Raw genomic sequence first — 56201 nt, 5'->3', positions numbered from 1 at the left:
CCCGACGACTGACCCGGCCCGGTCAGCCGACGTGTTGGCGAGCCCACTCGGCGAGGTCCCGCGCGCACGCGTCCACCGACTCCCGCCAGGTGCGCGCCGCGCCGTCCCCCGCCTCGTCGCTCACCTGCTTGACCAGCCGGCACGGCACACCGGCCTGCGCGGCGGCCCACGCCACCGCGTACCCCTCCATGTCGACCAGGTCGGCGCGCTGCGCCAACCGGTCCCGCGCCGCGTCGTCGGCCACGAACGTGTCACCGGTGGCCAGCACCGCGCCGTCGGCGGCCAGGGTCAGCGGCGCACCGTAGGTCTCGCCGGTGAGCGTACGCAGCAGGTCGGTGTCCAGATCGTGCTGGAGCACGGTGGCGACCTCGTGGATGCCGGCCCACCCGGGGCGCAACGCGCCCGCCGTACCCAGGTTGAGCAGCAGGGACGGACGCGGCCCGGCAGCCAGCACCGCGGCCACCGCGCTTGCGGCGTTCACCTTGCCCATGCCGGTCAGCAGCACCGGCAGCTCGGGAGGCAGATAGTTGGCCTCCTCCCCGACGGCGAGCACCACCAGCGGACGATCGGCGCGGACCGTACCCCGAAGATTCACCGGAGCATCGTACGAGCCGGCCGGTGGGCCGTCGACGTCAGTCTTCGGTGAAGCGGTACAGCACGAAGTCCTTCTCCGCACCGCAGGCGATCACATGGGTGTTCCACGAGCAGGACGAGCTACGCACGTCCTTCAGCTCGCCCAACTCGTCGACCTTCCCGGACTCGGTCCACACCCCGGCCAGTACCCGGTTGTCCGCGACCACGCTTGGCGCCTTGGCGAAGACCAGCAGGTTGCCCTCGTCCAGCCGGACCGCCACACCGCCCCGGTCCCGCAACACCGGCTTGCCGGCGGCGTCGAAGAGGGTGACCGTCGGCTCCGGGTACTCCCGCTGGGCGAGCACCTGCTCCCCCACCGACACCAGGTCGGTCGCGCCCGGCGCCGGCCAGTGGGCCGTACCTTCGCCCTCGGTGGCCGCCACCACCTCGGTGCGCTGGACGTCGTTGTCGGGTACCTGCAACAGGCACGCCCGCCGCTCACCGCACGCCACAAGTGCCTTCGGGCGCTGCTCGTCGTTGCCGGAGCGGTAGAGCACCACCGGTTCCGCGTCGGACCCCAGGTCGTACGCCAGCAACTGGAACCCGCCCTCGTTGGCGGCCACGAAGAGGCGGTCCCCGTGTGCGACCACCAGATCGTCGAGGTCGGCGACACTGCCCCACCGGCGCAGCACGGCCCCGGATGCCATGTCGAGCAGCCGCACGGACCGGTCCGCACCCACCTGGACGAGTCGCCGCCCCTTGCTGGTCCACGGGTCGCGGGGCGTGCCGTCGAAGAAGGCCGGTCCACCCGCCGCCTCGTCGCTGTCCACCGGCCGGACCACGGTGCGGCTGCCGTCGTACTGGTCGCGGGGGTTCGCTTCGCTCCACTTCTGGGTGCCGTCGCTCAGGCGCAGGCCGACCAGCCGGGCCGCGGCCCGGTCCACCAGCACCGCCGTGTCGTCGGCGACGTAGATCTCGTCGTCACCGCGGACCGGGCGCTGCCAGCGCTGGGTGCCCGTACGACCGTCGAGGACAGCCAGCGGGCGCGGGGTGCTGTCGCCCGGTGCGTCGGCGAGCACCATGACCGCCCCCGGCACGGCGATGATCGCCTCCCAGTCGTCGGCCCGCACGTCGGTGGCCTTGCGCCACAGCTCCCCACCGCCAGCGGCGTCGACCGCCACCACCTCCAGCCGGTCGTCCGGCAGCGGGAACCCGAGGTAGGCCCGGTCGCCGAGCACCGCCGTCCACATCCCGGCCGGTCGTTCGCCGCCGGCCGCCGGCCGGGACAGTTCGCGCAGCGACCCGAACTCCAGATCGGGGTAGCGGTCCCGGGTCAGGTACAGCGTCGCGGCGGTGCCCACCACGAGCAGGGCCAGCCCCGCGCCCAGCAGCACCCGGCGCGCCCGCCGCCAGCGCGCCGCGCCCGCCGGATCCGGCGGCGCGGCACCCGCCTGGTCCGGTGCGGGCGGGCCAGCCGGTGGGGCACCCGCCCAACCCGGTCCCGCCGGCGGAGGTGACCCCGGCCAGGGCTGCGACGGTACGGCCGGCCCGCCCCCGACCGGCCCGGCCGGCGCGGGCGGACTCACCGGGGCCGGTGCGGGCGGCGCGGACGGACTCACCGGAGCCGGTGCGAGCGGCGCGGGCGGCGACCCGGCGTACGCCGGTGCCGGCGGGCCGGGCGGCGACCCGGCGTACGCCGGTGTGGGCGCCGGTCGGCGCAGCGGCAGGTCGGTGAGCGCGCCCTCGGCCACCGGCAACTCCGGCTGGTCGAGCACCGTCGGCGCCACCCCCAGCTCGGTGTGCAGCATCCGGGCCACCAGCGGGATCCGCGACGAACCACCGACGAGGAACAGCCCGGCGAGCTGGTCGGGGCTGAGCCCGGCGGCGGCGATCACCTCCCGGGCCCGCTCCACCGCGCGGCGCAGCAGCGGCGTGGCCACCCGCTCGACGTCGGCCCGGGTGAGCTGGACCGCTTCGGCCACCCCCGGCACCGCGACCGGCGCCACCGTCGACCGGGACAGCGTCTCCTTCGCACCTCGTACCTCGTCCCAGAGCCGCACCTGGTCGCGGCGCTGCGCCGGGTCCTCCGGTCGGATCAGCCGGGCCCACTGCGCGGCGTGCCGTTCCCCGACCAGCTCGCCGACCCGCCGCACCAGCGCGGCGTCGAGATCCAGGCCGCCCAGGTCCGGCAGGCCACCGTCGGCGACCACCGTGAAGCCGGAATCGCCCCAGGGATCCGCGCCCTCGTTGCGCAGCACCGCCACGTCGAGCGTGCCGCCACCGAAGTCGAACACGGCGATCGCGGCACCGACCGGCACCGGGCGACGCAGCACCTGCGCGTAGTAGCGGGCGGCGGCCACCGGTTCCCGCAGCAACCGGGTGCCCGGCGGCGTCGGACCGGCGAGGGTGTGCTCGGCCGCCGACGGCCAGCCCGCCCGCAGCAGCGCGTCGGCGAGCACCTGCCGACGCCGCGCGTCCCAGGCCGCCGGGTAGGTCAGCACGGCCGGGGGCAGGAACCCCACGGCCGCCACCGCGGCCCGCGCGACGGTCGCCAGCACCGCGGCGAGCAGGTCGGACGGCGGGTACGAGCGGTCACCGAGCAGCACCGTGGGCTCGTCGACACGACGCTTCGGATTCGCCTCGAACCGCCCCGGGTCGGTCTGCGCCAACCGGCGGGCGTCCCACCCGGCGTGCAGGGTGCCGTCCGGGTCGCCGTAGACGGCGGACGGGCTGACCGGTTGACCGTCCATCAGCAACGGACGGGTCCGCCCGTCCGGCCAGCGCAGCACCGCGACCGTGTTCGACGTACCGAGGTCGACGCCGAGGGCGAAACCCTCGTGCTGGCCTGCCATCTGCCCGATACCTCCGCGGCGACGAGGGGAACTCGACCCCGCATCGTACGCAGGCAGCGCCGCCCCGCTGATCACTCGGTCAGGTGCCGTACCCGACGACCTGGCCGCTGCTCTCTCCGGTCGGGCGGAACCCGACCTCAGCGGGCGGGATCGACTGCTCTACTGCCAGCTCGGCCGGCTGGCGAGGACCCGGTCCCAGTCGACAGTCCGGACCCACTGCGCGTAACGGTGCCAGGTCACCTCCGGGTACCTGGCGCGCAGCCCGTCGACGTCGACGAAGTCGGTGTTCTGCTCGAACCGCTGGAACATGTCGGCGATCTCGTCGCCGGCCCACTGCCGGACCTGGTCCAACGGCGTCTGCTGGTACGGGATCTCGCGGCCGAGCACGTCGCTGAGGATGCGGGCCGCCTCGTCGCCGGTGACCCGGTCGGAGGCGACGTCGATCCGTTCGCCGACGAACCGGTCCGGGTGCTCGATGGCGTGCACGGCGACACCGGCGATGTCGCGTACGGTCACCTGGTCCAGCGGCTTGCCGGCGGTGAGCGGGTTGGCCAGGACACCGTCGGTCAGGCGGCTGAACCCGACGTTCAGCACGTTCTCCATGAAGTACACGGGCCCGAGGACCGTCGCCCTGACCTGCTGGTCCCGCAGGTACGCCTCGACGAGCTGCTTGCTGTCGGCGTGGTCGAGATCGGTAGGCGCCAACCGGTCGGCACCGCGCACCGACGAGTAGACGAGGTGCGCGTCGACGCGCGCCGCGACATCGACCAGGTGCCGGCCCTGGGTGACCTCCTCGTCCTTCCCGCCGGATCCGAACGGTACGGACAGGCCGAAGATCGCCTCGACGCCCTTGGCGGCGTCGGCGAGACTCTCGGGGTGGGCCAGGTCGCCGGTGACGAGTCGGGCTCCGGCGGTGGACAGCGCCACCGCGGCGGGCGACTCGGGCGACCGCACGTAGGCGACGACGTCGTGGCCGTGGTCGAGCAGCAGTTCGGCGACGGCACCGCCCTGCCTGCCGGTGGCGCCGATGACGAGAACGTGTGCCATGAGGGTGCTCCCTGATTCGCGGTTCTGGACACCGCCGATTCTTTGGCCTCAACCTCAATTGAGGTCAAGTCCTAGAGTTGGTCCCATGCCAAGGGCGCGCACCACGTTTCACGAACTCACCGTCGGGCAGGTCGCCGACCGCAGCGGCGTCGCGATCTCCGCGCTGCACTTCTACGAACGCAAGGGCCTGATCCACAGCAGTCGGACGGCGAGCAACCAGCGCAGGTACAGTCGCGACACTCTGCGCCGGGTGGCGTTCATCCGGGCCTCCCAACACGTCGGCATCTCGCTCACGGTGATCCGGGAGGCCCTGGATCAACTGCCGAGCGAACGCACCCCGACGCCCGACGACTGGGCTCGCCTGTCCGCCGACTGGCGCAGCGTCCTGGACGCTCGGATCGACCACCTGCGGGCACTTCGGGACGACCTCATTGCGTGCATCGGATGCGGCTGCCTCTCCCTACGGGCCTGCCACCTGACCAACCCGCGCGACGTACTGGGCCGCGAGGGCCCCGGCGCCCGCCGCCTGCCAACGCCGCAACCACCGGCGATCATGAGGTTGGCGGGTTCTCCGGAGCTCGAATGACCCGTCCACCTCATGATCAACGAAGGCGGTGGGCGTCAGCTTTCGGTGCAGCGGTCGGAAAGCGCGTAGCGCAGGAGCACCACGTCGCCGATCTGGCGGGCCTCGGCCAGCCGGGCCCGGCGGCCCGGGTGCCACGGGAACCGTCCCTCGCCGACGAACCGGGGCGCCCGGCCGTCGCCGACGAAGAACGGGGCGACCACCAGGTGCAGTTCGTCGGCGAGACCGGCGGCGAGGAACTGGGCGTGCACCGTCCCGCCGCCCTCCACCATCAGCCGCCGTACGCCCCGCACGGCCAGGTCACTCAACAGCCAGGCGGGGTCGACGGGTTCCCCCGCATCCACCACTGTGGCCAGTCGACCGATGCGTTCCTGCGTCTTCGCCAGCGCGCCAGTGGCGCAGTAGACGAGCCGGGTCGGGTCACCAGCGGTGAAGAACCGGGCGGTCGGGTCCAGGTCACCGCGGGCGGTCAGGGTGACCTTGGTGGGCGAGGCGGGCCGACCGCACGCCACCCGTTCGGCCCGGCGGCTCGCCGAGCGCACCAGCAACCGGGGATCGTCGCGGCGGACGGTGCCGGCGCCGACCAGGATCGCGTCGCAACTGGCCCGGACCGCGTCGACCCGGTCCAGGTCGTCGTCGTTGGACAGCAGCAACCGCTTGTCGGACGCGTCGTCGATGTACCCGTCGATCGAGGTGGCGCAACTGAGCAGCACGTACGGCCGCGTCGGCGCCGGTGCGCGGCTCACTTGTCGACGGGCAGGTCGGGCGCGGCCGAGACGATCTCCGCCGCCTTGGCGGCCTTGGCGGCCAGGTACTCGGCGTTGGCCGGCGAGAGGAAGACGCTCGTGGGCACCTGCTCGGCGACGTCCACACCGAGGCGGGCCAACTGCACGGCCTTGTCCGGGTTGCTGCTCAGCAGTCGGATCCGCGGCACCCCCAGCGTGTTCAGCATCTGCGCCGCAGCGGTGTAGTCCCGTTCGTCCTCACCCCGGCCCAGCGCGATGTTGGCCTGGTAGGTGTCCAACCCGGCGTCCTGCAACGCGTACGCGTCGAGTTTGGCGTACAGGCCGATGCCCCGCCCCTCCTGCCGCAGGTAGAGCAGGAACCCACCGGCCTCGGCGATCCGCTGCACCGCCTCGCGTAGCTGCGGCCCGCAGTCGCAGCGTTGGCTGCCGAACACGTCGCCGGTCAGGCACTCGCTGTGCGGGCGGACCAGCGGCGGCTCTCCCCCGGCGGCGAGCCGGTCCAGCGCGCCCGCCCAGTCGCCCAGGCCGAGCGCGAGGTGCTCCCGACCGTCCACCAAGCCCTTGAACGAGAACACCCGGACCGTCGTGGCGTAGCCGTCGGGAAACGTCAACGGCACCGTGACCTGCGTACGAATCGTGGCGACCGGCAATGCTTCGGGCATGCGACTCCTCTGTCCGGCGCCACCGACGCGCGGCGACGCGTGTCCCTCACCACCGACTCAACAGCCGCCACCGGAGACGGCTTCCCGGACAGCGACCGGATGTCGGTTCCGCCGCACCAGCAGCACCGCGGCCCCGGGCAGGCTGGCGACCAGGATCAGTGCACCGTAGACGGTGGCGGTGGCGACGCCCTCTGCCGCGCTGAGGCCCGCCGCGCCGAACACCCATGCGGCCACCCCCTCGCGGGGTCCGAACCCGGCGATGTTCAGCGGCAGGCCCATGGCGAGCAGGGCGAGCAGCGTCAACGGCAGCAGTCGCGACAGCGGGGCGTCGGATCCGGCGGTGCGGGCCGCCACCAGGAACGTGGCCAGGTGACCGGCGACCATCACCGCCGAGGCGATCAGCACGCCGAGCCAGGTGCGCCGGGACAGCAGCCCGGACCGCACGTCCGCCCCGGCGGTGCGCAGCGCCCGCGCCACGCGCGAGGGGCCGGCGTTCGGCACGGCCCGAGCCAGCAGCACGGCGACCAGCCCGCCGGCGACCAGCAGCGCGGCGGCGACGGGCAGATACGGTCGCACCGGCGACGGGAAGGCCGCGAGCACCACGAGCGCGACGCCGACGAGCACCACCTGCCCGGCGGTACGTTCCCAGACCACCGCGCGGATGCCCCGGCTGACGTCGCCGGCGTCGCGGCCGTGGCGGACCGCCCGGTGCACGTCGCCGAGCACCCCGCCCGGCAGGGTGGCGTTGAGGAACACCGCCCGGTAGCAGTGCGCCACAGCGGTCGCCAGCGGCAGCCGTACGCCCAGGCCACCGGCGACCAGGCTCCACCGCCACGCCGCGCAGACAGTGGTGAGCACCCCGATGACAAGCGCCGCGGCCAACGCCGGCGCGTCGATCAGCCGCACTCCGGCGAGGAACGGGCCGCTGCCCACCTGCCACAACAGGACGGCGAGCAGACCCACCCCGCCGACCACTCGTGCCCAGGCCCAGAACATCGACGCCGGCCCTCCCCTTGATGATCGTCCACTTGCCCTAGTCCACGTACCCAGGGTGTGAACAGTTCATCCACCCGCGAGAATGTCGCTGTGTTCGACGAGCACGGTGAGCCGACCGGCCGCCGCGTCGGCCAGCCGACGCCGGGCGTACGCCTGGGCCGGGCCGGCCAGGTCGGGGCGCTGCGCGCAGGCCGCGCCCAGCCAACCCCGGAACCACTCGGCGGCCAGGTCGGCCTGGTTCGGGCCGAGCCGCCACGGGCTGGGCCGTTCCCGCACGTCCACGCCGTGTCGGGCGAACGCGGCGGCGGTGGCGGCGACGGCGTCCGGGCCGAGCAGTCGGCGGCCGTCGACGGTACGCCGTTGGTGGTCGTTGAACGCTGCCTCGACCGCAGCGTCCAGCGGGTCGGCCGGGGTGAGTCGAACCCGCCCGGTCACCGAGACGGCGAACAGGGTGGGCCGGCCGACACAGGCGGCCACCACCCGTTCGACCTCCTCGACGGTCAGCATGTCCAGCAGCGCGGACGCGGTGACCAGGGACCCGTCGGCCAGGTCGGCGGCGCTGAGCCGGGTGAGGTCGCCGCACCGGGTGCGTACGGTGACCGGGGCGCCGTCGGCGGCGACCACGCCGGCCATGCCCTCGGCGGCACGGGCCAGCAGGTCGGCGTCGCGGTCGTGCAGCACCCAGTGCTGTGGGCCGGGCAGCCGGGTGGCCAGCCAGCGACTCATCGAGCCGGTGCCACTGCCCAGGTCGTGGATCACGGTCGGCGTGGCACCGGTCAGCCGGGGGCGGACGGCGTCCAGCAGGTCCTCGGCCCGCGCCGCCGCGTCGGCCGGCTCCCGCAACCGCAACCAGTCGGCGAACGGCAGGGTCTCCTCGACGGTCATTCCGCCACCTCCTCCAGCACAGCGGCCAGCGACGCTGCCGTCACCGTCCAGTCGGTCAGGGTGTGGCGCCGGGCGAGTGCCGCCAACCGCAGTTGGGCCCGCAGCACGTCGTCGCCCAACCACCGGCTCAGCGCGCCGGCCAGAGCGGCCGGATCATCAGGTGGCACCAGCAGCCCCGGCAGGTCACCGTCGGCGGTCCGGCCGAGCGCCTCGGGCAGGCCACCCACCCGGGTGGTCAGCACCGGCAGGCCGCGGGCCAGTGCCTCGGTGACGACCATGCCGTACGTCTCGCCCCGGGAGGGCAGCACCAGCAGGTCCGCGGCGGCGTACGCGGCGTCGAGGGCAGCGCCGGTCAGCGGGCCGGCCAGCCGAACCCGGTCGGCGAGGCCCGCGCCGACAAGCTGGTCGCGCAGCCGGTGCACCAGCTCGGGCTCCCGGGTCAACGTGCCGGCGCAGACGAGCGTCCAGGGCACCCCGGCCAGCACCGTCAGCGCGTTGACGAGCACGTCGTGGCCCTTGTGGCGGGTGACGGCGGCCACGCAGAGCAGCCGGTCCCCGGCGGTCGAGCCGGGAGGCGCCAGCGGAGCGGCCGTCACCCCCGGCGGCACGACCCGGACGCGGTCGGGGCGCAGCGCATGGCGCAGCAGCAGGCGGCGGCGGGTCCACTCGCTCGTGGTGACGACGGCCCGCGCGGCGGCCAGCGCCCGGCCCTCCGCGTCGTCGTCGAGCGGCATGTGCACGAGGACGACCAGGCGCAACCGGCGGGCGTGCGGGGTGAGCAGGTCCGGCACGGTCGAGGCGACCAGACCGTCGAGCAGCACCACCGCGTCGTCGGACGCGGCGGTGAGCACCGCGGCAAGTGCCGCCCGATCGGCCGGCTCGGGGCTCGGCCAGGCCCCGGGCACCGCGTGCTCGTGCACCGTCCAGCCACTGTCGCCGAGCCCGGCACAGACGCGCCTGTCGTAGGTGTTGCCGCCACTGGGCGTGGCCGGATCGTCGATGTCGCCGGGCAGGACGACGTGCACCGTACGGCCGGTGCCACCCGAGCCGGCGGAGGGCGCCGCCCGGCCCGCATCGATCACAGTGACCGCTCGTAGCTCGCCCAGGCGACGTGCGACTCGTGCAGGGTGACGGTGATGCCCGCCAGCTCGCGTGCGCCCGCGCCAAGCTGGCCGGCGTGCACCCGCTCGGCCAGCCGGTCCGCGACCGTGCGGGCCAGCACCTCGGTGGTGGTGTTCACCCCGGCGAAGGCCGGCTCGTCGTCGAGGTTGCGGTAGGTCAGCTCACCCAGCACGGCCCGGAGCTGCTCGGTGGCCAGGCCGATGTCGACCACGATGCCGTCGGCGTCCAGGTCGGCACGGCGGAACGTCGCGTCCACCACGAACGTCGCCCCGTGCAGGCGTTGGGCGGGTCCGAAGACCTCACCCTGGAAACTGTGGGCGATCATCATGTGATCCCGAACGGTCACGCTGAACACTGTCACTCCCCGTCGTCGTAGGTGATGAGGTGGCAGAGCGCGGGCAGGTCGCCCGCGCTCAGTCTGGCGAGCACGTCCGGCAGCTCCGCGAACCGAGACGCGCCGGTGATCAGCGCGTCGAAGGCCGGATCGTCGAGCAGGTCCAGGGCGAGCGCCAGCCGGTCGGTGTAACTGCGCCGTCCCCGCCGGGCGGGAGCGACCATGCCGACCTGACTGCTGCGTACGGTGAGCCGGCCGGAGTGGAACGACCCGCCGAGCGACACCTGCACCGGGCGGTCGCCGTACCAGCTCAGCTCGATGACCGTGCCCTCCGGCGCGAGCAGGTCCAGGGCCTGTTGCAGGCCGGCGCCGGTGGCGCTGGCGTGCACGACCAGGTCCCGGTCGCCGCTCGCGTCGGCTGGTTGGGCGAACCCGACGCCGAGCGCGCCAGCCACCCCGGCACGGCGGGCGTCGACGTCGACGAGTTCGACCTGCACGCCGGGAAACCGGGCGAGCAGGGCGGCGACGCAGCAGCCCACCATGCCCGCGCCGATGACGGTGACCCGGTCGCCGACCAGCGGCGCGGCGTCCCACAGCGCGTTGACAGCGGTCTCCACAGTGCCGGCGAGCACCGCCCGCGCAGGCGGCACGCCGTCTGGCACGGGCACCACGGCGGTGGCCGGCACGACGTACGCGCTCTGGTGCGGGTGCAGGCAGAACACCGTGCGCCCGAGCAGCTCCGGCGGGCCCTGTTCGACCTCGCCGACGCTGAGGTAGCCGTACTTCACCGGGCCGGGGAAGTCACCCTCCTGAAAGGGCGCGCGCATCGCGGCGTACTGGTCGGTGGGCACCCGGCCGGCGAAGACAAGCGTCTCGGTGCCCCGGCTGACCCCGGAGTAGCGGGCCCGGACCAGCACCTCGTCGGGGCCGGGCGTCGGCAGCGACACCGGCCGGATCTCGGCCGTGCCGGGCTCGCGCACCCAGCAGGCGTACGCCTCGCGGATCACCGTCGCGCACCTCACCTCTTGCTCCCGGCCGAAAGAGCGGCCGTCCCCGGTCGGGGTCGTCGATCATAAACACGGAGGTACCGCGTCCACAGTTCGACGTTGTCCGGTGATCGAGCCGAGCGTGCTGGCAACGCGGCACCGGACTCGTGCCTCGACCGTGCTCAGAAGTCCGATGCCGCCCGAGATGCCATCGCCTGTCCCGATGCTGATCATCGATCAGGGGCCGTTGGCTTCGGGGCGTTCGCCGCCCTATGGTGGGGGCATGCCGTGGGTGACCTTCCGCTCGCCAGCCGTCACTGACGTGACGGCTGGCGGTGCTGCCCGCGTCGCGACGGCTGCGCGCGGCAAGGCGTGCATGGGGGTGCCGGTTGTCGGCGCTCTGTACATCGTGCCCCCGCGCGCGACGTCGCGCCCGGCGCGCACCGGCCGAGGCCCTCCCGCGGAATCGTTGCATCCCAGAACGACCGCAGGGCGAAGCTACTCAGGCTTCGGCCCTTTTTCTTTTTCCCGTTCTTTCTGAGGGGTAGACCATGAGCACCGATCAACGCGCTGTCGAGCACGGTTGGCTGGCTGATCTACGAGCGTCCCTGGCGGACGACTTCGCTACGCAGACGGCGCGGCTACGGGAACTGACCGAACTCAACGCGGACACCGGCGACCCGGGCGAGGCCCACAACCACGCCGCTCTGCTGGTGGCCACCCGCCGCCACCTCGAGCAGATCACCGGTGCGCTGAGCCGGATCGCGGATGGTAGCTACGGCGCCTGCGAGAGGTGCCGCGAGAGAATCCCGGCCGAGCGCCTCGAAGTCCTCCCGCACGTGCGCTTCTGCGTGCCGTGCCAGGAGAAGCACAAGGGGTGACATCTGGCCTGGTGTGAGCGCGCGAGGGCCGGACCGGAGGGGAACCGGTCCGGCCCTCGCGGCCAGCCTCGGACATGACCTGCCAGCTCACTAAGCGGACAAAAGCCTCTTAATCCCTCTTTTACCCCTATACGCTCCCCTGGCACATGCGAACCAACGGGGGCGTGATGAGGATTTCGTCGTGGGGTAGTCGCAGGTCACGGGCTGCGGCGCTGGCCGCCGTCGGCGGCGTGCTGGCCGTCAACGCCCTGCTGGCACCGGTGCCAGCCCAACCCCCGTTGAACCAGCGACTGGTCGCGGCCGAGGCCGTCGGGCCGGTCGACCCGGTCGCCGAGGCGTTGAGCTTCGGGGTGATGACCGAGGGCAACGCCAATGTGGTCAGCGACGAGAACGAGGGCACCCTCGCCGTCGGCGGCGACCTCACCTTCGGCACCTACCAGCTCGCCGGGGCTACCGCCGGCTCCTTCGTCGTACCCGGCGACGCCAACCCGAGCGCCCTTGTCGTGGGTGGACGGGTGAACTTCGCCGGCAGCGTCGGCGGCAGCCGCCTCCAGGTGCTCTCCAACGGCTACGCCAAGGTCGGCGACCTGACCGGCACCTTCGTCCGCGACACCGACAACAACGGCGCCCAGGTCAACACCCGGATCCTGCCGGCGAACGACTACGACGCGTCGCCCCGGGTCGAGCTGGTCACCAGGCAGCCGGTGCCCAGCGTCGGGCCGACCTCGCCGATCAACTTCGGGGCCGCCTTCACCGCCTTCCGCGGCACCACCGCCAGCCTGGCCACCTGCGACAACACGGTGGTGCTGCGCACGCCCAACGGCGACGTCCTGCCCCGACCGATCCCACCGGGCAGCAACGCCGTGGTCACGCTGACGCCGGGCGTCACGAACGTGCTCAACCTGAGCGCGGCGGACCTGTCCAACATCCAGATCCTGACCTTCGCCAGCCAACCCGCCGCCGACACCCCGCTGCTCGTCAACGTGGACACCAGCGGGGTCGGCAACACGTTCGCCTGGACCGCCCCGAACTTCGCCGGGATCGGCGGGCCGCAGGCGCGCTACGTGCTGTTCAACTTCCCGACCGCCACCGCGCTCACCCTCACCCCGAACGCGGCCACCGTCGAGGGCACCATCTACGCCCCCAACGCCAGCCTCACCGACCTCTCCGCAAGCAACACCGAGGGCAGCGTCATCACCCGCACGCTCGACCACCGCGGCGGCGAGATCCACTACTTCCCGTTCAGCACCACACTCTCCTGCGCCGGAGGCACGCCGGCGGACATCGACCTGATCAAGTCGTCGACCACCACGGTGATCACCAGCGTGGGCCAACAGGTTCCGTACTCGTTCAACGTGGTCAACACCGGCGGCGTCCCGCTCACCAACATCTCGGTCACCGACACGCAGACCCCGCCCTCGTCGAACGCCAATCTCGGGCCGATCACCTGCGCGGCGACCACCCTCGCGCCCGGGGCGCAGACCGTCTGCACGGCCACCTACACCGTCACCCAGGCCGACCTGGACAACGACGGTGTCACAAACGTGGCCACCGTCCAGGGCTCGCCGCCCACCGGTCCCCCGGTCGTCTCCGAACCGCAGACCCTGACCATCCCGGCGGAACCGCTCGCCGCCGCCGTCACTGTGGTGAAGTCGTCCACCACCACGTCGATCACCTCGGTCGGGCAGCAGGTGCCGTACCGGTTCCTGGTCGTCAACGCCGGCGGGCTCACCCTCACCGACGTGGCCGTCACCGACGTGCAGACACCGCCGTCGTCGAACGCCAACCTCGGCCCGATCACCTGCCCGGTCACCACCCTCGCGCCCGGCGCGAGCACCACCTGCACCGCGACGTACACCGTCACCCAGGCCGACCTGGACAACAACGGCGTCACAAACGTCGCCACCGCGCGGGGCACACCGCCGGGCGGCGGTACGCCTGTCACCTCGCCGCCGTCGACGCTCACCATCCCCGAGGCGGGCCTGGTCGCATCGGTCGCCATCATGAAGACGTCCACCACCACCTCGATCACCACTGTCGGGCAGCAGGTCCCGTACCAGTTCCACGTGCTCAACACCGGTGGGCTCACCCTGACCGGCGTGAACGTCACCGACGCGCAGACGCCGCCGTCGTCGAACGCCAACCTCGGCCCGATCACCTGCGCCGCCACCACCCTCGCGCCCGGCGCGCAGACCCTGTGCACCGCCACCTACACAGTGACTCAGGCCGACCTGGACAACGACGGCGTGACAAACGTCGCCACCGCGCACGGCACGCCACCCGGCGGCGGCACGCCTGTCGACTCGACGCCCGCGACGCTCACCATCCCGGAGAGCGGCCTGGTCGCCACCATCGCGATCCTGAAGACCTCCATCACCACGACGATCACGACTGTCGGGCAGCAGGTCCCGTACCAGTTCCACGTCGTCAACACCGGCGGGTTCACCCTCACCGACGTGAGCGTCACCGACGTGCAGACCCCGCCGTCGTCGAACGCCAACCTCGGCCCAATCACCTGCCCGGTCACCACCCTCGCCCCGGGCGCGACCACGACCTGCACCGCCACGTACACGGTCACCCAGGCGGATCTGGACTTCGGCTCCGTTCGAGACAGCGCGACCGCGCAGGGCACACCGCCCGGCGGCGGTACCCCCGTCCAGTCGCCGCCGGCGACGCTCACCATCCCGAGTGACGTGGTCGTCCCCGGCATCTCGCTCGTCAAGTCGTCCACCACCACGACGATCACGTCGGTCGGGCAGCAGGTGCCGTACCGGTTCCTGGTCGCCAACACCGGCGGCGTGACGCTCAACGGCGTGAACGTCACGGACGTGCAGACACCGCCGTCGTCGAACGCCAACCTCGGCCCGATCACCTGCGCCGCCACGACCCTCGCCCCGGGTGCGAGCACCACCTGCACCGCCACGTACACGGTCACCCAGGCCGACCTCGACAACGACGAGGTCGCCGACACCGCCACCGCGCACGGCACACCGGCCGGCGGTGACACCCCGATCGACTCGGCGCCGTCGGCGCTGATCATCCCGGCGGGCGACCTGATCCAGTCGATCTCGATCCTCAAGTCGTCCACCACCACGTCGATCAACACCGTCGGGCAGCAGGTGCCCTACCGGTTCCTGGTGGCCAACACCGGCACCGTGACGCTGTCCGCGGTGAACGTCACAGACGTGCAGACCCCGCCGTCGTCGAACGCCAACCTCGGCCCGATCACCTGCCCGGCCACCACCCTGGCCCCCGGTGAGTTCACCGCCTGCACCGCCACGTACACGGTCACCCAGGCCGACCTCGACAACAACGGGGTCACCGACGTCGCCACCGCGCACGGCACACCCCCGGGCGGGGGTACGCCGATCGACTCGCCACCGTCGACACTGACCATCCCGGACGCCGGGATCGTCGCCGCCATCCAGGTCGTGAAGACATCCACGACCGTGGCGCTCAACATGGTCGGACAGCAGGTTCCGTACCGGTTCCACGTGGTCAACACCGGCGGGCTCACGCTGACAGACGTCACCGTCACGGACGTGCAGACCCCGCCGTCGTCGAACGCCAACCTCGGCCCGATCACCTGCGCTGTCACCACCCTCGCGCCGGGCGCGAGCACCACCTGCACCGCCACGTACACAGTCACCCAGGCCGACCTGGACAACGACGGGGTCACGAACGTCGCGACCGCACACGGCACGCCCCCGGGCGGGGGTACGCCGGTCGACTCGCCTCCGTCGACACTGACCATCCCGCAGGTCGGGCTCACCGCCGCCATCGAGGTGATCAAGTCGTCGACCACCGTTGCGATCGCCGCAGCGGGACAGCAGGTGCCGTACACCTTCCTGGTGATCAACACCGGCGGCTTCACGCTCACCGGGGTCACCGTCAACGACACGGTGCTGCCGCCGTCCGAGCGCGGCGTGCTCGGGCTGATCACCTGCGGTCCGCAGGACATCCCGAACGGCGACGTGACGCTGTCGCCCGGTGCCTCCATCCAGTGCCGAACCTCGTACACCGTGACGGCGGAGGACTTCACCGGCTCGTCGCTACGCAACGTGGCCACGGCCACCGGCACGCCACCGTTCGGGCCCCCGCCGGTCTCGTCACCGTCCCCGTTGGACATTCCGATCCCGCACCCGGCGATCGCCCTCACCAAGTCGGTGACGCCCAGCGTGGTGTCCGCCGCCGGTGACGTGGTCACGTACCAGTTCGTGGTGCGCAACACCGGCAACACCCCGCTGAGCGCGGTGACGGTCGACGAGACCGACTTCTCCGGCACCGGCACGCCCGGGGCGATCACCTGCGGCACGCCGCCGGTGACCAACGGCGACGTTGCCCTGCCCGCCGGGGGAAGCACCACCTGCACGTCGACCTACACCGTCACCGCGGCGGACATCGCGGCCGGACGGATCACCAACACCGCCGTCGCCGCCGGTACGCCGCCGACCATTCCCGGTCAGCAACCGCCGACCCCGGTCCGCTCCGGACCGGCCACCGCCGAGGTGGCGGCCACTCGCGGCGCGGCGATCACTGTGGTGAAGTCGAGCAGCACCGACAAGATCAGCCGTCCGGGCCAGCACGTGCCGTTCCAGTTCGTGGTGACAAACACCGGCCAGGTGACGCTGACCGGCGTGACGATCACCGACACCCTGACCTCCCCGGCCTCGGCGACCAACCTCGGCCCGATCACCTGCGATCCGGACCGGACACCGAACGGCTCCGTCACCCTCGCGGCCGGCGTCGCCGTGACCTGCACGGCGACGTACACGGTCAGCAAGGCCGACTACCACCACGGCTCGCTGCGCAACACCGCGACGGCCACCGGCACCCCGCCGGACGGTCTGGCGCCGGTGTCCCCCGAGTCCACCATCACCATTCCGGTGAAGGGCAAGCTCCCGGTGACAGGTGAGTCGTTCCCGATGGGCGGCTGGATGACTGCCGGCGTGCTGGCGGTGCTCCTCGGCGCCGCACTGCTGCTGGTCGTCCGGCAGCGTAGGGCCCGCGCCTAGCGCGGAATGATCGCGAGGGTCGGACCGGAGGGGAACCGGTCCGGCCCTCGCGCCGTCACCAGGCATTGGGGGCCGGGGGTCCAACGGGGTGACCCCGGTTGTCCCGTGGGTCGAGGGCCCCGGCGACCACGCCACAGAATCGATCCGGATCGAACAGGTCGGCCGCCACCGCGCGGACCTCGGCCGTGCTCACCTCACGCAGCGCGGCGGGCATGATCGACAACCGGTCGGGTGTGTGCCCCCGGATGAGCGCCGAGCGCAACTCGGCGACGATCCCGGCCTGCGTCCCGAGCTGGATCAGGGACCTACCGACCATGAACTCCCGCGCCGCGTCGACCTCTGCCGCCCGCGGGGGTCTGCTCGCCAGTCCCGCGAGCTGCCCACGCAGGGAGGCCAGGACGAGCGGCACGGCCGCGCCGGGGGCGTCCGCGCTGAGCGTGATCCACTGGTCGCCCACGTGCTCGTCCAGCAGCGCATCGACCCGATAGACCAACCCTTCGCGTTCCCGCAACACCCGCGACAGGCGCGCGGAGAAATAGCCGCCGAACAGACAGTTCGCCAGCAGCAGCGCGGGATGTCGTGGGTCGTCGTGGGACACCGCCGGTGCCGCCAGCACGAGCGACGCCTGCGCGGAGGTGGGCGTCACCACGACCTGCACTCCCCGGGCGCCGGTGGGCTGGTGGCCCACCACCGGCGGGCTCGGGTGGGCCCGCCAGTCGGCGAAGTGGCGCCGGACCTCCGCCAGGACCAGATCCGGGTCCTGCGGCCCGGCCACCACGAGACAACCGAGGCCCGGCTGGACGACCACCGGCCACAGCTCGGCCACCTCGGTGGCCGTCACGGCACGGTATGCCTCGTCGGACGGCACCAGAGCCGGTGCGTCCGGGCCGTAGAGCCGCTGGCGCAGCAGCTGCCGCACGGCGATCTGCGGCTGCGCGCGCAACGGCGACACCGCCGCCCGCACCCGCCGCACCGACGCACCGACGGCGTCGGCGTCCGGTGGCGCGCTGCGGACCATCTCCGCGACCAGGCCCAGCACCAGGGGCAGGTCGTCGGCGGCAAGGGACGCGTGCAGGTCGCACCAGGTGCCGTCGCCGGCACCCCGTACGGCGGCGCCGTACCGGCCCAGCAGCGCCGCGAGGCCAGCGCCGTCGCGGCAGTCGGTGCGCCGGACCACCACATCGCCGATAACCGCCACTGTCGCCACGCGGGCGGCGACAGCCCGCGTCGGCAGCGCCAGGGCCAGCTCGACGGTGGGCGACCAGGGGGTGTGCGCGACGCACACCCGCAGCCCGTTCGGCAGCGTGCACGAGGCCAGCGGCGGCAGGTCGACACGGACCTGGGCACGAAGCGGCGGCACCGGAATGGTCACGACGACGCCTCCGGAACCAGACGCAGGACCCCCCGGGTCGCGGCGCGCAGCCCCGCGGCGGCGGCAGCCACGTCCGCGCCCCCCGCCGTCGCCAGCCGGGCCGGCACCTCGTCGATCAGCTCCGGCCTGCCGAACAACACCTCGTAGCCCCCAATCCGGCGGGCCCGTTTCACCAGATCCTCGTCGGCCCGCCAGATGCCGAGCCGCAACTGCCGACGGGCGGTGTCCACCTCGTCCTCGATCGGGCCACCGGCGGCAATCCCGGCCAACGCCTCGTCCACGGCGTCGAGCAGGTACCCCGGGTCCACTGTGCGTCGGTGGGTGAGCACGACCGAGAAGGTGTCGGGGTCGCGGGCCTGCATCGGTGCGAACAGGCCACAGCGGACGCGCAGTGCCAGCGCGACCTGTTCCCGCACCACCAGGCGCCGGCTGAGGACACCGTGTTCGGAACGCCCCAGCACGCAGGCCAGCAGCATCGCGGCCACGTACCGGTCGAGCTGGGTGGCCGGCGGCAGCCGGTAGCCCACCGCCAACGCGGGCAGCGGCGCGGTCGGGTCGTGCTGCTCACCGACGCGATCCTCACGCGACGCCGGCTCCGCGTGGTTCGGCACCGGTGGGCGCGGACGCGCGGCGAGGACGCCGAAGTGCCGCTGGACCGCCCGCAGCACCTCGGCCTCGTCGAACGCCCCGACGATCGTCAGCACCGCGTTGGTCGGCGCGTAGTAGCGATCGTGGAAATCGTGACAGTCGGCGACGGTGGCGCGCTCCAGGTTCGCGACGTCGCCGTACCCGTCGTGCCCGTTGGCATGCGTCCGGTAGAGCACCGACGGCAGCCTCGTCCACGGGAACCCGCCGTAGGGTCGGGCGAGGACATTCGTCCGGATCTCCTCCCGCACGACAGCGGTCTGCACGCGCAGCGCCTCGGCGGTCAGCCGTGGCGCACGCATCCGAGCGGCCTCGAGAAAGAGGACGCGCTCGATGGCGTGCGCCGGCACGATCTGGAAGTACTCGGTGAAGTCGGGCTGGGTGGTGGCGTTGCCCGAACCGCCACACGCCTCGACGAGGTGGAGGTGGTTGTCGACGTCCACGCCGTCGGCGCCCTGAAACATCAGATGCTCGAACAGGTGCGCGAAGCCGCCGAGCCCCGGCGGTTCGGAGCGGAAACCCACGTCGTAGTGCACCGCGACGGCGACGATCGGGGCGTGCGCGGCCCGCGCGAGCACCACCCGCAGGCCGTTGTCCAGCCGAAGGCGCCTCATCGCCTCACCCCCACGCGACGGCGGTGGCGCGCCGGCAACCGCTCCACAACGGCCGACACGCTAGTTGTCGTCCCGGACGAAGACGCTGATGTAGCGGCTGCTGCCGGCGTGGTAGGGGCTGCGGTCCCAGTGTCCGAACCGGTCGACCCGTCGTAGGCCGGCCAGTTCGCCCAGCAGGTCGAGTTCCGCCGGGAACACGTAGCGCACCACGTGCCGGGTGGTGTGCGGCCTCCCACCGTCGAGGATGGTGTGCGAGCCCAACATGATCTGCTGCGATCGGTCCACGACCAGGTTGTCGAGCATGACCGATTCGTCACCGAGCAGGCGCACGGATGTGTGCGGATCCCGCATCGCGTGGAAGTCGGCGGGGTCGAACGCCTCGACCACGAACCGTCCACCGGGCGTCAACTGCTCACGTACCAGCTTGAGCACGCCGACCTGCTGTTCCTTCGTCACGGCCGTGTAGAACGTGTTGAGCAGCATGGTGATCAGGTCATGCTGGCGGCCGGTGCCGACCTCCATGTAGTCGCCCAACTCGGCGACGACCGCACCGTCGGGATCACGCCGCCTGAGCTCATCGAGCATCGCTTCGGACGCGTCGATGCCGAACACCTTGAGCCCGCGTCGGCTGAGTGGGATCGCGACCCGGCCGGTGCCGACGCCCAACTCCAGCACCGTGCCCTCCGGAGGGCACAGATCGACTAGGAAATCGACAGCCGCATCGGTGTCCGGCTGGATCGGGTACATCTGGTCGTAGACCCCGGCAAGCTTCTCGTCGTACCGGTTCAGAATCATCGCAGGCTCCTAACTGTGCCGATCGACGAGATCGGCGACGGTGTCGAGTTGGGTGGCAAGAGAATCGATCCAACGGACGTACGCGGCGAAGTCGTGTGCGTGGGTGGCGATCCGCAGGACCATCACCCGCTGGATCAGGTCGAGGTCGATCCCGTCGCCGTAACCGCGCAGCACCGCCTGACGTGCCGCCTCGACGGCTGCGACGTCGGCGATGTCGCCCACTGCGAGTTGCCATTCGAGCAGCTCGCCGCAGAGCCAGCCGAGGTCGTACTCGGGGCGGCCGGTGGCGATCTCCTCACCGCACAGCAGCGCGGGCGGGCCCCCCGCGCCGTCGACAAGCGACCCGATGCTCACTCCGCCCTGCAACAGGACGTCACGCGGCCCGGCGGCGTCGAGCTCGTCGCACCAGTCCAGCACCCGGGCCGTGCGGCGAGCACCGAGGCGGGCGTGCCACACCCGCGCGAGCCGGTCCGACACGCAACTCTGTGGGCCACCGCGCAGCCAGGTCGCCAGTCGCTGTGCGCCAAGCGGTCGCGCGTGCGGGCCGCCCGGCGACAGACCGTGCAGCGCACGCAGACCGCGCCCGACCACGGTGAGGGTCTCGGCGATTCGCGTCCACTGTGCGGCGGTCGGCATCGACGAGAGCAGATCGAGGCACGGGCGGCTGGACGGCACCCGGTACAGCAGACCCCCACCGAGCGGCTCACCGACCACCAGGTCGAGGTGCCGCCCGGACAGCGCGCGCAGCGCGGTAGCCGTGTCCGCTGGCACCGTCCGGAATTCGCTCGTACGCCACGGCCCCGGCGAGCGTAGCCACAGGACTCCGGCGGCGGTCTGGAACACCGCGGTCACCAGGTGCCCGGACACCGTCCGCCGCACCAGTTCACGAGCGGGGTCGGGCGTCATTCCAGCTCCTCCCGCAACCGTTGCGCGGCGGCGAAGACGAGCGGCAGCGCCGCGGCCGCGTGGGCGTCCATCCGGCCAGTCGTGCTGCTCCTGCCCACAACCGGAGGTACGACCGCGACGTTGCGGCGCTCGGCGAGGTCGGCGAGGTGGCGGCGGTACGCCACCGACTCGAAGCCTCCGGGCGGCAGCGACGGTGCGAGCACCACCGGAGCGGTCGTGCACTGCATCGCCAACAGCGTGGGCGAGTCGGCCAGTCCGACAGCGAAGCGGCCGACGAAACTCAGCGTCGCCGGGAAGACGATGAACGTCTGCGCCCATTCGTTGAGTTCGGCGTGCCGTGCCCCGACCGTCGGCTCCGCCGGCCAGACATCCAACTCGACCGGAGCGCCGACGATCGGACTCAGGGCCACCCGGGACACGAAACGGTCGGCGCTCGGTGTGAGGAGCAGCCGCACTTCGACGTCGGGGTACGCGTTCGCCATCCAGGTGAGCCAGAACGGCAGGTGCGCCACGCTGAGCGCACCGGTGCCCAGGAACACCACCCGAGCGGCCCGGAACGGCGGCGGTTGCGGCAGCGGAGGCATCATGATCGTGTCCCCACCGGGTGGATGACGGTCGGCGGCGCGGTCATGCCCACCGTCCCTGCGGTCGAGCGACGAGCCCGAGCGAGGCCACGTCCGGCGAGTCGAGGTTGCGGGCCGGAGCCGACGGGTCGATCCCGGCGCTGACGAACGACGCGTGCAGCGCCTCCGCACGGGAGACGGCCCGGCCGAGGGCGTGCGCCACCAGCGCCTCTGCCACGGCAGCGCAACGGTGCTGGCCGAAGCTGAGACCGTCGCGACCCGGGCGGGTGTCGGCCGGCTCGAAAGCGACGGCCACCCCCGGCGCGATCTGGTGCGCGTACGGCGAGGTGCCGACGCCGATCAGGTGGCCGCACTCGTCGGCGACATCGCGCACCACCTCGGCCGCCTCCCAGGCGCCGGGACCCAGGTAGACCACGAGAGCGTCCTTGCGCGGATACAACAGCGGCGACGAGCTGACCTTTGCCTGATACGGCACGCCGCTGTCGTTGAGCGCGGTGAGCACGCGCCGCCACACCTCGGGCGCGGCCCCGAGCCGTTCGAGGTGGATGTACAGCCGCAGCACCGGCCCGGTGGCGGCAGCGGACCGGTTCGGTCCGTGCACGTAGAGGAAACCAGGCGAGATGGCGGGGCGGGTGGCCGGAACCCGCACCAGCACGGTGTCACCGCCGGTCGCCTCGCCGTCGGCCAGCGCCGCTTTCGGCAGCCACACCCGCATGCCCTCCCACACCACGGCGGCGCGCTCTCCGTCGTCGGAGTCACGGCCGAGTGAGAGGACAGCCGCGCGGGTGTGCCGGTGCGGCGTGGCCCGCCCGAGAACCGCCTCCACGGCCGGGTCGCGGAAACTGGAGGGTGGCGGCCCGTCCAACTCTGGGCGGGCCGCGTGCAGCACCTCGTAGAGGCGGCGGCTCAGCTCGCCACGCAGTTTGACGGAATCCGTCTCGCTGAACTGGGCGGCACCGATGCGCGCACTGAGGGCACCGTCGGCGACCTCCACGTCGCGCAGAGCCGTCACGAGTCGGTCGCTCAGCACGCCTGTCACGTCGATCATGGCCGGCCTCCGAGTCCGAGAGCGGCGACGAAGCGCTGCGGATCCTGTAGTGCCTGGCGGCCGACTCCGACGGCGGCCCGCAGGGGCGCGGTCAGACGGGCGCTGCGTTCGGCATTGGCCAGGACCCGGTTCATGAGGTGCCATCCGGCGAAGGCCGTGGCACGGACGGCGAGCTGATCGTCGGCCTCGGGGCGGACGTCCCGATAGGCCGCCCAGAAGGCCGCGGTATTGGGACGACGCTCGGCGAGCCGGGCCGAGCCCATCCGGATCACCTCCTCGTGAGTCAGCGGGTCCTCGGCCAGGGTCTGCTGCCGTTCCGCGTCAACCAGCCCGGTCACCGCCTGGAAGAGCCACTCACCGGCGAAGGCACCGACATCCCACGCCGGGTCGGCCAGCCGGAACTCCTCGCCGTCGGTGAGCATCAACCGGTCCCCGTCGACGAGGAACTGGTCCAGCCGCAGGTCGCAGTGCGCGGGCACCCGCGCCGCCCCGGCCTGGCGTTTCCGCAGCGCCACAAGCACCTCGCACAACAGCGGGTCGGACTGCATGAGCCGCCAGAACGCCAGCTCGGCGGCGGTGACCGACAGGTAGAACTCCATGCTCACGACGTCACACATCGCCTCAGGTGGCAGCGGAGGTAGGGACTGGTCCAACTCGCCGTAGTCGACGCAGCGGTGCAGGCGGCCGATGATCGCCCCGGCCTGGCGCGCCATGTCGAGAGTGAACCCGTCGGCGCGGGCGACATCGGCCGAGGTCTGCGCACCGCTGATCAGTTCGCTGATCACCAGGCCGTCGTCGGGGAGGGCCGCGATGGTCCGGGGTGTCCGCAGCCCGGCGTTCGCCATGACGTCGTCGAAACTCCGCATCCGCCGCATCCGCAGCGCACACTGCTCGGCGCTGCCCCACAGGCGCTTGACGAAGACACCCACGCCGATGTCGGTGGTCCCCGCCCAGTTGGTGTTACGGCCCCGGTAGGAGGTGACCCCGTCCGGTTGCAGTACGCCGAGACCGAGCTTCGCCAGGTGCGCGTTCACCACCGGCAGGGTGTCCGGTGGCGCCGACGCGATCCCGCCGCGAGCGTTACCCATTGTCAGCTCCAAACATGAGATCGACCGACGCCAGGCGGTCGGCGGATGCCAGCGGTCGTTGCGCCGCCGGGACGTGCGAGGGGGTGGCCGGTCGGCCGGAAACGGTGGGTCGAGGGGTGGTGTGGGTGCGGCGGCTGGCCGCCGCACCCACACCCGTCAACTCAGTCGCCCGACACTGCCGGGCCGGCTCAGCAGGCGGTGACCCAGGTCGGCGTCGACGTCAGCGTGGTGGTGATGCTGATCGTCGCCGGCGTGAACCCGGGCGCGCCGTCGTCGGTCGCGATCGAGAGGTCCTCCGCGGAGGCGTAGGCGGCATAGCCCGCCATCAGCTCGTCGGCCGAGATCTGCACGGTCTCTTCGGTCATGTCCGTCCCTTTCGACACTGCGGTTATCCGGCTTCCCCAGTTGAAGTCGGATGTGGGTGCTCTTCACCCGGCACGCCCGGGTGCGGAGACGTCTCGCGTCTCCGGCACCCGGCGTGCCCCGTGTCGAAAGGTTGGGCCGCGGGTCTTGGACAAACCTTGCAGAAAACCTGGAAATCCCTGCTCAGCGGACGCTCGGCGTCCGTTCGCCGAGGTCGGGGGCCCGGTGGCCGGGAAATATTGTCTCGCCGATCCCGGGTCAGTCAGCGGCGGTGGCGGGGCGGGCTCGGACGTGCAGCCGCTCCCCCTGCGGCCCGAAGAGACTGAGGGCCTCGGCGGTGCCCGGCCCGGGGTTGAGGACGAGGTGCGGGACGCGGGTGTCGAACTCGGCCACCTCGCCCGGGCTCAGGGTCAGGTCGCGGTCGCCGAGCAGCAGGCGCAGTCGGCCGGAGAGCACGTAGAGCCACTCGTACCCCTCGTGGGTCTGCGGGGTCCGCCCCCCGGCCGTCGGATCCGGCGGGAAGATCTGTTTGAACGCCTGCAGGCCACCCGGTCGGCGGGTCAGCGGCAGGAACGTGATGCCGTGCATGACGATCGGCTTGGGGCGTACCCGGGGGTCGCCGGTGGCCGGCGCGTCCACCAGCTCGTCCAACGCCACCTGGTAGGCACGGGCCAGCGGGAGCAGCAGCTCCAGGGTGGGCCGACGACTGCCGGATTCCAGCCGGGACAGGGTGCTCACCGAGATGCCGGTCAGGTCGGCGAGCTGGGTCAGCGTGGTCCCGCGCTGGTGGCGCAGGGCGCGCAGCCGTGGGCCGACGGCCGCCAGCGCGGCAGTGTCCTCGTTTGCCATAACGGCAAGAATAGTTGCCAGTTGGCCGGCGGCGACGGATGGTGGGCTCAGCCGACAAGGTGCTAGGGAGATATTTGTGGACGAGACATACGACGTGGTGGTGGTGGGCGGCGGCGCCGCGGGGCTCAGCGGAGCCCTGGCGCTGAGCCGGGCGCGACGGTCCGTGCTGGTGATCGACGCCGGCGAGCCGCGCAACGCGCCCGCCGGCCATGTGCACAACTACCTGGGACGGGAGGGAACGCCGCCGGGCGAGCTGCTCGCCGCCGGGCGGGCCGAGGTCGCCGGGTACGGCGGGCAGTTCCGCGCCGGACGGGTGGACGCCGCGACCCGCGACGACGACGGGTTCCGGCTCGACCTCGACGACGGGAGTTCGGTGCGGGCCCGTCGGCTGCTGGTGACCACCGGGCTGACCGACGAACTGCCCGACGTGCCCGGCCTGGCCCAGCGGTGGGGGCGCGACGTGCTGCACTGCCCGTACTGCCACGGCTGGGAGGTCCGGGACCGGCGCATCGGCGTGCTGGCGACCGGTCCGCTGGCCGTGCACCAGGCCGAGATGTGGCGACAGTGGAGCCCCAGCGTGCTGCTCCTGCTGCACGACGCCCCGGCGCCGGACGCGGAGACCGCCGAGCGGCTCGCCGCCCGCAGCATGGCGGTGGTGCCGGGCCCGGTCGCCGCGCTCGAGGTGACCGAGGACGCGCTGACCGGCGTACGGCTGGCCGACGGCCGGGTGGTGGCGCTGGACGCGGTGGTGGTCGCGACGCGGCTGACTCCCCGCGCCGGCCTGCTGGTGGGGCTGGGCCTCGCCCCCGAGGTGGTGACGATGGGTGAGCACGTCATCGGTGCCCAGATCCCGGCCGACCCCACCGGCGCGACGAGCGTTGCGGGCGTCTGGGTGGCCGGCAACGTTGCCGACATCCGCAGCCAGGTGATCACGTCCGCCGCCGCCGGCCTGACCGCCGCGGCGGCGATCAACGCCGACCTCATCGCCGAGGACACCCGTGCGGCGGTGGCCGCGTACCGGCAGGTGGTGGCCACGGCGTTCGAGGAGCCGGCGTGGGAGGAGCGCTACCAGTCCCGGCCCTCGGTGTGGAGCGGCCGGCCGAACCCGCAGTTGGTCGCCGAGGTCGCGGACCTGGCCCCGGGGCGAGCGCTGGACGTGGGCAGCGGTGAGGGCGCCGACGCGGTGTGGCTGGCCGAGCGGGGCTGGCGGGTGACGGCGGTGGACATCTCCACCACCGCGCTGGACCGGGCCGCCGCGCACGCCGACACCGTCGGCGTCGGCGACCGGATCGAGTTCACCCACGCCGACCTGCGCGACAAGCCACCGGCCGAGCAGGCGTACGACCTGGTGTCCGCACAGTTCATGCACCTGCCCCCGGTGCAGCGGCGGGAGTTGTTCGCCCGGTTGGCCGAGGCGGTGGCGCCGGGAGGTGTTCTGCTGATCGTCGGGCACCACCCGTCAGATCTGTGGACGTCGGCGCGCCGGATGCACATGCCGGACATGATGTTCACCGCGGAGGACGTGGCCGCCACCCTGGACCCGACCCGCTGGGAGGTGCTGACCGCCGAGGCCCGCCCCCGTCCGGGCACCGACCCCGACGGCCAGCCCCTCACCCTGCACGACGCGGTCCTGCTGGCCCGTCGCCGTTAGCCGGGTCGAGCCGCGTCGATCGTGGCCTTGTGGTCGGTGACAAAGGTGGCGGACCACCGCCATTCCGGCACCAGAAGGCCATGATCGGCGCGGGATCGGGGCACCGCCGGGCGGCGATACGAGACGTGGTGGGGCGGGACTTCGCATGCGGTGGCCTCGGCGGTAGCGTTGCGCCACACTGACGGCCCGCGGGGCAGGCGACCGCCGACCCTCACGCCCCCGATCGTACGGAGGATGGTGCATGTCCATCGGCGCTGAGCCGCACGCAGCACGCGACGATGCGGCCTCGCGGCCGAGCTTCGAGCTCGCCCTGCGCGGCTATGACAAACGCCAGGTGGACCGGCACCTGGAGCAGCTCGACGGTCAGATCGCGATGCTGAGCGGCGAGCACGGCCGCTCCGCGGTCCGGGTCCGGGAGTTGACCGCCGAGGTGCAGCGGTTGCGCACCGAGTTGGCCGAGATGCGGGAGCAACCAGTGCAGGTGGACCGTGCCTCGATCCACGACCTGGGTCCGATGGTCGCCGAGATCATGACGCTCGCCGACAAGCAGGCCGCGATGATCATCGAGTCGGCCACCGACCGGGCGAACGAGCTGCGCAGCGAGTCGGAGCGGATCCTCACCGACACCCGGGAGCGGGCTGCGCAGGCACGGCAGGACCTGTCCGAGGAGCTGGCGACCCGACGTTCCGAACAGGAGCAGGCGCACGAGGAGCGGCGCACCCTGGCCGAGGCCGAGCTGACCGCGATCCGCGAGCACGCCGAGCAGTTGCGCGCCGACGGTGAGGCCGCCCACGAGCGCGCCCAGCACGAGGCGAAACGGATCACCGAGCAGAGCGCCCAGCAGCTCAACCAGACCCGGGTCGCCGCCGACGCGCTGATGAAGTCGGCCCGCACCCAGATCCAGCAGGAACTCCAGTCGGCCCGCTCCAAGAACCAGCAGGAGATGGCCCAGTGGCAGGCCAACGTGGAGCGGGAGGTCAACGAGCGGCGGACCGCCGCCGAGCAGGACATCGCCGAGCAGCAGGCCGCCGCCGAGCAGGAGCTCGCCGAGCAGCGCAGCGCGACCGAGCAGCAGATCGCCGCGCTGCTGGCCGAGGCCCAGCAGCACGTGACCGAGCTGCGTAACCGGGCCGACGAGCAGGCTGCCAGTCACCAGGAGCAACTCACCGCCCTCCAGCAGGAGATCGGGGAGCGCCGCCAGGAGGCCGAGGAGCTGCACGCCGAGCTGGACACCGCCCGCCAGCAGCTCGCCGAGATCCAGCAGGAGGGCGAGACGCTGGAGAACGAGCTGTCGCGCATGCAGCAACGGCTCAGCGAGGTCCGCCGGGACCTGACCGCCGAGAACGCCCGGCTGGAGGAGGCCCGTCGGGCCGGAGACTCCGCCGAGCGGCACGCCAAGGAGGTACGCGCCCGGGTGCAGCGCGAGGCGAAGCGGGTGGCCGACCTCGCCGCCGCCGCGGTCATGGCGGCGGCAGCCGGTGGCCCGGAGACCGCCGAGTACCCGATGGTGGGTGCCCGATCCAGCCTCGACCGGCCGAGCGCCGACCGGCCCTACGTCGAGCGGGCCGGTGCGGGGCGAGCCGAGGGCGACCAACCCGGCGACGACCATTCCGTCACCGACCAGTCGAGGGCCGACCAGTCCGGTGCCGACCAGTCCGACGGTGAGCGCTCCAACGGGCCGGCCACTGTGGACGAGCCGGTGGCCGCGTCCCCCGACCGGACGGCAGCCCCGGACGGGCACCTCCAGGAGCCCGAGCGGATCTTCACCCGGCCGGACGCCCCGACGCCCGTGCCGTTCCTCGCCTTCGGGCAGCCGGTCAGCGAGAACGGCTCAGCCCGGCACTGACCTCGACCACTGTCGTCCCGGGCCCGCAGCGAACTCGCACGGGCCCGGGACGACCGGATCAGATCGCCTACCGGGACGCGTCCGCCCGTGTGAATCGGCGCTCGCCCTCTTGGTCGCCGCACCCGGTGCGGTCGTCCGGGGCCCGGCCTCACGAGGGAGATTGGGCTGACCGAGCCAGCTAGCTCTGCGGCGTCTTCACCCCGGTCCGCGGTGCCGGCGCGGTGCCAGCTGCGGCGCAGTCGGGGCTGCACGCCACTCCACGCCGCGCGGTTCTCTGCGGCCCCCCGGTACCGTCGCCCGGCACCGTGCCGACCACCGGAAGCCCTCCCGCCGGTACAACTCGACCGCCGACCGGTTGCTCTCCACCACGGCGTTGAACTACAGGCCGGCGTACCCCCGCTGGCGGGCCCAGGTCAGGGCGTCGCGGCACAGCGCGATGCCCATGCCGCGGGACCGCACATCGGCGGCGGCTGCCCTGGGACGATTCTGCCCGGAACCGGGCCGTCGATCTGCTCGGAACTGGCAGGCTTGGCTGGCCGCCGCGCACCAGCGGTGGCCGCCGGCCTGCCCGGTGACCGAGAGGAGCGCCCGGTGACCGACCGACCGGAGGAGTTCGACCTGCTCGTCGTGGGCGGCGGCAAGGCCGGGAAGACGTTGAGCATGGACGTCGCCCGGTCCGGGCAACGCGTCGCCATGGTCGAACGCGGCATGATCGGCGGTAGCTGCATCAACGTCGCGTGCATCCCGACGAAGGCCCTGGTGACAAGCGCACGGGCGGCACGCCTGCTGCGGGACGCGTCCGCGCTCGGCCTGACCGTGGAGGGTGCCCGGGTCGACGTGGACCTGTTGCGCGCGCACAAGCAGGACGTCGTCGAGGGGATGGTGGCCGCCAACCGGCAACAGTTCCTCGACTCCGGCCTGCACCTGGTGATCGGCGAGGCCCGGTTCGTCGGCTCCCGGACCGTACGGGTGTCCCTCGCCGACGGCGGTGAGCGACTGTTACGCGGCGACGACGTGGTCATCAACACGGGTACGCGCCCGCATCTGCCGTCGGTGCCCGGCATGGCCGAGGCCGGGGTGCTGACAAGCGACGAGCTGCTGCACCTGGATCGGCTGCCGGCCCGCCTGGTGGTGCTCGGCGGCGGCACCGTCGGGGTGGAGTTCGCGCAGATGTTCGCGTCGTTCGGCAGCGCGGTGACGCTCGTCGAGGGCGGCCCACGACTGCTCACCCGGGAGGATCCCGACGTCAGTGACGCGGTACTGCGCGTCTTCCTCGACGACGGCATCGACGTGCGCGTCGGCGTCGCCGTCGCCCGCGTCGACCGGGACGTCACCGGCACCCTCCGGGTGACCCTCGATGACGGCAGCCTGGTGACCGGGGACGACGTGCTGGTGGCGGCCGGCCGGGAGCCGGTCACCGACGGGCTCGACCTGGACGCGGCCGGTGTGCGCCTCGATGAGCGGGGCTTCGTGCTTGTCGACGAGCACCTGCGCACCAGCGCCGAGCGGACCTGGGCGGCCGGCGACGTCGCGGGCAGCCCACAGTTCACCCACGTCTCGCTTGACGACTACCGGATCATCCGGGCCAACCTCGCGGGCGGGCAGCGCAGCACCGCCGACCGGCTGATCCCGTACACCGTCTTCACCACACCGGAGCTGGCCCGGGTCGGGCTCACCGAAACCGAGGCGCGCCGCGCCGGGTACGACATCGAGGTCGCCCACCTGCCGGTCGCCGCGATCCCCCGGGCGCGCACACTGCGCCAGACCACGGGCATGTGGAAGGCGGTCATCGACACCAGCACCGACCGGATCCTCGGCGCGGCGCTGCTCGGCGCCGAAGCCGGTGAGGTGATCACCTCGGTGCAGTTGGCCATGCTCGCCGGGATGCCGTGGACCGCCCTGCGCGACGCGGTCATCACCCACCCGACCATGACCGAGGGCCTCAACCTGCTCTTCGCCTCGCTCACGTCCCGCCCGGTCCGCTGACCCCCGCGCCTCTCGCGCGATGCTCACACGGTTTGCGTACCTGGCGGCTCTTTCCGTCGAGCCCAGCCCACGAAACGGTCGAACAACTCGCACGGGCTGGGTCGGTCTGATGGATCAAGATGGTGGATGTCCTGGGCGGCCTCGGAGAAGATGACGGCCAGATAGATGGTCAACCCCGGCAGGTTGTCATCGAACTCGGCCTTGAGCCGCAGCCGTGCCTCGCGGCAGGGCCAGTGTTGTCCGTCTGCCCGGCAAGACCACAGGGGGCGCAGCGGGGTGTGCGGCGTTTCGCCGTCCGCCGCCGGACGATCGGGCTGCCGACGCTTTCGCTGGCAGGTCGACATGCGGACGCGGTGGCCTCCGTGCGGTCCCTCGCCGAGCAGGTGGAAGCTCTGCCCGCCGCCGTCACCGCCGAGGTGGAGTCGCTGTGGGGGTGGCCGGAGCACCGGCTGCGGCATACCGAGTCGTGGGTGTACACCCACGCCGGTGAGCAGCGGGCGGCTGCGGTCGCACAGCAGCGCGCCCTGGAGCTGTACCCGCCGTCGCAGCGTCGGCTACGCACGCAGGTGCAACTGCACCAGGCGGCGGCGTTGTGCCGCAGCGGGTCCATCCCCGACGGGCTGCGCCTCGCGGCGGACCTGCTCGACCACCTACCCGCCGAACAGCACAACGAGATCGTCCGGGCAGTCGCACGACAGGTTGCCGATTCCGTCCCCGAGACCGAGCGGCACCGCGCGGTGTACGGCGAGCTGATGGAGCGGGTACGCGGCTAGCATCCGGGCATGGCCCTGACCTACTCGACAAGCCACGGCCACGACGCGGCACGCTTCTTCGGGCCGCTTGTCGACCTGTACGAGTGTGTCTACGCCGAGCCGCCGTACGAGGAGGGCCCAGACCAGGTGTCCCGTTTCCGCGACAGCCTGCCCGGGGAGGCCGTCCGGCCCGGTTTCACTCTCGTGGCCGTCACCGAGGGTTCGTCGCTGGTCGGTGCGGCCTACGGGTGGACCATGTCGGCCGGGAACTGGTGGTCCCGAGCCGACGCCGAACCGCCCGCGCGGATCCGCGCGGCGTCGAAGCTGGCGGTCATGGAGTGGATCGTCCACCCGCTGCGCCGTGGCGAGGGAGTTGGTGCGGAGCTGATGCGCCGGCTGCTCGCCGACCGGCCGGAGCCGTACGCCACTCTCGCCTCCGACCCCCGCTCCCGGGCACGGGAAATTTACGCGCGCAACGGGTGGCGGCAGGTCGGCACGTCGAGGCTGCCCTGGGGGCCGCCCATGGATCTACTCGTCCGCGACCTTGACCCGAAGCCGGTCCGCTGAGCCTCGCACGGCCCACGGCTACGGCTTGTTTCCGCCGTAGGCGAGGTGACGGGCAAGGAAACGCTCCGAGCTGTCCCGCTCGAATGCGGGTACGCCGGTGTGCGGCCCGGCGTTGGCGTGCAGCGTCTTCTCCTGCGAGGCGAATGCATCGAACAGCGCGACAGCCGAGTCACGGGGCACCAGTTTGTCGTCCCACTGAAGGAGAAATTCGACAGGTACGGTGATCCGGGCCGCCGCCTCGGCCAAGGTCTCCTGGCCCACGAGGCCGAAGACGGCGGCGGCGATCCGCGGCTCGGCCGCCACCAACGGCACTCCAATCGCGCTGCCCAGCGACAATCCCCAGAACCCCACCGGCCCGCCCCGGCCGACGACATCGAGTTGTTGCAGGGCGTCCAGCACCGCTCGCCACTCCGAGACCGCTTGTCTGCCGAGTTGAGCGCTGTGCCGGAGGAGCTGCGAGTCGATGGGCTCGCCGGCCGCTATCCGCTCCCGGATTCCGGCCATGAACCGCTCGGTCAGCTCGGTTCCCGACCGATCACCGTGCCCCGGTGCATCGACGGCCGCTACCGCGAAGCCGTGAGCGGTGGCGAAGCGTTGTGCACGGGCCACCAGACCCGAGACCAGCTTGTGGTTACCGCCGCCGTGGGCCAGCAACACCAAGGGGCGACCGCCGGCGGCACCGGCCGGCGACCAGAGCACTCCAGGGATATCGCCGAGGGTGAAGCGACGTTCCGAGACGCCGTTCGCGATGGTCTCCGAGGTGAAGCGCATAGGTCCGGAAGATAACCCCCGAGGAGGTTGGGCAGAAACCGGGTTCCCTCATGATGTCGGAGGCTCTCAACCAGGCGGCGGTCAGAGCGCACCGATGTCGGACCGCATCGGCAGCACCACCGACGCGCCTTCCATGATCGACGGGACAGACCCTAGGTGGCGATCTCGTCGCGTACCCGTTGCTGGAAGGCGCGGGCCTGCGCCCCGGTGGGCGGTGGCCCGCCGTGCCGCGCGGCGACCGCCAGACGGATCACCTCGGCCGGGTCGGCGGCGTCGATCAGCCGCTGACCGGCGGCGACCTTGGCCAGCCAGACGCCGTCGCGGTGGCGTACCAGCGATCGGCAGGCGCCGAGCACGGCGTCCTCCGTGCCGGGCGCGGGCTGGTCGCCAGGCGGTGTGGGCAGGGCCAGCCACCAGGACAGCGCGTCGACGAGCAGGCGGCGCAGGTCGGCGGGGGCGAGGTCGGCGAAGACCTCCGCCGCCGGTGGGCCGAGCAGCGGCAGTCCACTCTGGTGCAGGATGCTGCGGTCCAGCCCGTACCAGAAGCGGCCGTCGGCGGCCGGCCGGTCGGCGGGGTCGAGGGTGCACCGGAACGACATGCCGGCGCCGGTGTTCAGCTCGACCTCGAAGCCCGGCTCGGGGGTCCCGGAGGCGGCCACCGCACGCCGGTAGGCGACCAGCTCCAGCCCGCGCGCCGGGCAGGGCAGGGCCTCGTGCCGCAGCCGGGCCACCAACGTCCGTTTGGTGGCGTCGGTGAGCGGCCCGGCGCTCACCAACGCCACGTCCACGTCGCTGCGGCCGGTCTGGTACGCGCCGAGCCCCACCGAGCCGGCCGCGTACGCGCCGACCAGGTCGGCTCCGAGCACGTCGCGGGCGGTGGCGACCAGGTCGTCGAGGTAGTGCTGAAGATCGGAGTCCACGGGCCATCATGGCGCACCGGGTCGGAGCGGCGCGGGGCTACCCCGCGTAGAGCAGCAGCAGGCCGGCGACGGTGTACGCGACCATCAGCGCCAGCAGTGGGAGTTGACCGGCCACCGCCCGAGCCCGGGGGAACAGGTACAGGGCGCGGTCGTGGGCGAGCAGCGTGCCGACCAGGTGCCCGAGGATGATGACGGTGATCTGGAGGGTGGCGACGCCGGAGGGCGTGACCAGCCCGGTGTGCGGCTCCCAGTCGGCGGTGCCGAGCCAGTTGGCTCCGGTGCCCAGCGGGTCGGAGAGCAGCGCGACGGTGCGTTGGCCTTCCAGGATCAGCAGCGAGTAGTAGTGCGCCACCACGTAGCCCACGGCGATCGGCACGATCGAGTGGGCGATCTCCCCCGGCACCGCTCGGGCGTCGGCCGGGTCGGCCCGGCCGATGCGGGCCGCGGCCGCGGTGGCGAGCAGGTACGCCACCGCGACGGCGGCGATGACCAGGACCAGTCCGCCGCTGCCGGTGACCGCCGGGTGCAGGCCGTTCTCCTGGCTGAAGCGCAGCCAGCCCGGCGCGTTGGAGAGGCTGTCGTACATGGTCGAGCCGAGCAGCACGATCACCACGGCGACCAGCCCGGGGCGGGGCCGCAGCCCGGCGATCCCGTCCAGCGGGTTGCGCCAGACCAGCACGCCGTCCGCGGCACGGCCGATCGGGGCGAGCTGACCGACCAGGGAGCTGTACGCCTCGAACGGGTCGGCGCTGTCGAACCAGCCGGCGCCGAACAGCGCCGCCCCGACCAGCATGACCACGGCGTACGCGGCGAGCCAGGCGGTGATGACCGGCAGGGTGGCCCGGTCGGGGGCGACCAGCTCCAGCCAGACGAACCCGAACAGGGTGGCGGCGGCCGGCCACCTGCCCACACCGGGCGGCAGCTCACGAAACCCACGGTCCGGGTCGCGGCGCAACGCCAGCGCGGCGAGGAGGTGCACGGTACGCAGCGGGTTGAGCGCCCGCCAGACCGGGCCGAGCAGCAGTGACAGTGGCGCCAGCCCAACCCAGAGCAGCACGTAGAGCGCGCCGGCCGTCGGGTTGTCCGCGGTGTCCGGCCCGCCCAGCAGACCCAGGCAGAACCAGGCGGCGGCGAGCAGGCCGAGCCCGCGCAACGCCCACCGGAACGCGGGTGCGTCGATGAGCCGGGCGAGCCATCGGGGCACCGGGTGTCCGCCTGTCGCGTCCCGGTCGAGGCGGGGTTCGCGCCAGAGCAGGCCCAGCGCGAGGAACGTGACGACGAGGGTCATTGCGGCCGCGACGACAAGCTGCGGCAGCGTGATCGGCAGGTCCTGGCGGCCGCCGACGCCGTGCGCCAGCAGCGTTGTGGGGGTGTCCATGTCGCTCAGCGGACGACGAGTTGGAACAGCACCAGCTCGGTGTCGTGCGTCTCCACCTCGAACAGCCCGGTCTTGTCGGCGCGGAACTCCACCGAGCCGGGCTTGCCGGCCGGCAGTCGGGCGCCCAGGTCGTAGCCGTGCACGTGCAGCTCGTCCGACACGTCAGAGGTGACAGTGATGCGGACCAGCTCGCCCTTACCCACGGTGACCCGTCCGGTCGGCGGACTGATCCGCCGCTTCGCGATCGTCACGACGATCTCGCGGTCCGCTGCCGGTGCGCTGGGGGTGGGGCTGGCCGTCGGGCTCGGCGCGGTGGTGACGGCGCTCGCCGGGGTGGCGGACGTGGCTGGCGCGGAGGGTGCGGCCACGGAGGGGTCGTCGTCCTGCCCACAACCAGCGACGAGCAGGGCGGTGAGGACGCTTGCGGCGAGGGCGACGGAGGTGCGGGTTGCGGGGGTACGGAGGAACACGGGCGGACTCCGAACGACGCGAGGGGGACGGGTGTCGGGTGATCGTCGGGGAGGAGAACTCTACGTCTTGTTCGGCGGAGGGGAAATGACCATGATGAACGAATGCGATCGAGGCTGGTCACTGCGCGTAACATTCTGAGCCGTGCGATGGCGGCGTTGGCCGCGACGCTTGTGGTGTCGCTGCTGCTGCCCGCGGCTCCGGCGTCCGCGCACGGCCAGTTGGCGACCTCCACCCCGCTGACCGGCACCGTGGTGCGCGAGCCCCTGACCCGGTTGGCCCTGTACTTCACCGAGAAGCCGGCCGCCAACGCGCACTTCGCCATCAGCGGGCCGGACGGCTCGCGGGTGGACAGTGGCTGGTCCTTCGGTGAGCCCAAGCGGCTGGACAAGCCGGTCACGGAATACTTCATGGTCAACGGTGTGTTCGAGCCCCGGCTCTACCACACCGGTTTCCCGGCCATGGTGACCGTCGCGCACTGGCCGGCGAAGGGCCGCTACACCGCCAGCTACCTCTCCGTCGCCTCGGATGGTGAGGCGGTGCGCGGCACCGTCACCTTCGACTACCAGGGTCGCACCACGGCCGCGCCGGCCGGCTGGACGGCGCCCACGGCCGGGCCGGATCCGGCGCTGCTGGCCCAGGCCGAGGGCGAGGGATCGGCCAGCCCCGGGGCGACCGGCAGCGCGGTGGCTCCGACCGGCGCTCCGACGGACAATCCGGCCGGTGCCGCCGAGGAGAAGTCCGGCGGTGGGTTTCCGGCCTGGCTGGTTCCGGCCCTGATCGTCGTCGTGGTCTCCGCGATCGTGCTGGTGGCGGCGCGCCGCCGACCCGCTCCGCGCGGGGCCTCGACGCCGGGTCGCCGGCCCGCCGGCCCCGCCCGGAAGTCCGGTGCCTCGGCAGGCAGGTCCGGTGCCCCGGCCAGCAAGGCCACTCCCCCGCGCAAGACTGGTCGTCCGGCCCGGCGCGGACGGCGGTAAGCCGCCTCCGCAACCGGCATTCTTCGCGTACCACCACGGACTTTCGCACGGACCGCGGGAACTTTTGATGTATCGACGCGAAGCCATGGACAGTGCAATCGAAACACCTTAATGTCTCGACCCATCAACCCGGTGTTTCCGCAATGTCACTCGTCGGCGTCGAGGACGTTACGGAGCCGGGGCCGACGGCCATCCTCACCGCAGCCTCGCACCGGCCGTCGGACACTCCACTGCCTCCTGGAGGAACGATGGGCCCACGCCTGCAACGCCGACTCCACCATCCCGTCCTGGGTGCGCTCGCACTCGTCCTCACCACCGGCCTCTGGGCCGCCCCGGCCACCGCCGCCCCCGCGCAGGAACCGGGCGTCACGCTGCGCGTCTTCGACGTGCAGGTGCCACTGTCCGAGCTCTGCACCCTCAAGCCCGCGCAGACCCCCAACGTGGACAAGCTGATGTCCACGATCAACTGGACCGCGGCGTCCGACTTCGGCTTCGAGGACAACTTCGTCTCGCAGGTGCTCGGCAACATCACCACCACCCAGGCCGGTAGCTACACGTTCCGGCTCAGCAGCGACGACGGATCCAAGCTGGCGATCGACAACACCGTCGTGATCAACCACGACGGCCTGCACGGCGCGACCCCACCGAAGGAGGGCACCGTCACCCTCACCGCCGGCCTGCACCCGCTGCGCATCGACCACTTCGAGCGTGGGGGCGAGCAGCAGATCACCCTGGAATGGAAGACGCCCGGCTCGTCGTCCTTCGTGGTCGTACCGAACTCGGCGTTGAGCACCGACGCCGGCGTGGTCCGGGTGACCGCCCCGGGCCGCAAGGAGTGCGAGGGCATCGCCGACACCCCCGGTGACGGCCTGCCGCTGACCGGGGTGCACCCCGGCTACACGCTCACCAACCTGCGACCCAGCGGCTTCCAGCCGAAGGTCACCGGGATGGACTGGCTGGCCGACGGCCGGCTGGTCATCTCGACCTGGGGCGGCAGCGACCAGTCCGGCACCTCACAGGACGGTGAGGTCTGGATCCTCGGCAACACCGGCGGCGCGACCACTCCGGGCGCCGTGACCACCAAGAGGATCGCCAGCGGGTTGAAGGAGCCGCAGGGGCTCAAGGTCGTCGACGGGGTGGTCTACGTCTCGGAGAAGCAGCGGCTGACCCGGCTTGTCAACACCGGCGGCGACGAGGTGGCCGAGCGCCTGGACACCGTCGCCACTTGGCCGTACGGCGGCAACTTCCACGAGTTCGCGTTCGGGCTGCTCTATCAGGACGGGTTCTTCTACCTAAACCTGTCGGTGTCGATCAACTCCGGCGGCGCCACCACCAACCCGCAGCCCGCCGTCAACCGGGGCACCACCCTCAAGGTGAACAAGGACACCGGCGCGGTCAGCTACGTCGCCGGTGGCCTGCGTACCCCGCACGGCATCGGTTGGGGCCCGGAGGGCGGCATCTTCGTCACCGACAACCAGGGCGGCTGGCTGCCCTCGTCGAAGCTGCTGCACGTCAAGCAGGGTCGGTTCTTCAACCACTACACGAACCCGGCCGGCCCGTTCGACACCGCCCAGGTCACGCCCCCGGTGCTCTGGATGCCGCAGAACGAGATCGCCAACTCGCCGAGCACTCCGCTGTACCTGACCAGCGGCCGTTACGCCGGCCAGTTCGTCATCGGCGACGTGACGTACGGCGGCCTCCAGCGGGCCAACGTGGAGAAGGTCAACGGCGAGTACCAGGGCGCGCTGTTCCGGCTCACCCAGGGCCTGGAGGCGGGCGTCTCGGAGGTCAACGTCGGCCCGGACGGCGCGATCTACGTCGGCGGGCTCGGCGCGGGCGGCAACTGGGGTCAGACCGGCAAGCTGTCGTACGGCCTGCAGAAGCTGACCCCGACCAGCACCACCACGTTCGAGATGCTCGCCATGCGGGCCACCACCACCGGGTTCGAGGTGGAGTACACCCAGCCCGTCTCGACGGCGACCGCCGCCGAGTTGGCCGCGCACTACAAGATCAAGCAGTGGCGGTACGTGGCGACGTCGAACTACGGCGGGCCGAAGATCGACGAGGAGACCCTCACCGTCACCTCGGCCACCCTCTCGTCGGACGGCAAGAAGGTGAGCCTCACGGTGCCCGGTCGCAAGGCCGGCCGGGTGGTGTACCTGCGCTCGCCGCGCCCGTTCACCTCCACCAGCGGCCAGTCACTGTGGAGCACCGAGGCGTGGTACACGCTCAACTCCATCCCGGGTAGCCCTCCGCCGCCGACCGGCGGCACCATCACCGGCGCCGGCGGCAAGTGCCTGGACGTCGACAACTCCGGCCTGGCCGATGGCACCAAGATCCAGCTCTACACCTGCAACGGCACCGCCGCTCAGTCGTGGACGCGGGTCGACGACACGTACCGCGTGCTCGGCAAGTGCCTGGACGTGGACAACGCGGGCACGGCGAACGGGACGAAGGTCCAGCTCTGGACCTGCAACGGCACCGGCGCGCAGGTCTGGCAGCCGCAGTCCGACGGGTCGATCCGCAACCCGCAGTCGGGCAAGGTCCTGGAGGCCGCCGGCGGCAGCACCGCCAACGGCACCCAGATCCAGCTCGGCACGTACTCGGGCGGCGCGCATCAGAAATGGGTGGTCGGTAGCGGGGTAACCGGCTGACCTCGGCGCGGGGCGTGGTCTGACCCGCGGGGTCAGGTCACGCCCCCTCAGGGGCCGTGCGGCAGTGGCTGCGCCAGCGCCCGCAGCTCCGACGGGAGTTGGGCCAGGGCATCCTCGAACTCCCGGTGCCCGACCACCCGGTGCATCGTCTGCAGGACGGCGCGCGCGCCCCGCTCGGCGGCGGGCCGGTCGATCCCGGCGCGGTCGGCCACCCGGCGCAGGAACTCGTCGTAGCCGAACGCCTCCGGCGGCTCCGCGGCCTTGACCAGCAGCGGGCTCAGCTCGTCGGCCAGGTGGGGGGCCAACGCGCCCGCCTCACCGCCACTGAGGCGCTCGGTGAGGGTCCGCAGAACAGCCTCGGTCAGTGGCCGCGCCTGCTCCGGCGGAATCCCCGCCCGCGCCGCGACCTTGTCGACGAACCCCAGCTCGGCCATGCGCCCGCCCTTCGCTCCGGAAAGGCGTGCCTACCCGGAGCCACCGACAGCAAACCCCGCCCACCGGCCCGGACGGCGCCGCGTCGTGGGTGGCACGCCCCGATCGCGCCTGGCCGTTCTGTTCGTTGCTCCGCGCGGTGCCGTCCGCTTCTCGTACGGTGAGGTCGGACCGGGAACCCGACGGCTGCCCGACGGCGGCCCGTGCCGCAGGAGGAGCAGATGGCGGTGGACCTGCCCGACGTGCTCGACAGGTACTTCCGGGCCGTCAACGACCGGGACCTGGACGCCTTCGTCGCCTGCTTCGCGGATACCGCGAGCGTCGCCGACGAGGACCGGCTCTACGACGGGCGGGCCGCGATCCGCGCCTGGCGGCAGAAGACGATGGACGCCTACTCGTACACGGCCGAGCCGGTCGCCGTCACCCCGCAGGCGGGCGACTCGTACCTGGTCCGCACCCGGGTGTCCGGCGACTTTCCCGGCAGCCCGATCGAACTGCGCTACCGGTTCACCCTGCGCGACGACCTGGTCGGCGCGCTGGACATCCGCCCGTAGCAGCCGACCGACCGGAGGAGACTTACGTGCCGCGAGTCTGGCTCATCACCGGGTGTTCCCGGGGTCTCGGTCGGGCGCTCGCCGAGGCCGTGCTGGCCGACGGCGACCACCTGGTCGCCACCGCCCGCAACCCGGCCCAACTCGACGCCCTGAGCGACAGGTACGGCGAACGGGTCAGGACGGTGGCCCTCGACGTCACCGACCCGGCGGCCGCCCACACCGTCGCCCGCACCACCGTGGACACGTTCGGCAGCCTGGACATCCTCGTCAACAACGCCGGGTACGCCGACGTCGCCGCGATCGAGGACATGCCGGAGGACAAATTCCGGGACCAGATCGAGGCCAACTTCTACGGGGTGGTCAATCTCTCCCGCGCGGCCCTGCCGGCGATGCGCGCCCAGGGGCGCGGGCACATCCTCCAGATCTCCAGCGTCGGCAGCCGGGTCGCCAGCACCGGCCTGGGCGCGTACCAGGCCGCCAAGTGGGCGGTGAGCGGCTTCTCCGGGGTGCTCGCCAAGGAGGTCGAGGGGTTCGGTATCCGGATCACCAGCGTCGAGCCGGGCGCGTTGCGGACCGACTGGGCTGGCTCGTCGATGAGCGCGCTGCCGATCAGCGACGCGTACCGGTCGGTCATCGATCCGGCCGTGCAGCGGCTCCGCCAGGCCAGCGGCAACCAGCCGGGCGACCCGGCCCGTGCCGCCCAGGCGATCATCCGGATCACCCGGGTCGACGACCCGCCCCTGCGGCTGCTGCTCGGCGCCGATGCCGTGGCGGGCGCCTCGGCTGCCGCCGAGGCCCTGGCCGCGTCCGACGCGCGGTGGCGCGAGCTGAGCGAGTCCATCGCCTTCGACCCCGCCCCCTGACCGGCCCGGCTCCCCGGACCGACCCGGCCGTCAGACGGGGGTGCGGCCGGCATGACCGCACGTCGCCGGATCGATCGCCGAACGGGTGGGACAGCCAGCGCGCCAACAGGTGACATGATGTGCCGACAAACAGCTGTCGCTAGGAGAAGGGGTGCTGCTGCCCGATGGCGCACTTCACGGCTCGCACGTTCCCCGCACCCGGGCCTGTCGTGGTGACGCTCGCCGACAACCCGCGGATGGCCGGCTGATGCCGGCCGAGCACCCGGAGGCGGTGGCCGAGCAGAGCGCCCCCGCCCAGGTCGCGGACACCATGTCGTACCAGGTCGCGACGGACGTACGAGCGCTGCGCGCGTTCGTCAGCGTCGGAGCGCTGGCCCGGGGCCTGCCGCCTGATCGGGTGGAGCTGCTGACGCTTGCGGTGAGTGAGCTGGCCACCAACACGTTGCAGCACACCACAGGTGGCGGCCGGGTCCGGCTCTGGGCCGAGTCGGGTCAGCTCTTCTGCGACGTCGTCGACCGGGGGCCGACCCGGGCGTTGGGCCGGCGCATGCCGGCCGCCGACGCGATCCGGGGTCGAGGGTTGGCGATCGTGGAGCAGATCTGCGACGAGGTCGCCGTGCTCACCAGCCCCGGCGAGACCGTCGTACGGATTCGCCTGACCCTGTGACCACCGCCGGCGATCCACCCGCTCGGGGCACCGCCGGCTGCCACAATGCGGACAGCCCGGGCCGAAGGTGACGCCGGGTCGACACCGATCGGGAGGACGCCACGATGCCGGACAGCGCACGCGAGGCAGAGCTGCTCGATGCCGAGCGGACCCTGCAGGCCGCCCAGCGGGCCGGCGACGTGGCCGCCCTCGACCAACTGCTCGTGGACCAGCTCATCGCCGTCGGCCCGGACGGCCGGACGTACACCAAGCAGGATGACCTGGCCGCCCACCGGGACCGTCGTTCGGTGGTGGAGGAGTTGGTCGAGGAGGAACTGGACCTGCTCGTCGTCGGAAAGACCGGGGTGACGTTCTTCCTGGGGCGGGTGGCCGGGGTGTACGAGGGGGCGGCGTTCGCGGCGCGCCTGCGCTACACCCGGACCTGGGTCCACGACGACCCGCACGGCTGGCGGGTCCTCGCCGCACACGTCAGCCCGGTCTGACCGAGGTCAGGTCTCGTCGTCGGTGTCGAGCAGGCCCTGCTCGTCGAGGAACGCGAACCACCTGTCGTCGCCGGGGGTCAGCTCGGCGTAACCCGGGCCGAGCAGGTAGTAGTCCACGAAGGAGCCGAGGTCGGGGGCGAGTTCCTCGAACGCGTCGGACATGAACCACTCGGTGCCGTTCGGTGGGAAGTACCAGATGGCGCCCGTGCCACGGTCCATGAAGATCGGCTCGTCGCTGCGGGTGCCGACCACCAGCCAGCCCGCCCGGTCCTCCGGGATCGACGAGAAGTCCGGCGCGTAGTCGAGGTGGTACTGGATGCCCGTGAGGGTCGACGTGGACGCCAACTCGACCCGGCCGGCGCGCAGCCCGTCGGCGACCAGCAGCAGATCCCGCAGGTCGTCCGGCAGGCCCACCGGAACGGCATCGATGGCGGCACCCTCGGCGAACTCGGCGAACGCCAGGCTCGCCGGCTGGTCGGCCAGATCAACCCGCAGCTCCTCGATGAGCTGCCGCAGCTCGGGGATCAATCCACCACCTCTGTTCGGATCAGGTCCTCCTCCGGTCGGCCCGGATCTGCCCTCAGCTCCGCGAACCGGCGCGCGTGTTGGTTCTACCACGCACCGGCGAGTACGGGCGTCACCTCGCCGAATCGGTCAACCGGGCCGCCACCACCAGGTCGTTGAGCTGAGCCACGCCTGCGGGTTGCGCGGGCAGCCGGGTGTCGTGGTGCGCCTGGTCGAGCCGTGACGTCAGCTCGGCGAGGTCACGATCCAGGACGGCACCGGCGACAAGGTCGCCCAGGCCGCCGTGTTCGGCGGCGCGCTTCGCCGCGATCAGGTCGGCCAGGTACACCGGCGCCGCCTCGGCGTCCAGCAGACTCGGCAGGTGCGCCACCACCCGACCGGTACGCATCAGGTGGATGCCGGTGAGCAACGCTCGGAAGGTGTACAGCAGTGGTTTGAGCTCACCAGTGGTGTCGAACAACCGGCGCTGGGTGGCGGCGAAGCCACGGTAGTGGTGGGCGTGGTGCCCGGTGAGCACCAGTGGCGCCAGCTCGGCCAACGCGGCGTGCACCGCTGTGGTCCGCACGACGAGCGGGGACAGCAGCTGTTCGAGCACGTAGCCGTTGCGACCCAGCATCAGCCGCACGAACTTGCGCAGGTCGTGCGTGACCAGGTCCAGCTCCACACCGTCGCGGTCGGCCATGACCGTACGGGTTTCGGCCGGCTGCGTCAGCCCGATCACCTCCTCGACCGGGAGCAGGTGCGTACCGCGCAGGTCGACGTCCGAGTCGGTGGACGGGAACCCGTACAGGTGGGCGCCGGAGATGGTGGCGAACACCAGCGGGTACGGCTGCTCGTCGACGATCGCCGTCAGGTCGATGCCGGCCGGCAGACCCGCGGACCCCCAGGTGCTCACGCCGGGCACCGCACGGAACGATCCCGGACCGAGATCAGCCACTGCTCCACCCTCGCCTCGTCGGGCCGCTCGGGCAGCGGGCTGGTGGCGAGGTCCGCCGTCATCCGCCGCACCAGCCGGTCACGCCAGGCCACGACCTCGTCCCAGGGCACCACACCGGCCTTGACCGCCAGCAGACGGTCCCGGTCGGCGCCCACGTCCAGCACCAGGCGGCCGGTGCGGACCAGGTCACCCCCGGCGGTCAGCAGGCGGATCAGGTGCATCACGTGCCGCCACACCGGCGCGCCGGAACGGGCGATCCCGCGCTCGGCCTTGCCGAACTGGGCGGTGGCGTAGCGCAGGTAGGTGTCGGCCACCCGTCGGGACAGGAAGGCCGGCGTGAGCGCCCGCAGCTCCGCGCCCAGCGGGGTGCACGTCTCGACAAGCGGTGAGTGCAGCACCTCCAGGACCGTGGGGTTGGCCGCCAGCGCCAGCCCGCAGACCCGCTCCACCTCCCACCGCATCTGCTCCGGGAGCGGCCCCTCGTGGTGCGACGCGGGTTTCCGCAGCCCCCAGAACGCCGAGGCGGGTAGCGCGTACACCCCGCGCCGGTCGGTGTCCGAGGCCGCACCGGCCAGACCGAATGCCCGGGACCCCACGACCACCTGGAGGATCGTCCGATCGTCCACCTGCTGATCCGTCAGCGGTTGCGTCATTGCCGCCTCCCCCGGGCGCTGGTCGGCCGCCCCGGCCGGGCGGTGTCCGGTGCACACCATGCCGGTTGCGGGGCGCTACCGTCGAGTCGTTTCCTCAGCTCACCACGGCGTCGACCGGGCCGATGCGCAGGGTCCCGTCGTTGAGTGGCGTGCAGCGGATGCCGCCGGTGGTGCGCAGCGCCTTCCAGGTCCCGGGGCCGACGGTGACGTCCATCCAGGCGCAGGGCCGGGCGGCCCGGTTGACCCGCAGACTCACCGGGCCGTCTCCGGAATCCAGGACCAGCACCCTGCCGATCAGCTCGTCCACCGCGATCCCGGTGGTGAGGATGTTGCGCCGGACCTCCGCCAGGCCGATGCCGACCGGCAGTGACTCCTGGGCGATGACCGTGACGCTGGCGTCGCGGTGCGCCTGCTGGCCGAAGTACCGGTCGCCGACGATTCCCAGGTGTGCCCGGATCCGGACCGTGTCGACCAGCTCGCCGGGTGGGGCCGGCGCGGGGCCGTCGGCGGGCCGGCCCAGGAAGCGGTGCACGGGCGAGGCCAGCAACTCGACGATCTCCGGCATGGCAGGGATTCTACGAAGCGGACCCGGTCCTGCGGGGCAGGTCGACGGATGACCCGGTGGGGACGACGACGCGAACGTCGCCGTCCCCACCCGCTACGGGGCTCAGGCCGGTGTTCCGGTGACGGTCAGGTTCCGTACCCGGCCCACGTTGTCGAACGAGCCGAAGCCCACCCGCCCCGAGCCGAACGTGGTGTCCTTGGCGGTCAGCAGCGGGTCCCGGTGCCCGTCGACGTAGACGGCGATCTCACCGGTGGCCGGCAGGTGCACCACCCGGACGCGGTGCCAGGCGGCATCGGTGATGGCCGGGTTGGCACCCCGGGAGCGGCCGTTCCACTGGTGGTCGATGCGCTCCCGGTCGGCGTTGTTGACCTTGAAGATGCCGTTGTGCGGGTAGATGGTGTTGTCGGTGGAGAGGTGGGCGTAGTAGAACTCGGTGTCCGACCGCCAGCCGAAGACGATGATCACGTCCCGGTTGGTGACCTCCACCGGGGTGTCCAGTCGCACCTGGGCGTCGACCTGCACGGACGACCACGCCGGGCCGGCGGTCAGCACGGCGTACTCGAATGGCCGGCGCGGCCCCGGCCGGCTCTCCCCGGCCTCGGCGAGGATGACCTGGTCGCCTGTGAACTGCCACTTCGCCGGCGTCACCGGCGCCCAGTTCGACGCCCCGGCGGTGCGGCGCACTGTGGTGTCGCCGACGTCGCCGTCGGCGAACTCCCGCGTGCCGGTGACCTTCCAGATCTTTCCGTTGGCCTTGGCGACGAGGTAGAGCTCACCGGCGGCGTCGGTGCCGAAGCGCAGGTCCACCCGGTTGGGGTCGCCGGGCGCGCCCGGCGCGGAGAGGTCACGCATCCGGACCGGGGTGCCCGCCGCGTCGAAGAGCGCGAGCTGGTGGATCGGGGCCAGGCCCCGACCCCGGCGCATCTCGTTCGCCTCGGTGTAGAGCACCCGGCCGTCGACCAGGTCACCGAAGACGTACTTACCGCGCAGCGCGGGCAGCGCGCGACCCCGGTAGACGAACCCGCCGGCCACCGCGACACCGACGTCGTCGGTGCAGTTCCAGCCGGCGGCGGGGTCGTGGTCGTACGCGGCGACCGGGTACGTGTAGCCGTATTTGTCGTCGTCGGCGGGCAGCGGGAGCAGCCGGTCGCAGGGGCTCGTGGCGGCCTTGTCGAAGACGAACGAGCCCTCGCGCTCACTCCAGCCGAAGTTGTCGCCGGCGCGGACCTCGTAGATCGCCTCGACGGCGTGCTCACCGATGTGCCCGAGGTACATCCGGCCGGTCGCCCGGTCCCAGCTGAACCGGTGCGGATCGCGGAAACCCACGGCGTAGATCTCGCCGAGCGCGCCGGCCCGGCCGACGAACGGGTTCGCCGGTGGGATGCCGTAGCGCCCGTTCGGGGAGTTGGTGCCCCGGGGGTCGATGCGCAGCAGCTTGCCGTGCGGCAGGGCCAGGTTCTGCGGGTCGGTGTTGCGCGCGCCCTGACCACCGTCGCCGACCGCGAGGTACAGCAGGCCGTAGTCACGGTCGTGACGCTTGGCCGTCGGGTTGAAGTTGATCTCCTGGATGCCGTGCACCTGACCGCCGAAACCGATGCGCAGCACCTCGCGGTGCGTACCGGCGAAGGTGGCGGCGGCCGGGTCGGTCGCCGTCCACTCCGTGATGACACCGTGGAAGAGCGCGTTGGGCTGGGTGTAGTCCGCAGTGGCGGTCGTCGTCGACGCCAACTCGGTGTGGATGGTGTAGAACCGGCCGTTCACCCCGAACTCCGGGTGGAACGCCACGTACCCGAAGCCCTGGCCGAGCCCACGACCGGAGAAGAACTGCGGCGCGAACGTCGCGGCCACGTCCAGGTAGACGTGCGGCACGCCGCCCTCGACCAGGTAGAGGCTGCCGTTGAGGTCGGGCACCGCCCGCCGGCCGGAGCCGTCGGGCAGCTCCATGATCGTGTTGATCCGCGCGGTACGCATGAGTCGCGCATCGGTCGGGGCGGGAGTGGGGTACGACTGCGCGAAGCTGGCGTACTCGCTGAGGACCAGCCCGAGGCGGGATTGGATCGGCATCTCCGGGATCGGGTCGTCGACCGCGTCGGCCGCTCGTGCGGGCGCGGCGACCAGTGTGGACAGGATCAGCACGAGGGCGGTGAGGCCGGCGGCCAGGGTGGGCCGGCGGACTCCGCCGGCACGGCGGCGCAGGGTGTGCACGCGTGTCTCCTTCTCGGTGGGACGGTGCCGAGGGTGGTCAGCGGGCCAGGTGGCGGTACTGCCTCCGCACGTCGGTCGCGGAGACCACACTGTCGAGGAACATCAGGCCGTCCATGCGGCAGTCGCACGGGTTGCGCTCAAGCGTGTCCTGGGGGAAGCTGCCGCCGATCTTGATGCCCCGGGGGTCGGACGCCGTGGTCACGTGCGGACCGGGCCCGGACACCAGCCACGGGTCGTCGGCGCGGGTGTAGAAGCCGTCCACCGGTTCGCCGTCGCGGTAGAGGGCGAGCGCGCCGGTGTCGAAGTCGAAGGTGGCGGCCAGGTGCACCCACTCCCCCACCGGCAGCAGCTCGCGCCAGTCCTGGACGGCGGCGAAGGTCTGCGAGTTGCCACCGTCGAGCCGTCGGCCGAGCGCGACGAGACGCAACTGTCCGTCGACGTCGATCAGCTCCAGCAGGGCGCGGACGCCGTGGCCGTCGGAGTCGCCGGTGAGCACTCCGGCCAGCCCGATCGCGTTGTACCTGTCGTCCGGGTCGGCGGTGGTGGAGTTGGGCAACGGGCTGTCCATGTTCAGCTTGAACCAGCCCATGACTGTGGTGCCCGCGGTGGCGCTGAAGGCGCGCAGCGTCCGTACCCCGCTGGCCGACCAGGTGCCGGCCTTCCAGTCGTCGTTGCCGGCGACGGTGGGGGCGACCTGCCGGGTCTGCACCGCGTTGCGGCTGCCCCGGTAGGCGCGGTCCGGCACCCGCATGGCGGCACCGCCGTTGATCAGCTCGATCTCGGTGCCGGAACGCCCCTGGTCGCGTTCCAGGGCGGGGTCGCCGGGCACCGGGTGGTCGAAGTCGTACGCGGCGACCAGGTGCGCGCGCAGCGCCGGGTGGACGTCGGGTGAGATGCCGCGATCCGCCTGCGCCGGTGGCGTGCCGGCGCCGGTCAGTGCGCCGATCGCCAGGAGGGAGACGGCCGCTCGTCGGGCCCTGGACATGGCTGTCACCTCGTTTCGCGGCATGCTGGATGCCGGTCACGTAAGCGCTTACGTAAGCGCTTACGTACCCTAGGCTTCGATCAATGTCACTCGCAATAGATCGGGTGACATGAATGTTGTCGGAGGGTTGCGGATGCCCAGGGCCAGCCACCGGCCGCGCCTCGTGGACGTCGCCGAACAGGCCGCCGTCTCACTGGCGACCGCCTCCCGCGCGCTCGCCGGCCGGGAGGGCGTCAGCGCCGAGGTGGCCGACCGGATCCGGCAGATCGCCGGCGAGCTGGGCTACGTGGCCAACCCGTACGCCCGCACCCTGGCCAGCGGGGCCACCTCCACGGTCGGGTTGATCGTCCACCAGATCGACGACCCGTACTTCGCCGAGATCGCCGCCGGGGTCATCCAGCTCGCCGCCGAGCGGGGGCTGCTGGTGCAAATCTGCCAGTCCGGCCGCGACCCCGGCTACGAGTTGCAACAGTTGCGCCACCTGATCGCCCAACGGGTCGGCATCGTCCTGATCAGCGGTTCCGGCTACGACGACCCGCGGATGGAGGCCGCGGCCCGCGCCGAGTTGGCCGCGTTCCAGGACCACGGCGGACGGGCCGCCGCCATCGGACGGCACGCGCTCGGCGTCGACGCCGTCCTGCCGGACAACGAGGCCGGCGGCCACGCCCTCGCCCAGCACCTGATGGACCTCGGCCACCGGCGGATCGCGGTCGCCGCGGGCAGCGCCGGCCTCACCACCGTCGCCGACCGGCTGGCCGGTGTGTCGTCGGCCCTGCGGCAGCGCGGGCGGTCCCCCGCCGACCTCGCCGTCGTGCACGGCGACTTCACCCGCGCTGGCGGACGCGCCGCCGCCGAACAGATCCTCAACGAGCATCCCGAGACGACGGCGATCATCGCGCTCAACGACGCGATGGCCATGGGTGTGCTGTCGACGCTGCGGTCCCGCCGGGTGCCGGTGCCCGCGCGGATGTCCGTCGTCGGCTTCGACGACGTCTCCGTGGCGGCCGACCTCGCGCCCAGCCTCACCACCATCCGCCTGCCGATGACCGAGATGGGCCGCACGGCGCTCACCCTCGCCCTCAAGCCCCACACGACACGCCCCCGCCGCCGGCCCACCGGGCACCTGCTCGTCGTCCGCGACTCGACCGGGCCCGCACCCACGACCTGACCGACGCCGCGCCGATCAGACCGCCAGGGCCGCCCGGACCTCCCGTTCCGCCGTGACACCCCCGTCGCCGTGCGAGGTGACCCGCCCGGACTCCAGCACGTGGTAGCGGTTCGCCACCCGCAACGCGAAGCCCAGGTGCTGCTCGACGAGCAGCACGCTGAACCCCGACTGCCGGGTCAACTCGACGATCCGTTCCTGGATCTCGGCGACCACCGACGGCTGGATGCCCTCGGTCGGCTCGTCGAGCATCAGCAACCGCGGCCGGGTGATCAACGCCCGGGCGATGGCCAGTTGCTGGCGCTGACCGCCGGAGAGCAACCCGGCCCGCCGCCGCAGCAACGGGCGCAACGCCGGAAAGAGGTCAAGCACCTCCGCGGTGGCCACCGCGCCGTCGCGCCGCCCGTCGGCGACCAGCCGCAGGTTCTCCGCGGCGGTCAGGTGCGGGAAGCTCTGCTGACCCTGCGGGACGTACGCCATGCCGCGCGCCACCCGCTCGTGCGGCCCGAGCCGGGTGACGTCCTCGCCGTCCAGCTCCACGGTGCCGGCGCTCGGGCGCAGCAGCCCCGCCGCGACCCGCAGCAGGGTGCTCTTGCCGGCGCCGTTGTGCCCGAGCACGGCGGCCACCCCGTCGGGCGGGACGGCGAGGTCCACCCCGTGCAGCACCCGGGAGCGCCCGTACCCGGCGTGCACCCCGCGCAGCGTCAGCATCATGCCTCCCGAACGGTCGGGGCCGACCCGGCGTCGACCGGGTGGCCGAGGTAGACCTCCTGGACGCGCGGGTCCGCCTGGACCTGCGCCACAGTGCCCTCGCTGAGCACCCGACCGGCGTGCAGCACGGTGACGGTACGCGCGAACCGGCGCAGGAAATCCATGTCGTGCTCGATCACCACCACCGTGCGGTCCCGGCTCACCGTCTCCAGCAGGGCGCCGGTGGCGTCGCGTTCCTCGTGGCTCATCCCGGCGACCGGCTCGTCGAGCAGCAGCAGCCGCACGTCCTGCACCAGCAGCATGCCGATCTCCAACCACTGCTTCTGGCCGTGCGCGAGCGTCCCGGCGAGGTGCCCGGCCCGCCCGGTCAGCCCGATGGTCTCCAGGGCCGCGGCCACCTCGTCGGGGATGTCGCGCCGACGACGGGCCAGGGTCGCCCAGCTTCGACGGGCACCGGCCGCGATGTCGAGGTTCTGCAACACCGACAGCTCCTCGAAGACCGTCGAGGTCTGGAACGTGCGCCCGATACCCAACCGGCTGATCCGGTGTACCGGGCGGCCCAGCAGCTCGTGCTCACCGAAGCGGACCGAACCGGTGGCCCGGACCAGGCCGGTGATCGCGTCGACCAGTGTGGTCTTGCCGGCACCGTTCGGCCCGATCAGGAACCGGATGTCACCGGCGGGCACCTCCAGCGAGACACCGTCGACGGCGGTGAACCCGTCGAAACTGACCCGCACGTCACGGACGGACAACCCGTCCAGCCGTTCCTCGCTCATGCCGCCGGCACCTCCGCCCGCTCGGCGCGTCGTCGGCCCGTCGGTAACCACCCACGCCCACGCGCTGTCGCGCCGCCCTCCCGGCGGCGGGCCAGCGCCCACAGCGACGCCAGGCCACCGGGAAGGAACGCCACCACCACCACGAAGAGCAGACCCTGCAGGTACGTCCAGGTGCCGGGAAAACGCTCCGACAGGGCGGTACGCGCCCAGGCCACCGCCACCGCGCCGAGCACCGGGCCGAGAAGGGTGGCCCGGCCGCCCACCGCGACCCCGATGACGAACTCGATCGACGGGACGATGCCGATCAACGCGGGCGAGATGATGCCCACCGCCGGCACGAACAGCGCCCCGGCCAGCCCCGCCATGCCCGCCGCCACGACGTACGCGACAAGCTTGACCGACGCCGGGTCGTAGCCGAGGAAACGGACCCGCTCCTCACCGTCGCGGACCGCCACCAGCAGCTCCCCGTAACGGCTCTGAATGAGTTGGCGGGCCAGCGCGAGCAACGCCAGCAGCATGCCGGCGATGATGAAGTAGACCATCCGCTGGTTGACCGGATCGTCCAGGTCGTAGCCGAAGAAGCCCTTGATGTCGGTCAGCCCGTTGGTGCCACCCGTGGTGCCCTGCTGCCCGATCAGCAGGATCACCATCGCCGCCGCGAGGGCCTGACTGAGGATGGCGAAGTACGCGCCCCGGACGCGGCGGCGGAAGACGAGCGAGCCGAGCCCGAAGGCGACAGCCATCGGCAGCAGCACCGTCGCGGGCAGCGCGAACCACGGGCTGGCGAACGGTCGCCACCACAGCGGCAGTTCGTCGAGCTGCCCGTACAGTTGCATGAAGTCGGGCATCCCACCGGGGCCCGCGTCGGCGAGCTTGAGGTGCATGGCCATCGCGTAGCCGCCGAGGCCGAAGAAGACGCCCTGGCCGAGGGTCAGCATCCCGCCCCGGCCCCAGGCGATCCCGATGCCGACCGCCACCATGGCGACGCAGAGGTACTTGGCGAGCAGGGCCAGCCGGAAGTCCGACAGCACCAGCGGCGCCACCGCGAACAGCAGCGCCGCGCCGAACGCGAACCCGGCAGCCGTGCGCAGCCGCGATCGGCCCGCGGGCCGGCCCGGTGGTTCGGCGCCGGCGGGTGCCGGGTGGACGGCGGTGCTGGGGGGCGCGGGGGTCACGGCGGTCATGCGAGGCTCCTGGTCCGCAGGGTGAACAGGCCCTGTGGCCGCCACTGGAGGAACGCGACGATCGCCACGAAGACGATCACCTTGGCGACGCTGAGGGTGGTCAGGTACTCCCCGGTGGCCTGGAGCACGCCGAGGGCGAAGGCGACGATCACGCTGCCCTTGAGCTGGCCGATGCCGCCGACCACGACGACCAGGAAGGCGTCGATGATCAGGTTGGTGCCCATGGTCGGGCCGATCGGGCCGAGCAGGGTCAGCGCCACCCCGGCCAGCCCGGCCAGGCCGGAGCCGACGAAGAAGGTCGTCCGGTCGACCCGGGCGGTCGGAATGCCCGACACCGCGGCGAGGTCGCGGTTCTGCACCACCGCGCGAATGCGGCGTCCCAGCGGGGTGAGCCGCAGCGCCAGGGTGAGCGCCGCGACGGCGGCCAACGCCAGGGCCAGGATGAACAGCCGGTTGTTGGCGATGGTCAGCCCGCCGGGCAGCGCCACGTTGCCGGTCAGCAGTTCGGGAGCGCGGGTCTGCACGTTCGGGCTGCCGAACACGTCGCGGGCGAGCTGTTGCAGCATCAGCGACACACCCCAGGTGACGAGCAGGGTGTCCAACGGTCGGGCGTAGAGCCGGCGGATGAGCAGCATCTCCAGCAGGACGCCCATCGTGCCGGCGACCACGAACGCCACCGGCAGCGCGACCACAAGTGACAGGCCGGCCCCGGTGATGCTCTGTTGCAGGACGTAGGTGGTGTACGCGCCGGCCATGATGAACTCACCGTGCGCCATGTTGATCACGTTCATCTGGCCGAAGGTCAGCGCGAGGCCGAGAGCGATGAGCAGCAGCACCGCGCCGATGCTGATGCCGGTGAAGAGTTGACCGAAGAGGACTGTCACGGTGGGTACTCCGTACTGCTGGTCGGGGGGCCCGGGCAGAGCGCGCGGCAACGCGCCCCACCCGGGCCGGCATCGTCAGCTCAGGCCGCTCGCCCAGGGGTAGGTCTTGAGGAACGGGTCCGGCTGCACCGGCTTGCCGGAGTTCCACACCTCGCTGATCAGGCCGTCCGCGCCGATCTTGCCGATCCGGGCGGTCTTGGCGATGTGCTGGGTCGGGCCGTCGACGGTGACAGTGCCCTCCGGCGCGTCGAAGGTGATCCCCCCGGAGGCGGCGCGGACCTTCTCCACGTCGAAGGCGCCCGCCTTCTCGACCATCGCCTTCCACAGGTACACCGCCACGTACGCGGCCTCCATCGGGTCGCTTGTCGGCTTGCCCGCCCCGTACCTGGCCTTGTACGCGGCCACGAACTTCGAGTTCGCCGCCCCGGGCGTGGTCTGGTAGTAGTTCCAGGCGGTGAGCTGGCCCTCCAGGTACTGGGTGCCGATGCCCTTGACCTCCTCCTCGGCGATCGACACCGACACCACAGGCATCGCGGTGGCGGTCAGGCCAGCCGACTTGTACTCCTTGAAGAAGGCCACGTTGCTGTCACCGTTGAGGGTGTTGAACACGGCGTCGGCCCCGGCCGACTTGACCTTGTTGACGATCGTGCCGAACTCGGTGGATCCGAGCGGCGCGTAGTCCTCGCCCGACACGGTCATCCCGTTGGCGGCGGCGTACGCCTTGATGATTTTGTTGGCGGTGCGGGGAAAGACGTAGTCACTGCCGACCAGATAGACCGACTTCGCGCCCTGCGCCTTGAGATAGTCGAGCCCGGGAACGATCTGCTGGTTTGTCGTCGCGCCCGTGTAGAAGATGTAGGGCGACTGTTCCAGTCCCTCGTACTGCACGGGATAGAACAACAGCGCCTTGTTCTTCTCGAACACCGGCTTGACCGCCTTGCGGCTGGCCGAGGTCCAGCAGCCGAAGACGGCGGCGACCCGGTCCTCGGAGATGAGCTTCTCGGCCTTCTCGGCGAAGGTGGGCCAGTCCGATGCGCCGTCCTCGCCGACCGGCTGGATCTTCTTGCCGAGGACGCCGCCGGCCGCGTTGATCTCCTCGACGGCGAGCATGATGGAGTCGCGGACGGTGACCTCGCTGATCGCCATGGTCCCGGAGAGCGAGTTGAGCAGGCCGACCTTGACGGTGTCGCCGGAGATGTCGGCGGTGACGCCTGTCGCACCACCCTCGTCGGTGGTCTTGCTGCCGCACGCGGTCAACGCGGCCGCGGCGACCAGGGTCATGGCACCCGCCAGGATGCGGCGGCCCCGGAATAATGACATCAATTCTCCCCTGCGGTGCACTCAACGTGGCGAATGGACGGTCGGTGCGGTCCGGTGGTTCTGAAGCGGGCGATGCCAGGGTCGACGGGTGGACGTCACCGGGGCACCGCAGCGGATACGGGCAGGGAAAGCGTCGACCGGCATCATTGCGATCGTGTTTCCCGGCCCTTAATTGAGTGTTTCCCGCGGGCCGCGCAGCGTGGTCACGAAAAGACGGCCGACACCGTCGGGGAAAGACGGTGTCGGCCGCTGGAAATCTCGGAGAAATTGCCACCACAATGGTCGGCGAATGCGGTCGCCGATCGTGGACACACATTGGTGGCGGCTGCCCGCAGGGGCAGATCCTTCACGCAGGAAGTATCTTAGGGCCGTGTCGGGTGCGGCTGTCAAGGGTTGCCTGGACCCGGCCGCCGTTCAGAGCTGGGCGAGCACCGTGAAGTCGAGCCCGTCGGCCTCGGCGAGGTAGATGCGCTGACGCACGTGCCGCCGGCGCAACCGCAACCGCCCGCGCGGCCCGTGGTACGCCACGGTGTCGGCCGCCGTCTCGATGGCCCGCACATCGAGCGTGCGGGCCTGGCCGATCAGCGCGGCGAGCAGCATCACGCCCTCGTAGCAGGACTCCCCCAGACTGCCGAGCGGCGGCGCCTCGACCCCGAACCGGCGGGCGAACTCGCCGTGGAAGTCGAGGTTCTCCTGGGTCACCAGCCCGGCGAAGAAACCCGCGGTGCTGTACAGCCGGCGGGTCGCGCCGGCACCGCTGGCCAGCAGCATGTTCTCGTCCATCAGGGTGCTCAGCCGCAGACACCGCTGGTCCAGCCCGGAGCGGGCGAACGCCCGGTTGAACCGCACCGCGTCGGCACCCACGAGCAGCATCAACACCGCGTCGGCGTCGCTGTGCTCGATGCGACGCAGCACCTCGTCGAAGTGGTGCGCGTCCAACGGCAGGAAGTGCTGGCCCACCACCTGCCCCCCGCCGCGCAACGCGTACGACTGGGCGGCCCGCGCGGTACGCCGCGGCCACACGTAGTCGTTACCGACCACGAACCAGCGACGCACCCCCTGCTCTCCGGCGAGCAGCCGCATCGCGGGCCACAGTTGGGCGTCCGGCGTCTCGCTGGTCAGGAAGACCCCTTCGGTACGTTCACCGCCCTCGTAGAGTGCGGTGTAGACGTACGGCACCCGGTGTGCGACGCGGGGTGCCAGTGCCTGGCGCACCGAGGAGATGTGCCACCCCGTCACACCCTGCACGGCCCCCACCGATACCAGCGCCTCGACCTCGGCGGCCACCTCGGCCGGCGGCGCTCCACCGTCGACCAGGACCAGCCGCACCTCCCGACCCAGCACCCCGCCACACCTGTTGATCTCCTCGACCGCGAGTTGCGCACACAGCTCGCAGGTGGGGCCGAACATGCCGGCCGGCCCGCGCATCGGATAGACCAGGGCGATGCTGACCACGGCACGGTCGACGGTCAGCCACGGCGGTGCCGGCGCGGACATGTGCACATGATTGCCCGGCCCACGACGGAAGACCAGAGCTCACCACTGACCGGGACGACTCGGTAGCATGACAGGGCCACCGGACCAGGGAGTTTCATGTCAGACGTGCCCGGGGCGCCAGCGGACCTGCTGCGCTCGCTCACCCGCGCCGAGCGGCTGCTCTCGCGCCGAGTGGGCGCCGTCCTGGCCGACGACGCACTGACCATCGAGGCGTGGCGGGTGCTCTGCCTGCTCGCCGACGGCCAGGGCCACCCGATGAGCGAGGTTGCCGCCGAGGCGTCACTGCCCCCTGGCACCCTCACCAAACTTGTCGACCAGCTCGTCGACCGTAACCTCGTCTTCCGCCGGATCGATCCGGCCGACCGCCGACGGATCCGCGCCTACCTCACGGCTCGGGGCCGCCGTGAGCACGACCGCCTCGACCAGCGGGTCCGAGCCAGCCTCGCCGAGCTGGGCGTCTCGCCGGAGGCTCCACTGATCCAGCAGCTCGACGACCTGATCGGCCGCCTCGACCCGGCTCGTCGCCGCGAGCACGCCGACGTGAGCCGCCCTCACCGCTGACCCGCATCCTCGCCTCACCAGTCCCACCCGCCGTGCTGCAGATGATCCTGAACCAGGCGACGGCCGACCCCTGCGCGGACGGGACGGCACAGAGGCGCGCCCACAGCGCCGCAAGCCCTCCGGGCAGGCACCGCCCAACCCAGACAACAACACACCCGCCTACCGGCAGCATCGCGACGGCCGAACTATCGAGAGCGTGATGCCTGTGAGTCATCATGATGACTCACAGGCATCATCCGCGGCCAGGCCGCTGCGCAGGTAGTCCGCTGTGCTCTTCGCCCGTTCGCTGTCGTCCCGGGTCAGGCCGTCCACCTGCGGG

General features: G+C 72.1%; 54 protein-coding genes and 2 pseudogenes (1 of these 56 running past the window's edge). 18 read left to right on the top strand and 38 right to left on the bottom strand.

Features of this window, described 5'->3' with window-relative positions:
* Nucleotides 1–12 carry the end of a low temperature requirement protein A gene (locus AB0F61_RS24900; protein ID WP_357813868.1) on the top strand. It extends 1167 nt beyond the left edge of the window, so 12 of the gene's 1179 nt are visible here — the last part of the coding sequence; its start codon lies off the left edge, out of view; its stop codon occupies nt 10–12.
* A gap of 10 nt (nt 13–22) precedes the next feature.
* Here AB0F61_RS24900 and AB0F61_RS24895 read toward each other — a convergent pair whose 3' ends face one another.
* The 3 genes from AB0F61_RS24895 to AB0F61_RS24885 all read right to left on the bottom strand — a co-directional run bounded on the left by AB0F61_RS24895 (nt 23) and on the right by AB0F61_RS24885 (nt 4472).
* Nucleotides 23–595, bottom strand: a complete 573-nt coding sequence (locus AB0F61_RS24895; RefSeq protein WP_357813865.1) for a nucleosidase — start codon at nt 593–595, stop codon at nt 23–25.
* Nucleotides 596–632: 37 nt separating this feature from the next.
* A complete protein-coding gene (locus AB0F61_RS24890; RefSeq protein WP_357813863.1) occupies nt 633–3425 on the bottom strand; it encodes an Hsp70 family protein in 2793 nt (930 codons plus the stop codon).
* A 159-nt stretch (nt 3426–3584) separates the two neighbouring features.
* Nucleotides 3585–4472: an NmrA/HSCARG family protein gene (locus AB0F61_RS24885; protein ID WP_357813860.1), complete on the bottom strand. Its 888-nt coding sequence runs from the start codon at nt 4470–4472 to the stop codon at nt 3585–3587.
* 85 nt (nt 4473–4557) lie between these two features.
* Here AB0F61_RS24885 and soxR point away from each other — a divergent pair, with 85 nt between their 5' ends.
* Nucleotides 4558–5058 carry a redox-sensitive transcriptional activator SoxR gene (gene soxR / locus AB0F61_RS24880; RefSeq protein WP_357813857.1) on the top strand — a complete coding sequence of 167 codons (501 nt, stop codon included), beginning with the start codon at nt 4558–4560 and terminating at the stop codon, nt 5056–5058.
* A 35-nt stretch (nt 5059–5093) separates the two neighbouring features.
* Here the strand turns inward: soxR and AB0F61_RS24875 are convergent, their stop codons facing one another.
* The 7 genes from AB0F61_RS24875 to AB0F61_RS24845 all read right to left on the bottom strand — a co-directional run bounded on the left by AB0F61_RS24875 (nt 5094) and on the right by AB0F61_RS24845 (nt 10807).
* Nucleotides 5094–5801 (bottom strand): dihydrofolate reductase family protein, encoded by a 708-nt coding sequence (locus tag AB0F61_RS24875; protein WP_357813855.1) that lies wholly within the window; start codon nt 5799–5801, stop codon nt 5094–5096.
* The gene (gene ribA / locus AB0F61_RS24870) at nt 5798–6463 is read right to left on the bottom strand and encodes a GTP cyclohydrolase II (protein ID WP_357813852.1); all 666 of its coding nucleotides are present in this window, start codon (nt 6461–6463) and stop codon (nt 5798–5800) included. The genes AB0F61_RS24875 and ribA overlap by 4 nt, the downstream gene beginning before the upstream one ends.
* A gap of 57 nt (nt 6464–6520) precedes the next feature.
* A complete protein-coding gene (locus AB0F61_RS24865) occupies nt 6521–7459 on the bottom strand; it encodes a lysylphosphatidylglycerol synthase transmembrane domain-containing protein (protein ID WP_357813849.1) in 939 nt (312 codons plus the stop codon).
* 66 nt (nt 7460–7525) lie between these two features.
* Nucleotides 7526–8344: a class I SAM-dependent methyltransferase gene (locus AB0F61_RS24860; RefSeq protein ID WP_357813846.1), complete on the bottom strand. Its 819-nt coding sequence runs from the start codon at nt 8342–8344 to the stop codon at nt 7526–7528.
* Entirely contained in the window at nt 8341–9423 is a 1083-nt protein-coding gene (locus tag AB0F61_RS24855; protein WP_357813936.1) for a glycosyltransferase family 4 protein, read from the bottom strand. The genes AB0F61_RS24860 and AB0F61_RS24855 overlap by 4 nt, the downstream gene beginning before the upstream one ends.
* Nucleotides 9423–9821: a 6-carboxytetrahydropterin synthase gene (locus tag AB0F61_RS24850; protein WP_355029810.1), complete on the bottom strand. Its 399-nt coding sequence runs from the start codon at nt 9819–9821 to the stop codon at nt 9423–9425. The genes AB0F61_RS24855 and AB0F61_RS24850 overlap by 1 nt, the downstream gene beginning before the upstream one ends.
* Nucleotides 9822–9823: 2 nt before the next feature.
* A complete protein-coding gene (locus AB0F61_RS24845; protein ID WP_357813935.1) occupies nt 9824–10807 on the bottom strand; it encodes a dehydrogenase in 984 nt (327 codons plus the stop codon).
* A 530-nt stretch (nt 10808–11337) separates the two neighbouring features.
* Here AB0F61_RS24845 and AB0F61_RS24840 point away from each other — a divergent pair.
* From AB0F61_RS24840 to AB0F61_RS24830, 3 genes and pseudogenes are all read left to right on the top strand, one after another.
* Nucleotides 11338–11667 (top strand): TraR/DksA family transcriptional regulator, encoded by a 330-nt coding sequence (locus AB0F61_RS24840; RefSeq protein ID WP_357813842.1) that lies wholly within the window; start codon nt 11338–11340, stop codon nt 11665–11667.
* A 290-nt stretch (nt 11668–11957) separates the two neighbouring features.
* Nucleotides 11958–12929, top strand: a pseudogene (locus AB0F61_RS24835) (choice-of-anchor A family protein); the annotation flags it as partial.
* A 741-nt stretch (nt 12930–13670) separates the two neighbouring features.
* On the top strand, nt 13671–16682 hold the full coding sequence (locus AB0F61_RS24830) for a hypothetical protein (protein ID WP_357813932.1): 3012 nt from the start codon (nt 13671–13673) through the stop codon (nt 16680–16682).
* A 55-nt stretch (nt 16683–16737) separates the two neighbouring features.
* Here the strand turns inward: AB0F61_RS24830 and AB0F61_RS24825 are convergent, their stop codons facing one another.
* From AB0F61_RS24825 to AB0F61_RS24785, 9 genes are all read right to left on the bottom strand, one after another.
* Nucleotides 16738–18054, bottom strand: a complete 1317-nt coding sequence (locus AB0F61_RS24825; protein ID WP_357813839.1) for an insulinase family protein — start codon at nt 18052–18054, stop codon at nt 16738–16740.
* A complete protein-coding gene (locus AB0F61_RS24820) occupies nt 18051–19313 on the bottom strand; it encodes a pitrilysin family protein (protein WP_357813836.1) in 1263 nt (420 codons plus the stop codon). The genes AB0F61_RS24825 and AB0F61_RS24820 overlap by 4 nt, the downstream gene beginning before the upstream one ends.
* A gap of 60 nt (nt 19314–19373) precedes the next feature.
* Nucleotides 19374–20108 (bottom strand): class I SAM-dependent methyltransferase, encoded by a 735-nt coding sequence (locus AB0F61_RS24815; RefSeq protein WP_357813835.1) that lies wholly within the window; start codon nt 20106–20108, stop codon nt 19374–19376.
* 9 nt (nt 20109–20117) lie between these two features.
* The gene (locus AB0F61_RS24810) at nt 20118–21014 is read right to left on the bottom strand and encodes a hypothetical protein (protein WP_357813832.1); all 897 of its coding nucleotides are present in this window, start codon (nt 21012–21014) and stop codon (nt 20118–20120) included.
* The gene (locus tag AB0F61_RS24805) at nt 21011–21601 is read right to left on the bottom strand and encodes a flavoprotein (RefSeq protein WP_357813830.1); all 591 of its coding nucleotides are present in this window, start codon (nt 21599–21601) and stop codon (nt 21011–21013) included. The genes AB0F61_RS24810 and AB0F61_RS24805 overlap by 4 nt, the downstream gene beginning before the upstream one ends.
* A gap of 40 nt (nt 21602–21641) precedes the next feature.
* Nucleotides 21642–22646: a T3SS effector HopA1 family protein gene (locus AB0F61_RS24800; protein WP_357813827.1), complete on the bottom strand. Its 1005-nt coding sequence runs from the start codon at nt 22644–22646 to the stop codon at nt 21642–21644.
* On the bottom strand, nt 22643–23734 hold the full coding sequence (gene lxmK / locus AB0F61_RS24795) for a class V lanthionine synthetase subunit LxmK (RefSeq protein WP_357813825.1): 1092 nt from the start codon (nt 23732–23734) through the stop codon (nt 22643–22645). The genes AB0F61_RS24800 and lxmK overlap by 4 nt, the downstream gene beginning before the upstream one ends.
* 188 nt (nt 23735–23922) lie before the next feature.
* Nucleotides 23923–24099 carry an LxmA leader domain family RiPP gene (locus tag AB0F61_RS24790; protein WP_357813823.1) on the bottom strand — a complete coding sequence of 59 codons (177 nt, stop codon included), beginning with the start codon at nt 24097–24099 and terminating at the stop codon, nt 23923–23925.
* 256 nt (nt 24100–24355) lie between these two features.
* Nucleotides 24356–24946, bottom strand: coding sequence for a helix-turn-helix domain-containing protein (locus tag AB0F61_RS24785; protein ID WP_357813820.1), 591 nt, complete (start codon nt 24944–24946; stop codon nt 24356–24358).
* Nucleotides 24947–25022: 76 nt separating this feature from the next.
* On the opposite strand from AB0F61_RS24785, the gene AB0F61_RS24780 reads away from it, so the two are divergent.
* Together AB0F61_RS24780 and AB0F61_RS24775 are read left to right on the top strand one after the other, a co-directional pair.
* On the top strand, nt 25023–26597 hold the full coding sequence (locus tag AB0F61_RS24780; protein ID WP_357813817.1) for a bifunctional NAD(P)/FAD-dependent oxidoreductase/class I SAM-dependent methyltransferase: 1575 nt from the start codon (nt 25023–25025) through the stop codon (nt 26595–26597).
* A 241-nt stretch (nt 26598–26838) separates the two neighbouring features.
* Nucleotides 26839–28443: a DivIVA domain-containing protein gene (locus tag AB0F61_RS24775; RefSeq protein WP_357813814.1), complete on the top strand. Its 1605-nt coding sequence runs from the start codon at nt 26839–26841 to the stop codon at nt 28441–28443.
* 178 nt (nt 28444–28621) lie between these two features.
* Here the strand turns inward: AB0F61_RS24775 and AB0F61_RS24770 are convergent.
* A pseudogene (locus AB0F61_RS24770) lies at nt 28622–28911 on the bottom strand (GNAT family N-acetyltransferase); the annotation flags it as partial.
* A gap of 123 nt (nt 28912–29034) precedes the next feature.
* Here AB0F61_RS24770 and AB0F61_RS24765 point away from each other — a divergent pair.
* Complete coding sequence (locus tag AB0F61_RS24765) at nt 29035–30429, top strand: FAD-dependent oxidoreductase (protein ID WP_357813812.1); 1395 nt, start codon at nt 29035–29037, stop codon at nt 30427–30429.
* Nucleotides 30430–30452: 23 nt separating this feature from the next.
* On the opposite strand, the gene AB0F61_RS24760 is transcribed toward AB0F61_RS24765, so the two are convergent.
* A complete protein-coding gene (locus AB0F61_RS24760) occupies nt 30453–30773 on the bottom strand; it encodes a hypothetical protein (protein ID WP_357813810.1) in 321 nt (106 codons plus the stop codon).
* An 18-nt stretch (nt 30774–30791) separates the two neighbouring features.
* Here AB0F61_RS24760 and AB0F61_RS24755 point away from each other — a divergent pair, with 18 nt between their 5' ends.
* Both AB0F61_RS24755 and AB0F61_RS24750 read left to right on the top strand, forming a co-directional pair.
* A complete protein-coding gene (locus tag AB0F61_RS24755) occupies nt 30792–31202 on the top strand; it encodes a hypothetical protein (protein ID WP_357813807.1) in 411 nt (136 codons plus the stop codon).
* A gap of 9 nt (nt 31203–31211) precedes the next feature.
* A complete protein-coding gene (locus AB0F61_RS24750; RefSeq protein ID WP_357813804.1) occupies nt 31212–31748 on the top strand; it encodes a GNAT family N-acetyltransferase in 537 nt (178 codons plus the stop codon).
* Between the two features lie 18 nt (nt 31749–31766).
* Here AB0F61_RS24750 and AB0F61_RS24745 read toward each other — a convergent pair whose 3' ends face one another.
* From AB0F61_RS24745 to AB0F61_RS24730, 4 genes are all read right to left on the bottom strand, one after another.
* The gene (locus AB0F61_RS24745; protein ID WP_357813802.1) at nt 31767–32519 is read right to left on the bottom strand and encodes an alpha/beta fold hydrolase; all 753 of its coding nucleotides are present in this window, start codon (nt 32517–32519) and stop codon (nt 31767–31769) included.
* 152 nt (nt 32520–32671) lie between these two features.
* Entirely contained in the window at nt 32672–33439 is a 768-nt protein-coding gene (locus AB0F61_RS24740) for a nucleotidyltransferase domain-containing protein (RefSeq protein ID WP_357813799.1), read from the bottom strand.
* A 37-nt stretch (nt 33440–33476) separates the two neighbouring features.
* Nucleotides 33477–34817 (bottom strand): hypothetical protein, encoded by a 1341-nt coding sequence (locus tag AB0F61_RS24735; protein WP_357813796.1) that lies wholly within the window; start codon nt 34815–34817, stop codon nt 33477–33479.
* Nucleotides 34818–34822: 5 nt separating this feature from the next.
* Nucleotides 34823–35287, bottom strand: a complete 465-nt coding sequence (locus AB0F61_RS24730) for a hypothetical protein (protein WP_357813794.1) — start codon at nt 35285–35287, stop codon at nt 34823–34825.
* A gap of 102 nt (nt 35288–35389) precedes the next feature.
* On the opposite strand from AB0F61_RS24730, the gene AB0F61_RS24725 reads away from it, so the two are divergent.
* Entirely contained in the window at nt 35390–36262 is an 873-nt protein-coding gene (locus AB0F61_RS24725) for a copper resistance protein CopC (RefSeq protein ID WP_357813791.1), read from the top strand.
* A 248-nt stretch (nt 36263–36510) separates the two neighbouring features.
* Nucleotides 36511–38916: a ricin-type beta-trefoil lectin domain protein gene (locus AB0F61_RS24720; protein ID WP_357813788.1), complete on the top strand. Its 2406-nt coding sequence runs from the start codon at nt 36511–36513 to the stop codon at nt 38914–38916.
* Nucleotides 38917–38963: 47 nt separating this feature from the next.
* Here the strand turns inward: AB0F61_RS24720 and AB0F61_RS24715 are convergent, their stop codons facing one another.
* Nucleotides 38964–39350: a DUF2267 domain-containing protein gene (locus AB0F61_RS24715; RefSeq protein ID WP_357813786.1), complete on the bottom strand. Its 387-nt coding sequence runs from the start codon at nt 39348–39350 to the stop codon at nt 38964–38966.
* A gap of 219 nt (nt 39351–39569) precedes the next feature.
* Here AB0F61_RS24715 and AB0F61_RS24710 point away from each other — a divergent pair, with 219 nt between their 5' ends.
* From AB0F61_RS24710 to AB0F61_RS24695, 4 genes are all read left to right on the top strand, one after another.
* Nucleotides 39570–39902 carry a nuclear transport factor 2 family protein gene (locus AB0F61_RS24710; protein WP_357813783.1) on the top strand — a complete coding sequence of 111 codons (333 nt, stop codon included), beginning with the start codon at nt 39570–39572 and terminating at the stop codon, nt 39900–39902.
* Nucleotides 39903–39928: 26 nt separating this feature from the next.
* Nucleotides 39929–40765 carry an oxidoreductase gene (locus AB0F61_RS24705; RefSeq protein ID WP_357813780.1) on the top strand — a complete coding sequence of 279 codons (837 nt, stop codon included), beginning with the start codon at nt 39929–39931 and terminating at the stop codon, nt 40763–40765.
* 247 nt (nt 40766–41012) lie between these two features.
* Nucleotides 41013–41432 (top strand): ATP-binding protein, encoded by a 420-nt coding sequence (locus AB0F61_RS24700; RefSeq protein ID WP_357813777.1) that lies wholly within the window; start codon nt 41013–41015, stop codon nt 41430–41432.
* A 104-nt stretch (nt 41433–41536) separates the two neighbouring features.
* Nucleotides 41537–41914: a nuclear transport factor 2 family protein gene (locus AB0F61_RS24695; protein WP_357813774.1), complete on the top strand. Its 378-nt coding sequence runs from the start codon at nt 41537–41539 to the stop codon at nt 41912–41914.
* A gap of 6 nt (nt 41915–41920) precedes the next feature.
* Here AB0F61_RS24695 and AB0F61_RS24690 read toward each other — a convergent pair whose 3' ends face one another.
* The 6 genes from AB0F61_RS24690 to AB0F61_RS24665 form a co-directional block, all read right to left on the bottom strand.
* Entirely contained in the window at nt 41921–42442 is a 522-nt protein-coding gene (locus tag AB0F61_RS24690; protein ID WP_357813771.1) for an SUKH-4 family immunity protein, read from the bottom strand.
* Nucleotides 42443–42551: 109 nt separating this feature from the next.
* Nucleotides 42552–43310, bottom strand: a complete 759-nt coding sequence (locus AB0F61_RS24685; RefSeq protein ID WP_357813929.1) for a nucleotidyltransferase domain-containing protein — start codon at nt 43308–43310, stop codon at nt 42552–42554.
* A 20-nt stretch (nt 43311–43330) separates the two neighbouring features.
* Nucleotides 43331–44029 (bottom strand): nucleotidyltransferase domain-containing protein, encoded by a 699-nt coding sequence (locus tag AB0F61_RS24680; protein ID WP_357813768.1) that lies wholly within the window; start codon nt 44027–44029, stop codon nt 43331–43333.
* Nucleotides 44030–44123: 94 nt separating this feature from the next.
* Nucleotides 44124–44594 carry a molybdenum cofactor biosysynthesis protein gene (locus AB0F61_RS24675; protein WP_357813765.1) on the bottom strand — a complete coding sequence of 157 codons (471 nt, stop codon included), beginning with the start codon at nt 44592–44594 and terminating at the stop codon, nt 44124–44126.
* 102 nt (nt 44595–44696) lie between these two features.
* Nucleotides 44697–46799, bottom strand: a complete 2103-nt coding sequence (locus tag AB0F61_RS24670) for a PQQ-dependent sugar dehydrogenase (protein ID WP_357813762.1) — start codon at nt 46797–46799, stop codon at nt 44697–44699.
* A 37-nt stretch (nt 46800–46836) separates the two neighbouring features.
* Complete coding sequence (locus AB0F61_RS24665; RefSeq protein ID WP_357813759.1) at nt 46837–47784, bottom strand: LamG-like jellyroll fold domain-containing protein; 948 nt, start codon at nt 47782–47784, stop codon at nt 46837–46839.
* Nucleotides 47785–47917: 133 nt separating this feature from the next.
* On the opposite strand from AB0F61_RS24665, the gene AB0F61_RS24660 reads away from it, so the two are divergent.
* Nucleotides 47918–48952 carry a LacI family DNA-binding transcriptional regulator gene (locus AB0F61_RS24660; protein WP_357813756.1) on the top strand — a complete coding sequence of 345 codons (1035 nt, stop codon included), beginning with the start codon at nt 47918–47920 and terminating at the stop codon, nt 48950–48952.
* A gap of 15 nt (nt 48953–48967) precedes the next feature.
* On the opposite strand, the gene urtE is transcribed toward AB0F61_RS24660, so the two are convergent.
* From urtE to AB0F61_RS24630, 6 genes are all read right to left on the bottom strand, one after another.
* A complete protein-coding gene (gene urtE, locus AB0F61_RS24655; protein ID WP_357813753.1) occupies nt 48968–49660 on the bottom strand; it encodes an urea ABC transporter ATP-binding subunit UrtE in 693 nt (230 codons plus the stop codon).
* Nucleotides 49660–50436 (bottom strand): urea ABC transporter ATP-binding protein UrtD, encoded by a 777-nt coding sequence (urtD, locus tag AB0F61_RS24650; RefSeq protein WP_357813751.1) that lies wholly within the window; start codon nt 50434–50436, stop codon nt 49660–49662. Before urtD ends, urtE begins: the two co-directional genes overlap by 1 nt.
* Nucleotides 50433–51620, bottom strand: coding sequence for an urea ABC transporter permease subunit UrtC (urtC, locus tag AB0F61_RS24645; protein ID WP_357813749.1), 1188 nt, complete (start codon nt 51618–51620; stop codon nt 50433–50435). The genes urtD and urtC overlap by 4 nt, the downstream gene beginning before the upstream one ends.
* Complete coding sequence (urtB, locus tag AB0F61_RS24640) at nt 51617–52504, bottom strand: urea ABC transporter permease subunit UrtB (protein ID WP_357253273.1); 888 nt, start codon at nt 52502–52504, stop codon at nt 51617–51619. The genes urtC and urtB overlap by 4 nt, the downstream gene beginning before the upstream one ends.
* A 75-nt stretch (nt 52505–52579) precedes the next feature.
* The gene (urtA, locus tag AB0F61_RS24635; RefSeq protein ID WP_357813746.1) at nt 52580–53824 is read right to left on the bottom strand and encodes an urea ABC transporter substrate-binding protein; all 1245 of its coding nucleotides are present in this window, start codon (nt 53822–53824) and stop codon (nt 52580–52582) included.
* A gap of 414 nt (nt 53825–54238) precedes the next feature.
* Complete coding sequence (locus AB0F61_RS24630) at nt 54239–55321, bottom strand: substrate-binding domain-containing protein (RefSeq protein WP_357813743.1); 1083 nt, start codon at nt 55319–55321, stop codon at nt 54239–54241.
* Between the two features lie 96 nt (nt 55322–55417).
* On the opposite strand from AB0F61_RS24630, the gene AB0F61_RS24625 reads away from it, so the two are divergent.
* Nucleotides 55418–55882 carry a MarR family transcriptional regulator gene (locus tag AB0F61_RS24625; RefSeq protein WP_357813741.1) on the top strand — a complete coding sequence of 155 codons (465 nt, stop codon included), beginning with the start codon at nt 55418–55420 and terminating at the stop codon, nt 55880–55882.
* The last annotated feature ends 319 nt before the right edge of the window (nt 55883–56201 follow it).

Source organism: Micromonospora sp. NPDC023888, assembly GCF_040639415.1.
Taxonomy (GTDB): domain Bacteria; phylum Actinomycetota; class Actinomycetes; order Mycobacteriales; family Micromonosporaceae; genus Micromonospora.
The sequence above is the reverse complement of the archived record's forward strand: the minus strand, read 5'-3'. Positions and strand labels throughout refer to the sequence as shown.

Coding starts and splice junctions, on each gene's coding strand:
- AB0F61_RS24890 (WP_357813863.1), bottom strand. CDS start 3,425: ATGGCAGGCCAGCACGAGGGTTTCGCCCTCGGCGTCGACCTCGGTACG.
- AB0F61_RS24885 (WP_357813860.1), bottom strand. CDS start 4,472: ATGGCACACGTTCTCGTCATCGGCGCCACCGGCAGGCAGGGCGGTGCC.
- soxR (WP_357813857.1), top strand. CDS start 4,558: ATGCCAAGGGCGCGCACCACGTTTCACGAACTCACCGTCGGGCAGGTC.
- ribA (WP_357813852.1), bottom strand. CDS start 6,463: ATGCCCGAAGCATTGCCGGTCGCCACGATTCGTACGCAGGTCACGGTG.
- AB0F61_RS24865 (WP_357813849.1), bottom strand. CDS start 7,459: ATGTTCTGGGCCTGGGCACGAGTGGTCGGCGGGGTGGGTCTGCTCGCC.
- AB0F61_RS24860 (WP_357813846.1), bottom strand. CDS start 8,344: ATGACCGTCGAGGAGACCCTGCCGTTCGCCGACTGGTTGCGGTTGCGG.
- AB0F61_RS24840 (WP_357813842.1), top strand. CDS start 11,338: ATGAGCACCGATCAACGCGCTGTCGAGCACGGTTGGCTGGCTGATCTA.
- AB0F61_RS24830 (WP_357813932.1), top strand. CDS start 13,671: ATGAAGACGTCCACCACCACCTCGATCACCACTGTCGGGCAGCAGGTC.
- AB0F61_RS24820 (WP_357813836.1), bottom strand. CDS start 19,313: ATGAGGCGCCTTCGGCTGGACAACGGCCTGCGGGTGGTGCTCGCGCGG.
- AB0F61_RS24815 (WP_357813835.1), bottom strand. CDS start 20,108: ATGATTCTGAACCGGTACGACGAGAAGCTTGCCGGGGTCTACGACCAG.
- AB0F61_RS24810 (WP_357813832.1), bottom strand. CDS start 21,014: ATGACGCCCGACCCCGCTCGTGAACTGGTGCGGCGGACGGTGTCCGGG.
- AB0F61_RS24805 (WP_357813830.1), bottom strand. CDS start 21,601: ATGATGCCTCCGCTGCCGCAACCGCCGCCGTTCCGGGCCGCTCGGGTG.
- AB0F61_RS24800 (WP_357813827.1), bottom strand. CDS start 22,646: ATGATCGACGTGACAGGCGTGCTGAGCGACCGACTCGTGACGGCTCTG.
- lxmK (WP_357813825.1), bottom strand. CDS start 23,734: ATGGGTAACGCTCGCGGCGGGATCGCGTCGGCGCCACCGGACACCCTG.
- AB0F61_RS24790 (WP_357813823.1), bottom strand. CDS start 24,099: ATGACCGAAGAGACCGTGCAGATCTCGGCCGACGAGCTGATGGCGGGC.
- AB0F61_RS24785 (WP_357813820.1), bottom strand. CDS start 24,946: ATGGCAAACGAGGACACTGCCGCGCTGGCGGCCGTCGGCCCACGGCTG.
- AB0F61_RS24775 (WP_357813814.1), top strand. CDS start 26,839: ATGTCCATCGGCGCTGAGCCGCACGCAGCACGCGACGATGCGGCCTCG.
- AB0F61_RS24760 (WP_357813810.1), bottom strand. CDS start 30,773: ATGTCGACCTGCCAGCGAAAGCGTCGGCAGCCCGATCGTCCGGCGGCG.
- AB0F61_RS24750 (WP_357813804.1), top strand. CDS start 31,212: ATGGCCCTGACCTACTCGACAAGCCACGGCCACGACGCGGCACGCTTC.
- AB0F61_RS24745 (WP_357813802.1), bottom strand. CDS start 32,519: ATGCGCTTCACCTCGGAGACCATCGCGAACGGCGTCTCGGAACGTCGC.
- AB0F61_RS24735 (WP_357813796.1), bottom strand. CDS start 34,817: ATGGACACCCCCACAACGCTGCTGGCGCACGGCGTCGGCGGCCGCCAG.
- AB0F61_RS24725 (WP_357813791.1), top strand. CDS start 35,390: ATGCGATCGAGGCTGGTCACTGCGCGTAACATTCTGAGCCGTGCGATG.
- AB0F61_RS24720 (WP_357813788.1), top strand. CDS start 36,511: ATGGGCCCACGCCTGCAACGCCGACTCCACCATCCCGTCCTGGGTGCG.
- AB0F61_RS24715 (WP_357813786.1), bottom strand. CDS start 39,350: ATGGCCGAGCTGGGGTTCGTCGACAAGGTCGCGGCGCGGGCGGGGATT.
- AB0F61_RS24710 (WP_357813783.1), top strand. CDS start 39,570: ATGGCGGTGGACCTGCCCGACGTGCTCGACAGGTACTTCCGGGCCGTC.
- AB0F61_RS24700 (WP_357813777.1), top strand. CDS start 41,013: ATGCCGGCCGAGCACCCGGAGGCGGTGGCCGAGCAGAGCGCCCCCGCC.
- AB0F61_RS24695 (WP_357813774.1), top strand. CDS start 41,537: ATGCCGGACAGCGCACGCGAGGCAGAGCTGCTCGATGCCGAGCGGACC.
- AB0F61_RS24680 (WP_357813768.1), bottom strand. CDS start 44,029: ATGACGCAACCGCTGACGGATCAGCAGGTGGACGATCGGACGATCCTC.
- AB0F61_RS24675 (WP_357813765.1), bottom strand. CDS start 44,594: ATGCCGGAGATCGTCGAGTTGCTGGCCTCGCCCGTGCACCGCTTCCTG.
- AB0F61_RS24665 (WP_357813759.1), bottom strand. CDS start 47,784: ATGTCCAGGGCCCGACGAGCGGCCGTCTCCCTCCTGGCGATCGGCGCA.
- AB0F61_RS24660 (WP_357813756.1), top strand. CDS start 47,918: ATGCCCAGGGCCAGCCACCGGCCGCGCCTCGTGGACGTCGCCGAACAG.
- urtE (WP_357813753.1), bottom strand. CDS start 49,660: ATGCTGACGCTGCGCGGGGTGCACGCCGGGTACGGGCGCTCCCGGGTG.
- urtD (WP_357813751.1), bottom strand. CDS start 50,436: ATGAGCGAGGAACGGCTGGACGGGTTGTCCGTCCGTGACGTGCGGGTC.
- urtC (WP_357813749.1), bottom strand. CDS start 51,620: ATGACCGCCGTGACCCCCGCGCCCCCCAGCACCGCCGTCCACCCGGCA.
- urtA (WP_357813746.1), bottom strand. CDS start 53,824: ATGTCATTATTCCGGGGCCGCCGCATCCTGGCGGGTGCCATGACCCTG.
- AB0F61_RS24630 (WP_357813743.1), bottom strand. CDS start 55,321: ATGTCCGCGCCGGCACCGCCGTGGCTGACCGTCGACCGTGCCGTGGTC.
- AB0F61_RS24625 (WP_357813741.1), top strand. CDS start 55,418: ATGTCAGACGTGCCCGGGGCGCCAGCGGACCTGCTGCGCTCGCTCACC.